This is a genomic window from Micromonospora sp. NPDC047730, assembly GCF_043204765.1.
In the GTDB taxonomy this organism is placed as follows: domain Bacteria; phylum Actinomycetota; class Actinomycetes; order Mycobacteriales; family Micromonosporaceae; genus Micromonospora.
Window position 1 is genome coordinate 1 of record NZ_JBIDCU010000006.1, and the last position, 57,671, is coordinate 57,671.

General features: G+C 73.1%; 43 protein-coding genes and 1 pseudogene (1 of these 44 running past the window's edge). 13 read left to right on the top strand and 31 right to left on the bottom strand.

Going from position 1 to position 57,671, the window contains the following annotated elements:
- From ACGF5G_RS16150 to ACGF5G_RS16185, 8 genes are all read right to left on the bottom strand, one after another.
- Positions 1-5,173, bottom strand: a 5,173-nt coding sequence (locus ACGF5G_RS16150; RefSeq protein ID WP_393263342.1) for an amino acid adenylation domain-containing protein, incomplete at its 3' end; no start/stop codon positions are given.
- Positions 5,170-10,170 (bottom strand): amino acid adenylation domain-containing protein, encoded by a 5,001-nt coding sequence (locus ACGF5G_RS16155; RefSeq protein ID WP_393263344.1) that lies wholly within the window; start codon positions 10,168-10,170, stop codon positions 5,170-5,172. The genes ACGF5G_RS16155 and ACGF5G_RS16150, both read right to left, overlap by 4 nt.
- Before the next feature lie 50 nt (positions 10,171-10,220).
- Entirely contained in the window at positions 10,221-10,427 is a 207-nt protein-coding gene (locus tag ACGF5G_RS16160) for an MbtH family NRPS accessory protein (protein ID WP_357694956.1), read from the bottom strand.
- Between the two features lie 17 nt (positions 10,428-10,444).
- Complete coding sequence (sbnB, locus tag ACGF5G_RS16165; RefSeq protein ID WP_393263346.1) at positions 10,445-11,458, bottom strand: 2,3-diaminopropionate biosynthesis protein SbnB; 1,014 nt, start codon at positions 11,456-11,458, stop codon at positions 10,445-10,447.
- Entirely contained in the window at positions 11,452-12,420 is a 969-nt protein-coding gene (gene sbnA / locus ACGF5G_RS16170; RefSeq protein ID WP_357695176.1) for a 2,3-diaminopropionate biosynthesis protein SbnA, read from the bottom strand. The genes sbnB and sbnA overlap by 7 nt, the downstream gene beginning before the upstream one ends.
- Positions 12,421-12,707: 287 nt before the next feature.
- Positions 12,708-14,063: a condensation domain-containing protein gene (locus ACGF5G_RS16175; RefSeq protein WP_393263348.1), complete on the bottom strand. Its 1,356-nt coding sequence runs from the start codon at positions 14,061-14,063 to the stop codon at positions 12,708-12,710.
- A complete protein-coding gene (locus tag ACGF5G_RS16180; RefSeq protein ID WP_393263350.1) occupies positions 14,060-14,314 on the bottom strand; it encodes an acyl carrier protein in 255 nt (84 codons plus the stop codon). The genes ACGF5G_RS16175 and ACGF5G_RS16180 overlap by 4 nt, the downstream gene beginning before the upstream one ends.
- Before the next feature lie 41 nt (positions 14,315-14,355).
- On the bottom strand, positions 14,356-15,303 hold the full coding sequence (locus ACGF5G_RS16185; RefSeq protein ID WP_393263352.1) for a beta-ketoacyl-ACP synthase III: 948 nt from the start codon (positions 15,301-15,303) through the stop codon (positions 14,356-14,358).
- Positions 15,304-15,492: 189 nt separating this feature from the next.
- Between ACGF5G_RS16185 and ACGF5G_RS16190 the strand changes: the two genes are divergently transcribed.
- A complete protein-coding gene (locus ACGF5G_RS16190; RefSeq protein ID WP_393263353.1) occupies positions 15,493-16,380 on the top strand; it encodes an SDR family NAD(P)-dependent oxidoreductase in 888 nt (295 codons plus the stop codon).
- On the opposite strand, the gene fabG is transcribed toward ACGF5G_RS16190, so the two are convergent.
- From fabG to ACGF5G_RS16210, 4 genes are all read right to left on the bottom strand, one after another.
- A complete protein-coding gene (fabG, locus tag ACGF5G_RS16195) occupies positions 16,352-17,098 on the bottom strand; it encodes a 3-oxoacyl-[acyl-carrier-protein] reductase (RefSeq protein ID WP_393263355.1) in 747 nt (248 codons plus the stop codon). The genes ACGF5G_RS16190 and fabG overlap by 29 nt on opposite strands.
- The gene (locus tag ACGF5G_RS16200) at positions 17,095-17,559 is read right to left on the bottom strand and encodes a 3-hydroxyacyl-ACP dehydratase FabZ family protein (protein WP_393263357.1); all 465 of its coding nucleotides are present in this window, start codon (positions 17,557-17,559) and stop codon (positions 17,095-17,097) included. The genes fabG and ACGF5G_RS16200 overlap by 4 nt, the downstream gene beginning before the upstream one ends.
- On the bottom strand, positions 17,559-17,927 hold the full coding sequence (locus tag ACGF5G_RS16205) for a hypothetical protein (protein WP_357694972.1): 369 nt from the start codon (positions 17,925-17,927) through the stop codon (positions 17,559-17,561). The genes ACGF5G_RS16200 and ACGF5G_RS16205 overlap by 1 nt, the downstream gene beginning before the upstream one ends.
- Before the next feature lie 98 nt (positions 17,928-18,025).
- Positions 18,026-19,870 carry a BTAD domain-containing putative transcriptional regulator gene (locus ACGF5G_RS16210; protein WP_393263359.1) on the bottom strand — a complete coding sequence of 615 codons (1,845 nt, stop codon included), beginning with the start codon at positions 19,868-19,870 and terminating at the stop codon, positions 18,026-18,028.
- Between the two features lie 313 nt (positions 19,871-20,183).
- Between ACGF5G_RS16210 and ACGF5G_RS16215 the strand changes: the two genes are divergently transcribed.
- The 3 genes from ACGF5G_RS16215 to ACGF5G_RS16225 all read left to right on the top strand — a co-directional run bounded on the left by ACGF5G_RS16215 (position 20,184) and on the right by ACGF5G_RS16225 (position 26,655).
- Positions 20,184-23,351, top strand: a complete 3,168-nt coding sequence (locus ACGF5G_RS16215; protein WP_393263361.1) for a type 2 lanthipeptide synthetase LanM family protein — start codon at positions 20,184-20,186, stop codon at positions 23,349-23,351.
- Positions 23,352-23,361: 10 nt separating this feature from the next.
- Positions 23,362-23,598, top strand: coding sequence for a hypothetical protein (locus ACGF5G_RS16220; protein WP_393263362.1), 237 nt, complete (start codon positions 23,362-23,364; stop codon positions 23,596-23,598).
- A 129-nt stretch (positions 23,599-23,727) separates the two neighbouring features.
- Complete coding sequence (locus ACGF5G_RS16225; RefSeq protein WP_393263364.1) at positions 23,728-26,655, top strand: helix-turn-helix transcriptional regulator; 2,928 nt, start codon at positions 23,728-23,730, stop codon at positions 26,653-26,655.
- Here the strand turns inward: ACGF5G_RS16225 and ACGF5G_RS16230 are convergent.
- The 5 genes from ACGF5G_RS16230 to ACGF5G_RS16250 form a co-directional block, all read right to left on the bottom strand.
- Positions 26,648-28,150: a B12-binding domain-containing radical SAM protein gene (locus tag ACGF5G_RS16230; protein ID WP_393263366.1), complete on the bottom strand. Its 1,503-nt coding sequence runs from the start codon at positions 28,148-28,150 to the stop codon at positions 26,648-26,650. The two genes, ACGF5G_RS16225 and ACGF5G_RS16230, sit on opposite strands and share 8 nt — an antisense overlap.
- A 236-nt stretch (positions 28,151-28,386) precedes the next feature.
- Positions 28,387-29,592 (bottom strand): macrolide family glycosyltransferase, encoded by a 1,206-nt coding sequence (locus tag ACGF5G_RS16235; RefSeq protein WP_393263368.1) that lies wholly within the window; start codon positions 29,590-29,592, stop codon positions 28,387-28,389.
- Between the two features lie 182 nt (positions 29,593-29,774).
- Complete coding sequence (locus ACGF5G_RS16240) at positions 29,775-30,641, bottom strand: class II fructose-bisphosphate aldolase (protein WP_393263369.1); 867 nt, start codon at positions 30,639-30,641, stop codon at positions 29,775-29,777.
- Positions 30,619-31,566 carry a 1-phosphofructokinase family hexose kinase gene (locus ACGF5G_RS16245; RefSeq protein WP_393263370.1) on the bottom strand — a complete coding sequence of 316 codons (948 nt, stop codon included), beginning with the start codon at positions 31,564-31,566 and terminating at the stop codon, positions 30,619-30,621. Before ACGF5G_RS16245 ends, ACGF5G_RS16240 begins: the two co-directional genes overlap by 23 nt.
- Complete coding sequence (locus tag ACGF5G_RS16250) at positions 31,563-32,462, bottom strand: SIS domain-containing protein (protein ID WP_393263371.1); 900 nt, start codon at positions 32,460-32,462, stop codon at positions 31,563-31,565. Before ACGF5G_RS16250 ends, ACGF5G_RS16245 begins: the two co-directional genes overlap by 4 nt.
- A 154-nt stretch (positions 32,463-32,616) precedes the next feature.
- Here ACGF5G_RS16250 and ACGF5G_RS16255 point away from each other — a divergent pair, with 154 nt between their 5' ends.
- A complete protein-coding gene (locus tag ACGF5G_RS16255) occupies positions 32,617-33,402 on the top strand; it encodes a DeoR/GlpR family DNA-binding transcription regulator (protein ID WP_393263372.1) in 786 nt (261 codons plus the stop codon).
- A 34-nt stretch (positions 33,403-33,436) separates the two neighbouring features.
- Here the strand turns inward: ACGF5G_RS16255 and ACGF5G_RS16260 are convergent, their stop codons facing one another.
- Positions 33,437-34,429: a helix-turn-helix domain-containing protein gene (locus ACGF5G_RS16260; RefSeq protein WP_393263374.1), complete on the bottom strand. Its 993-nt coding sequence runs from the start codon at positions 34,427-34,429 to the stop codon at positions 33,437-33,439.
- 65 nt (positions 34,430-34,494) lie between these two features.
- Between ACGF5G_RS16260 and ACGF5G_RS16265 the strand changes: the two genes are divergently transcribed.
- Complete coding sequence (locus ACGF5G_RS16265; protein WP_393263376.1) at positions 34,495-35,712, top strand: MFS transporter; 1,218 nt, start codon at positions 34,495-34,497, stop codon at positions 35,710-35,712.
- 124 nt (positions 35,713-35,836) lie between these two features.
- Positions 35,837-37,507 carry a glycoside hydrolase domain-containing protein gene (locus ACGF5G_RS16270; RefSeq protein ID WP_393263378.1) on the top strand — a complete coding sequence of 557 codons (1,671 nt, stop codon included), beginning with the start codon at positions 35,837-35,839 and terminating at the stop codon, positions 37,505-37,507.
- A 135-nt stretch (positions 37,508-37,642) separates the two neighbouring features.
- On the opposite strand, the gene ACGF5G_RS16275 is transcribed toward ACGF5G_RS16270, so the two are convergent.
- From ACGF5G_RS16275 to ACGF5G_RS16290, 4 genes are all read right to left on the bottom strand, one after another.
- Positions 37,643-38,536, bottom strand: a complete 894-nt coding sequence (locus tag ACGF5G_RS16275; RefSeq protein ID WP_393263380.1) for a carbohydrate ABC transporter permease — start codon at positions 38,534-38,536, stop codon at positions 37,643-37,645.
- Positions 38,533-39,663 carry a carbohydrate ABC transporter permease gene (locus tag ACGF5G_RS16280; RefSeq protein WP_393263381.1) on the bottom strand — a complete coding sequence of 377 codons (1,131 nt, stop codon included), beginning with the start codon at positions 39,661-39,663 and terminating at the stop codon, positions 38,533-38,535. The genes ACGF5G_RS16275 and ACGF5G_RS16280 overlap by 4 nt, the downstream gene beginning before the upstream one ends.
- A gap of 67 nt (positions 39,664-39,730) precedes the next feature.
- Positions 39,731-40,981: an extracellular solute-binding protein gene (locus ACGF5G_RS16285; protein ID WP_393263383.1), complete on the bottom strand. Its 1,251-nt coding sequence runs from the start codon at positions 40,979-40,981 to the stop codon at positions 39,731-39,733.
- Positions 40,982-41,007: 26 nt separating this feature from the next.
- The gene (locus ACGF5G_RS16290; protein WP_393263385.1) at positions 41,008-41,988 is read right to left on the bottom strand and encodes a LacI family DNA-binding transcriptional regulator; all 981 of its coding nucleotides are present in this window, start codon (positions 41,986-41,988) and stop codon (positions 41,008-41,010) included.
- A 157-nt stretch (positions 41,989-42,145) separates the two neighbouring features.
- Here ACGF5G_RS16290 and ACGF5G_RS16295 point away from each other — a divergent pair, with 157 nt between their 5' ends.
- Together ACGF5G_RS16295 and ACGF5G_RS16300 are read left to right on the top strand one after the other, a co-directional pair.
- On the top strand, positions 42,146-44,263 hold the full coding sequence (locus tag ACGF5G_RS16295; RefSeq protein WP_393263387.1) for a glycogen debranching N-terminal domain-containing protein: 2,118 nt from the start codon (positions 42,146-42,148) through the stop codon (positions 44,261-44,263).
- Positions 44,264-44,305: 42 nt separating this feature from the next.
- A pseudogene (locus ACGF5G_RS16300) lies at positions 44,306-44,705 on the top strand (hypothetical protein); the annotation flags it as partial.
- A 157-nt stretch (positions 44,706-44,862) separates the two neighbouring features.
- Here ACGF5G_RS16300 and ACGF5G_RS16305 read toward each other — a convergent pair.
- Positions 44,863-45,618, bottom strand: a complete 756-nt coding sequence (locus ACGF5G_RS16305; protein ID WP_393263388.1) for a class I SAM-dependent DNA methyltransferase — start codon at positions 45,616-45,618, stop codon at positions 44,863-44,865.
- 542 nt (positions 45,619-46,160) lie between these two features.
- On the opposite strand from ACGF5G_RS16305, the gene ACGF5G_RS16310 reads away from it, so the two are divergent.
- Complete coding sequence (locus ACGF5G_RS16310) at positions 46,161-47,555, top strand: serine hydrolase domain-containing protein (RefSeq protein WP_393263390.1); 1,395 nt, start codon at positions 46,161-46,163, stop codon at positions 47,553-47,555.
- Between the two features lie 100 nt (positions 47,556-47,655).
- Here ACGF5G_RS16310 and ACGF5G_RS16315 read toward each other — a convergent pair whose 3' ends face one another.
- The 5 genes from ACGF5G_RS16315 to ACGF5G_RS16335 all read right to left on the bottom strand — a co-directional run bounded on the left by ACGF5G_RS16315 (position 47,656) and on the right by ACGF5G_RS16335 (position 53,750).
- Positions 47,656-48,111, bottom strand: coding sequence for a hypothetical protein (locus ACGF5G_RS16315; RefSeq protein WP_393263392.1), 456 nt, complete (start codon positions 48,109-48,111; stop codon positions 47,656-47,658).
- Between the two features lie 305 nt (positions 48,112-48,416).
- Positions 48,417-49,055 (bottom strand): hypothetical protein, encoded by a 639-nt coding sequence (locus ACGF5G_RS16320; RefSeq protein WP_393263393.1) that lies wholly within the window; start codon positions 49,053-49,055, stop codon positions 48,417-48,419.
- Positions 49,052-51,454 (bottom strand): FHA domain-containing protein, encoded by a 2,403-nt coding sequence (locus ACGF5G_RS16325; RefSeq protein WP_393263395.1) that lies wholly within the window; start codon positions 51,452-51,454, stop codon positions 49,052-49,054. The genes ACGF5G_RS16320 and ACGF5G_RS16325 overlap by 4 nt, the downstream gene beginning before the upstream one ends.
- A complete protein-coding gene (locus ACGF5G_RS16330; RefSeq protein WP_393263397.1) occupies positions 51,451-53,388 on the bottom strand; it encodes a serine/threonine protein kinase in 1,938 nt (645 codons plus the stop codon). Before ACGF5G_RS16330 ends, ACGF5G_RS16325 begins: the two co-directional genes overlap by 4 nt.
- Positions 53,385-53,750: a hypothetical protein gene (locus ACGF5G_RS16335; protein WP_393263399.1), complete on the bottom strand. Its 366-nt coding sequence runs from the start codon at positions 53,748-53,750 to the stop codon at positions 53,385-53,387. Before ACGF5G_RS16335 ends, ACGF5G_RS16330 begins: the two co-directional genes overlap by 4 nt.
- Before the next feature lie 120 nt (positions 53,751-53,870).
- On the opposite strand from ACGF5G_RS16335, the gene ACGF5G_RS16340 reads away from it, so the two are divergent.
- Positions 53,871-54,218 (top strand): hypothetical protein, encoded by a 348-nt coding sequence (locus ACGF5G_RS16340; RefSeq protein WP_393263401.1) that lies wholly within the window; start codon positions 53,871-53,873, stop codon positions 54,216-54,218.
- A gap of 154 nt (positions 54,219-54,372) precedes the next feature.
- Here the strand turns inward: ACGF5G_RS16340 and ACGF5G_RS16345 are convergent, their stop codons facing one another.
- Both ACGF5G_RS16345 and ACGF5G_RS16350 read right to left on the bottom strand, forming a co-directional pair.
- Positions 54,373-55,263, bottom strand: coding sequence for a tetratricopeptide repeat protein (locus tag ACGF5G_RS16345; protein ID WP_393263403.1), 891 nt, complete (start codon positions 55,261-55,263; stop codon positions 54,373-54,375).
- Between the two features lie 32 nt (positions 55,264-55,295).
- A complete protein-coding gene (locus tag ACGF5G_RS16350) occupies positions 55,296-55,781 on the bottom strand; it encodes a hypothetical protein (protein ID WP_393263405.1) in 486 nt (161 codons plus the stop codon).
- Between the two features lie 44 nt (positions 55,782-55,825).
- On the opposite strand from ACGF5G_RS16350, the gene ACGF5G_RS16355 reads away from it, so the two are divergent.
- A complete protein-coding gene (locus ACGF5G_RS16355) occupies positions 55,826-56,716 on the top strand; it encodes a DUF2785 domain-containing protein (protein ID WP_393263407.1) in 891 nt (296 codons plus the stop codon).
- An 89-nt stretch (positions 56,717-56,805) separates the two neighbouring features.
- Positions 56,806-56,979, top strand: a complete 174-nt coding sequence (locus ACGF5G_RS16360) for a hypothetical protein (protein ID WP_393263408.1) — start codon at positions 56,806-56,808, stop codon at positions 56,977-56,979.
- A 6-nt stretch (positions 56,980-56,985) separates the two neighbouring features.
- Here ACGF5G_RS16360 and ACGF5G_RS16365 read toward each other — a convergent pair whose 3' ends face one another.
- Positions 56,986-57,671: the 3' portion of a hypothetical protein gene (locus ACGF5G_RS16365; RefSeq protein ID WP_393263410.1), read on the bottom strand. It continues 259 nt past the right edge of the window; the window shows 686 of its 945 coding nt (coding positions 260-945); its start codon lies beyond the right edge, outside the window — the gene reads right to left on this strand; its stop codon occupies positions 56,986-56,988.

Genomic DNA, 57,671 nt, shown 5'->3' on the forward strand with positions numbered 1-57,671 from the left:
CATGGTTCGCCAACCCCCGATGCGTGACCTGCACACCCTTCGGCCGACCCGTCGACCCCGACGTGAAGATCACATACGCCAGATCGTCCAGATCCACCGTCGGCGGCTCCGACGGCGGCAGCTCCCCGACCGGCGGGACCTGCTCCACGGCCAGCACCTCGACGCCGGCCGTGAACCGGTCGGCGTACCGCGCCGACGTCAGCACCCGGACCGCACCCGCGTCGGCCAGCATCGCCTCCACCCGGCCGGCCGGATAGGACGGGTCCACCGGCACGTACGCCGCCCCCACCTTCCACACCGCCAACATCGCCGCGACCAGATCCGGCCCCCGATCCAGCAGCACCCCCACCACCGCACCACGACCGACACCCGACGACCCCAACCACGCCGCCAACCCCGCCGCCCGCGCATCCAACTCCGCAAACCCGACACCGTTGACCGCCTCGGCCGACGGCACCCGAACCACCTGCTCCTCGAACCACCCCAACACCGAACCCGACACCGGCTCCACCGAGTCCACGTCGTCGGCCAGCACCACCGGCACCTCGTCCGCCGACAGACACACCACCCGCGCGTCCCCGTCCGGATCCGCGACCATCGCCTCCAACACCGCCCGGAACATGCCACCGAGGCGGCGCAGGGCGTCCTGGCCGACGTGCCGGCGGCTGGCCTGGAGGGTGAGGAAGCCGAGCCGGCTGAACACGCCGAGCGGGAACTCGGTGGGGCTGTCGTCGATCGACTCGGCGTAGTCGATGTCGGCAGCGTCGATCTGGTGGAAGTCGTGGTAGCTGAACCGCACGTCGAGCATGCGGGCGTCCTCGCCGATCTCCCGTTGCAGGGTCGACAGCGGGTAGCGCCGGTGCGGCCACAGCTCCAGCTCGGCCTCGAAGGTCCGCCGGATCAGCTCCGCCCAGGTGGCGGCCGATCCGTCGTAGCCGACCGGCACGGTGTTGAGGTGCATGCCGTACACCCGGTCGGCGCCGGCCACCTCGGGCCGGATGTTGCAGACCAGGCCGGTGTAGAACCGCCCGGCGGCGCTGAGCTGGCTCATCACCTTCAGGTGTGCGGCCAGCATCACCGACTTGAACGGCACGCCGAGGCGCCGGGCCAGGCCGCGCAGCGCGGGTTCGAGGTCCTGCACCGGCACCCAGCGCTCGTGCTTGGCCCCCTCCGGTGCGTCCGGGTCGCCCCAGCCGGTGGGCAGCTCGTGCCGGGTCCGGCCAGCCAGCGCGCGGCGCCAGAACTCGCGGTCCGCGTCGCCGGTCACCGACCGCCGCTCGGCGGCGACCGCGTCGGCGAAGCGCACCGAGGGGGTCGGTCGCGGCGGCACCGGCTCACCGGCGCGGATCCGCCGGTAGTCGCGGACCAGCTCCATGATCAGCGAGTGGTAGCTCCACCCGTCCAGGATCGGGTGGCACTCGGTGAGGGTCAGCCACCAGCTGCCGTCCGGGCAGGTCCGGGCGTGCAGCCGCAGCAGCGACGGGTGGTCCAGGTCGAACAGTCGGGTCCGCTCGACGGCAATGAAGTCGTGCAGTTCCCGTTCCAGCTCGGCCCGGTCGGTGGCGAGGCTGCGGTCGTGGGTGACGGCCAGCTCGGCGGTGGCGTGCACCAGCTGCATCGGCACGGAGTAGCCGGTCAGGTCGAACGAGGTCCGCAGCACCTCGTGCCGCCGCACCAGCAGCGCCGCGGCGGCGCGCAGCGCGTCCAGGGAGAACTCCCCCTCGTCACGCACCCGATAGCTGGTCACGTTGTGGTAGTGGTTCTGCTCGGTGTCGGCCAGCAGCTCGACGAGCATGCCGAGCTGTCCCTGGGTGCACGGGTAGGCGTCCACCACGCCGGCAGGCAGCGCGGCGCGGTCGGCGTCGCCGACCAGCGCGAACGGCGTGACCGTCGGCTCCGGCTCGGCGGCGGGCCGCGCGGTGAGCAGTTCGGCCAACTCGGCGACGGTACGCCGCTCGAAGATGTCCCGGACCTCCACGTCGAAGTGCGCGTCGCGCAGCGCGCCGGCCAGCGCCACGGCGCGGATGGAGTCGCCGCCGAGGTCGAAGAAGCCGTCCTGCACGCCGACCCGGTCCAGCCCGAGCGTGGCGGTCCAGATGTCGGCGAGCTGCTGCTCCACGGTGGTGCGCGGGGCCACGTACGGCCGCTCGACGGCGGCCACCGACCGGTCCGGGGCGGGCAGCGCGGCCCGGTCGAGCTTGCCGTTGTTGGTCAGCGGGATCCGGGTCAGCGGCACGAACGCCGCTGGGATCATGTACTCGGGCAGCGTCCGGCCCAGCGCCGCGCGCAGCTGCGACGGGCGCAGCAGCATCGGGTCGTCGCCGGCCACCAGGTACGCCGTCAACCGCCGGTCGCCCGGGTTGTCTTCCCGCAGCACCACCACCGCGTCCCGAACGCCGGGCAGGGCGGTCAGCGCGGCCTCGATCTCGCCCAGCTCGACCCGGTAGCCGCGGATCTTGACCTGGTGGTCGATGCGGCCGATGAACTCCAGTCGCCCGTCGGCGTGCCGCCGGGCCAGGTCGCCGCTGCGGTACAGCCGCGACCCGGGCGGCCCCCACGGGTCCGGCACGAACCGCTGCGCGGTCAGCTCGGGGCGGCCGAGGTAGCCCCGGGCCACCCCCGGGCCGCCCACGTGGATCTCGCCGGGCACGCCGACCGGCACCGGCCGGCCGTCGGCGTCGAGCAGGTGGACCGTCAGGTCCGACAGCGGCGCGCCGATCGGGTTGGCCGAGCCGCCGACCTCGTCGGCGGTGACCCGGTGGTACGTGGTGTGCACGGTGGTCTCGGTGATCCCGTACATGTTGATCAGTCGCGGCGCGTCCAGGCCGCGGCGGGCCACCCAGGGCGTCAGCTCGGCGAACTCCAGCTTCTCGCCGCCGAAGGTGACCACCCGCAGGGCGAGCCGGTCCACCCGGGGGTCACCGTCGGCGGCCAGGCGAACCAGGGCGCGGAACGCCGAGGGCGTCTGGCTGAGCACCGTGACCCGATGCGCGACCAGCTGGTCGAGCAGCTCCTGCGGCGAGCGGATCACCGCGCGGGGCACCACCAGGAGCCGGCCGCCGTGCAGCAGGCAGCCCCAGATCTCCCAGACCGAGACGTCGAAGGCGTACGAGTGCAGCAGCGCCCACACGTCGTGCGGACCGAACCGGTAGTCGTCGGCGGTGACGGTGAGCAGGCGCAGCACCTGCCGGTGGGCCACCGCGACCCCCTTGGGGCGGCCGGTGGAGCCCGAGGTGTAGATGACGTAGCAGAGGTTGTCCACGTCCGCGGCCACGGCAGGGTCGGTGGCGGGCTGGGCGGCCAGCTCGGCGGCGAAGCCGGGGTCGTCCAGCAGCACCACGGTCCCGGCGAAGCCGGCGAACCGGTCCCGCTGGGCAGTGCTGGTCAGCACGATCTCCGCGCCCGCGTCGGCGATCATGAAGTCGAGCCGGTCGGCCGGCGAGGCCGGGTCGAGCGGCAGGTACGCCGCGCCTGACTTGAGCACGCCGAGCAGGGCCGGCACCAGGTCGGGCCCGTGGTCCAGGTGGACCCCGACCAGCCGCTCCGGGCCGGCGCCGTGGGCGCGCAGCCAGTGGGCGAGCCGGTTGGCGGCGGCGTTCAGCTCGGCGTAGCTGAGGGTGGTGTCGGCGACGGTGAGCGCCGCCGCGTCCGGGTGGGCCGCCGCGGCCGCCTCGAACCGGCCGTGCACGGTGCCGGTGACGGGGTCGTTCGTGGCCGGGCCCCGGGTGACCAGCGCCAGCTCGGCGTCGCCGAGGATGGCCAGTTCGGAGAGACGGGCCAGCGGGTCGGTCGCCACGTGGTCGAGCAGCCGGACCAGGTGGTCGGCGGCCCGCTCGACGGTGGCGCGGTCGAACAGGGCGGTGGCGTACTCGAAGCGGCCGCGCAGCCGGCCGTCGGCGCCCTCCAGCACGTGCAGGGTGAGGTCCACCTTGGACGAGCGCAGCGGCAGCTCGACCGGCTCCACGGCCAGGTCGCCGGGCCAGCGGGTCGCCGGCGGCTCGGACTGGAGGGTGAAGGCGACCTGGTAGAGCGGGGTGCGGGAAAGGTCCCGCTCGGGTTCCAGCTCGTCGACCAGGAGCGCGAACGGGGCGTCGGCGTGGTCGAAGGCGTCCAGCACGGTGGCCCGGTTCAGCTCCAGCAGGCCGGCGAACGACAGGTCGCCGCTCCACCGGCCGCGCAGGACCAGGTTGTCGATGCCGTAACCGACCAGGTTGCGCAGTTCCGAGCGGGTCCGCGCCGACGACACCGTGCCCACGGCCAGGTCGGTCCGGCCGGTGTAGCGCGACAGCAGCGCCTGGAAGGCGCTGAGCAGGGTGACGAAGACGGTGGTGCCGGTGTCGCGGGCGAGGCCGCGCAGCGCGGCGGAGAGGTCGGCGGTCAGCGCGAACGGCACCGAGGAGCCGCGCCAGTCCCGGCTCTTCGGCCGGGTCCGGTCGGCCGGCAGTTCCACCGGGGTCAGCCCGGCGAGCTGGTCCCGCCAGTAGTCGATCGACCGGGCCACCCGCTCGTCACGCAGCCGGCCGCGTTGCCAGGCGGCGAAGTCGGCGAACTGCACGGCGGGCTCCGGCAGCCGGGGCTCGGCGCCGGCGTGGAAGGCGGCGTACAGTTCGGCCAGTTCGCCGGTGAGCACCGCCACGGAGGGCGCGTCGCAGGCGATGTGGTGCAGCACCAGGGCGAGGACGTGCTCGTCGGTGTCCAGCCGGACCAGCACGGCCCGGACCGGCCAGTCCCGCGCCAGGTCGAAGCCGGTGGCCGCGGTCTCGGCCAGCAGCGTGGCGGCGGCGGCCTCGCGGTCGGCGGCGGGCCGGTCGGTCAGGTCCACCACCGGCAGGTCGCGCGGGGCGGGCGGGTCGATCACCTGCACCGGCTGGGTGCCGGCGAGGGCGTAGCGGGTGCGCAGGATCTCGTGCCGGGCGACCAGGGCGTCGAGGGCGCGGCCCAGCGCGGCCCCGTCGAGTCGGCCGCGCAGCCGCAGCGCCGAGGAGACCAGGAACTCCCCGCTGGTGGGGTCCATCCGGTTGAGGAACCACATCTGCTGCTGGCCGTGGGACAGCGGCAGGTCCCCCGACCGGTCGGCGGTCGGGATCCGGTCCCGGCGACCCGTACGACGGCCGGCCAGCCGGCGCTGGACGAGTTCTTCACGCAGGTTCGGCTCGTTGGCGGTGCTGGTCATGCCGGGTACTCCTCGGATCGCGACAGGTCGTGGGTCAGGTCGGCGTCGCCCAGCGCGTCGACCTCGGCCCGGATCAGGTCTTCGATGGCGATCGCCTGGGCGTGCACCGTGGGGTGCTCGAACACCAGGCGGATCGGCAGGTCGAGATCGAACTCCTCCTGGAGGGCGGCGATCAGCCGGGCGGCGAGCACCGAGTGCCCGCCGAGGAGGAAGAAGTTGTGGTTGGCGCCGATCCGCGCGTCCAGCATCTCCGCCCAGATCGCGGCGATCCGCTTCTCGGCCACGGTCTGCGGGGCGACGAACTCGGTGGCGTCGGCGGTGCCGTCGGCGAGCGCCGCGTCGAGCCGGCCGCGCAGGGCGTCCCGGTCGACCTTGCCGTTGGCGTTGAGCGGGATCCGCTCCAGCGGCACGAACAGGCTGGGCACCATGAAGTCGGGCAGTTGCCGGGCGCAGTGCGCGGGCAGGTCGGTGGCCTCGCCGCAGTAGAAGGCGACCAGCCGGTCCTGGTGGGCGAGGACCACGCAGTCGCGTACGCCCGGGTGCTGGGCGACGACGGCGCTGACCTCGCCGGGCTCGATCCGGTAGCCGCGGACCTTGACCTGGTCGTCCACCCGGCCGACGAAGGCCATCGTGCCGTCGGGCAGCCAGCGGCCCAGGTCGCCGCTGCGGTAGAGCCGGGAGCCCGGCGGGCCGAACGGGTCGGGGACGAAGCGGTCGGCGGTCAGTTCCGGCCGGCCGGCGTAGCCGGTGGCCAGGCACGCCCCGCCGATGTACAGCTCGCCGACCGCGCCGACCGGCAGCAGCCGCATCGCGTCGTCCAGGATCCGCACCACGGTGTTCGCCATCGGCCGGCCGATCGGCACGATCTCGCTGGTCTGCGGCTCCACGACCGGGTACGCCGACATGATCACGGTGGTCTCGGTGGGGCCGTACGTGTTGATCAGGCCGGCCGGGCCGAGCAGGTCCCGCCACCGGTTCGCCACCGCCCGGCGCAGCACCCCGCCCGCCACCCAGAGCTGGCCGGCCAGCCGCTGCGCCTGCGCGGCGTCGACCTGCGTGGCGAGCAGTTCCAGGTGCGGAGGCGTCATGATGAACCGGTCGTACGGCCCGGCGGCCAGCAGCAGCGCGCCGAGCCCGGTGAGGTCGAACTCCGGCGGGAGCAGCGTCACCGGCTGCCCGGCCACCAGCGGCCCCCAGAGGTTGGAGATCGACAGGTCGAAGGCGATTGTGGAGAACAGCGGCGCCCCGCCCCCGGCCGGGCGGCCGCCCCGGTCGCCGAGCGCCTCGGTCTCCGTGGCGCAGGCCAGGAAGTTCGTCACCGCGGCGTGGGAGAGCAGCACGCCCTTGGGCCGGCCGGTCGACCCGGAGGTGAACAGCACGTACGCTGGCTGCGCCGGGTCGAGGTCGCGGGGCGGCGCGGTGGTCGGTTCGGCGCTGACCATCAGCCGGTGGGTGTCCACCTGGAGGCTGGGCACCACGAACCGGTCGGCGTACCGCGAGGCGGTGACGGCGAGACCGGCGCCGGCCGTGTCGAGCATGTAGCCGATCCGCTCCGCCGGGTACGAGGGGTCGAGCGGGACGCAGGCGGCGCCCGCCTTCCAGCATCCGAGGATCGCGGCGACCAGGTCCGGCCCCCGGTCCAGCAGCACGGCGACGGCCGCGCCCGGCGTGACGCCCGTCCGACGCAGGTGGTTGGCGAACTGGTTGGCCCGGCCGTCCAGGTCGGCGTAGCTGGTGCTCGCCCCGGCGTGCCGCAGCGCCACGGCCTGCGGGTTCGCCGTGCGGCGTGCCTCGAACAGGTCGGCCACGGTGGTGGCCGGGCGGGGCACGGTCGGCCCGTTCCACCCGTGCAGCAGCCGGTGCCGCTCCTCGGCCGAGAACGGGTCAAGCTCGTCGAGGCGGGCGTCCGGCCGGTCGGCGGCGGCACGCAGCAGCCGGACGAAGTGGTCGGCCAGGCGCCGCGCGGTGGACTCGTCGAACAGGGCGGTGGCGTACTCCACGGCTCCGGCGAGCGAGCCGTCCGGTTGCGGCCAGAGGTGCACGGTCAGGTCGGTCTTGGCCACGGTGGACGCCTGCCGCAGCGCGTCGACCGCGTGCGGGTCGTCGGCCACCCGGCCGGTGATCCCGCCCTCCTGGTAGTTCAGCATCGCCTGGTAGAGCGGGGTGCGGGCGAGGTCCCGCTCGCCGACCAGCTCGTCCACCACGCGGTCGAAGGGCAGGTCCTGGTGGGCCAGGGCGGCGGCGGCCCGGGCGCGTACCTCCCGGACCGCCTGCGCGAAGGTGGACGCCGGGTCCAGCGGGCAGCGCAGCACCACCGGGTTGAGGAAGATGCCGGCGGTCTGGGCGACCTCGGGCGGCCGGTGCCCGGAGGTGGGCGTGCCGACCGGCACGTCCCACTGCCCGGTGTAGCGGGCGAGGAGGGCGGCGAAGCCGGTCAGCAGGGTGGCGAACGGGGTGGCCCCGCAGTGCCGGCCCAGCTCGGTCAGGGCGCCGGCGACGTCCGCCGGTACGGTGAAGCCGAGCATCGCGCCCTGCGCGTCCCGCTCGGTCGGGCGTGGCCGGTCCAGCGGCAGCGTCAGCTCGGGCAGCCCGGCCAGCGCCTCCCGCCAGTACGCCAGCTCCCGCCCGACGACCTCGTCGGTGAGCTGCCGGTGTTGCCAGACCGCGTAGTCGGCGTACTGCACAGACAGCTCCGGCAGGTCCGCCGGGCGTCCCTCGGCGGCGGCGCGGCACAGTTCGCGCAGGTCCCGTTCGAGGACGAGGGCGGTGCCGGCGTCGGAGGCGATGTGGTGCACGGCCAGCACCAGCAGGTGGTCCCGGCCGGCGGCGGTGGCCAGCCCGGCCCGCCACAGTGGTCCGGTGCCCAGGTCGAAGCCCCGGCCGAGCTGCGCGGCGACCAGCTCGGGGAGCCCGCCGTGGCTGACGTCGCGCACCTGGAGGGCGACCTCCCCCGGCGGCACGACCTGCTGCCGGGCCACGCCGTCGACGACCAGGTAGCGGGTGCGCAGCGGCTCGTGCCGCGCCTCGAGCGCGCGCAGGGCCGCCCGGACGTGGTCGGGATGGACGGTGGCGGGCAGCCGCACGTGGAGGGGGACGACCCACTCCTTGCTGCCCGGGTCGAGCTGATCGAGCATCCAGAGCCGGTGCTGGGCGGCCGAGAGCGGCAGGGGCCGGTCGCGTCCCACCGGGAGCACGGGCGCGGCGGCGGGCCTGGCCGTCTCCACCAGCCGAGCCTGCGTGGCCACGGTGGTCGCGGCGAGCAGGTCGCGCAGCGCCACCGTGCCGCCGGCGGCCTCGCTGAGCCGGCTCTCCAGCCGCAGCGTCACCAGCGAGGAGCCGCCGAGCTGGTAGAAGTCGTCGTCGAGGCCCACCTCGTCGACGCCGAGCAGCTCGCTCCAGACGGCGGCGACGGTGCGTTCGGCGGCGGTGCGCGGCGGGCGTACCGCCGGCCGGTCGAGGGGGTCGATCGCCGGCAGCGCGGACCGGTCGATCTTGCCGCTGGCGGTGAGCGGAAACTCCGCCACGGGCTGGAACACGGCGGGCACCAGTGCCTCGGGCAGCCGGCCGACGCAGTGGGCCCGCAGCTCCGCCGGGGTGAGCTGCCGCCGGCCGGCGACGTACGCGGCGAGCTGCCGCCGGCCGGCCGGGTCGGTGTGCCCCACCACCACCGCCGCCCGGACGTCCGGGTGGGCGGCGAGCACCGCCTCCACCTCGGCCGGTTCGATCCGGACGCCGTTGACCTTGAGCTGGTGGTCGACCCGCCCGACGAACTCCAGGGTCCGGTCGCCGCGCCAGCGCACCTGGTCACCGGTGCGGTAGAGGCGGGCGCCCGGCGGCCCGTACTCGTCCGGCACGAACCGCTCGGCGGTCAGGTCCGGCCGGTTGAGGTAGCCCCGGCCGAGGTTGGCCCCGCCGACGTAGAGTTCGCCGACCACGCCCACCGGCACGGGCCGCCGGTCGGCGTCGAGCACCTGGACGCGGACGTTGGGCAGCGGGCGCCCGATCGGCACCGGCCCGGTCGGCTGCCCCGGGTCGACCGGGTGGGCGGTCACGTCGATGGCGCACTCGGTGGGGCCGTAGGTGTTCCACACCCGCACCTCGGGGGTGACGGCCAACCGCCGGCACAGTTCGGCGTGCAACGGTTCGCCGGCCGAGAAGACCAGCCGCAGGCTGGTGCACCCGGCCCAGCCGGGCTGGTCGACCAGCAGCCCGAACACCGACGGCACGCCCTGCAGGACGGTGATCCGGTGCCGGGCGACGGCGGCGACGAGGGCGGCCGGGTCGCGGTGCGCCCCGTCCGGGGCCAGTACCACGGTGCCGCCACTGGCCAGCGGGGCGAAGAACTCCCAGCCCGCCGCGTCGAAGCTGACCGAGGTCTTCTGCAGCACCCGGTCGGCGGGGCCGAGGCCGTGTTCCCGGATCGTCCAGGTCACCCGGTTGCCGATGCCGCCGTGGGTGATCAGCACCCCCTTGGGGCGGCCGGTGGACCCGGAGGTGTAGATGGCGTACGCGACGGCATCCGGGTCGGGTGCCGGTACCGGCGCGGTGGCGGGGACGGCGGCGATCCGGGCCCGGTCGGTGTCCACGCAGACCACCCGGCCGGGCGCCGCCTCGTCGCGCAGGGCGGCCCGGGTGAGCAGCACGTCGGCGCCGCTGTCGGCGAGGATCCACCGCCGCCGTTCGGCCGGGTGGGCCGGGTCCAGCGGCAGGTACGCGGCGCCGGCGCGCCACACCCCCAGCAGCGCGACCACCAGGTCGACGCCGCGGTCCAGGTTGACCGCGACCAGCGACTCCGGACCCACGCCCAGCCCGGCCAGGTACCGCCCGAGCTGGTTGGCCCGCCGGTCCAGCCCGGCGTAGTCCAGCCGCTCGGTGTCGTCGCGTACCGCGGTCGCGGCGGGTGTCAGCGCGGCCTGCCGGGCGATCAGCTCGGACAGGGTGCCGGCCCCCAGGGCGGCGGCTGCGGCTGCGGGCGCCGCGGGCGGAACGATGCTCATGGTGCTCCTCCTCGGGGGGACCGGGCGCGGGCGTCGGGTCGGGCCGTGGGTCAGGCCGTGGCCTGGGACTCCATGCGCTGGCGCAGGCTCAGCGGCCGCATGTCGGTCCAGATCTCGCCGATCCGGGCCAGGCACTCGTCGCGGCTGCCCTCGGTGCCCTCGGCCCGCCAGCCGGCGGGCAGCTCCCGGTCGGTCCACCAGACCGAGTACTGCTCCTCGTCGTTGAGCACCACCCGGTAGCTGCGGTCGTCGGTCATTGCTACTCCTTCGCGGATCAGGTGGACGCCACGGTGGCGTCCGCCACGGGTAGGAAGTCGTCGACGCGTACGCCCAGGCCTCGCCGGTGGGCGGTGGCGCGGACGTGCTCGGCCAGGACGAGGTCCAACACCCCCAGGCCGAACGGGGACACCACCACCGGCACGTCGTCGTCGGGCAGCCGCACCCGGCCGCCGGCGAGCTGGCCGATGGTGGCGGAGACGAAGTCCCGGCCGCCGGTGAGCTGCTCGGCCAGGTGCAGTGAGGTGCGCTCGCGGCAGACGTGGTCGGGGTCGTCGACCACGTTGCGCACCGTCAGCACCGCCTCGGGACGCAGGTCGCGCAGGGACAGGTGCAGCAGCACCGCGCCGGGCCGGCAGGCGTCCAGGTCGAGGTGGGGCTCGGTGGCGGTGGTGGCAATCGAGACCATCCGGTGCGCGGCCATCGCCTCCTCGGCGGTCGCGGCCGACGTCACCGGCACGCCGGGCAGCAGGGCGCGGGCGGCCTCGGCGAAGGCGGCGGCCCGGTGCGGGTCGGTGTCGAACAGCGTCAGCGCCGGGGGCGGGGCGACGGTGCCGGCCACGAACCGCAGCACCTGCTGGTTGATCAGGCCGCAGCCGATCAGCGCCAGGCCGTCCGGGCGGCGGCGCGCGGTGAGCAGGCCGGCCGCGAGTGCCGCGCTGGCCGCGGTGCGGCGGGCCGAGATGACCGAGCCTTCGACCAGGGCCACCGGGTGCCCGGTGCGCACCGAGTTCAGCACGATGGCGGCGCTGGCCCGCTCCAGGCCGTGCGCCAGGTTGCCGGGGAAGGAGGAGATCCACTTGATCCCGGCGGCGGGCGGTTCGGTGCCGAGGTACGCCGGCAGGCCGATGATCCGGTCCCGGGGCTGCTCGGGGAACCGCAGGAAGACCGAGTGCGGCAGGCTGCTGCGGCCCTGGTCGTGCAGCAGGTAGGCGTCCCGGACCAGGTCCACGACCCGGGCGTCGTCGCCGTCGAGGATGTCCCGGACCACGGCCTGGCCGATGATCAGCATGACTCGTCCTTCCACAGGTGGGTGATCTCGCCGAAGTGCCGGACGACCCATTGATCCGAATAGATCGTGTCGAGGTAGCGGTCGCCGTTGTCTGGCAGGATCAGCACGGACGTGGCGCCCGCGGGGATCTGCGCGATGCGCCGGCGCAGCGCGGCGACGGTGGCGCCGGACGAGCCGCCCGCGAGGATGGCCTCCCGGTTGAGCAGCAGCCGGCAGCCGACCACGCAGTCCAGGTCGGAGACGTGCACGATCTCGTCCGGTGCCGCGTCGGCGGCCAGCGGCGGCACGATCGAGGCGCCGTGCCCAGGGATCAGCCGGGATTCGGGCTCGCCGCCGAAGATGGCACTGCCCACCGCGTCCACCGCCACCACCCGGGTGGACAACCCGTGGTCGTGCAGGTAGCCGGCGCAGCCGACCAGTGTCCCGCAGGTGCCGGTGGAGCAGAACAGGTAGTCGACCCGCCCGTCGAGCGCGGCCACGATCTCGGCCATGGTCCGCCGCTGGGCGGCGGCGTTGAGCGGGTTGGCGTACTGGTCGGGGCGGTAGGCGTACGGGATCCGCTCGCACAGCTCACGGACCCGGCGGCGGCGGACCGGCAGGTACTCGCCGGTCACCGGGTCGGGGTGCTCGACCATCTCGATCTCCGCCCGGTACGCGGTCAGGATCGCCAGGTTCTGCCGGGTGGTCTTCGGGTCGACCACGCAGATGAACCGGATGCCGTAATACGCGCAGACCTGGGCCAGGCCGATGGCCAGGTTGCCCGAGCTGGACTCGACGACCACCGACCGGCCGGGCACCAGCTCCCCGGAGCTGATCTTGTCGCGCAGCATGTTGAGCGCGGTGCGGTCCTTGATGCTGCCGCCGGGGTTGAAGCGTTCGAGCTTCACGAAGACCCGGGAGGGAAACTCCGGAAACAACCGGACCAGTTGCACCAGCGGCGTGTTCCCGATCGTCGAGAGGATGCCCTCGCGCACCGTTCCTCCCTCCACAATGGACTGTCAACGCCGAGAAGGTCTCAGCCGCTGCTATATCGCTGCTATACCGGCGCCGTGCCCGGCCGGGCCTGCCGGCTGTCCGGGGGCCGTGCGCGCCGGCCGCTCCCCCGGCCCGTGGCGCACCGATCGGCCGCGGGCGGCGGGCCGACCGGGATCCGGCCCGGCGACGGGGGGTGCACCGGGCCGGATCCGGCCCTGCGCGGCGGGTCGCCGACCGGTCGTACCGGGCCGGCGCGGGGTGCCCACCGCGCTGGTTACTGGGTGCCGAGCGCCAGCAGGTCGGCCAGCTCCGCCTCGTCGACCATGGCCGCCCGGGACACCACCGTCTCCGGTGCCGTGCAGGCCACCCGCAGCATCTGGAGGAAGTGCCCGGCCAGCCGCTGCACGGTCGCCTCGTCGAACAGGTCGGTGTCGTACCCGAACTCCGCCTGGAGGCTGCCGTCCTGGTACTGGGTGAGGGTCACCGAGAGGTCGAACTGGCCCTCGTCGTACGGGATGTCCAGCAGCCGGATGCGGTGCCCGGCGAAGTGGTGCCGCTCGACGGTGAAGTCGTCGTCGTGTTGGTGCACCAGCAGCGTGACGGTCACCCGCACGGCCGGTTCCCGGTTGCGCCGGCCCGACTGGACCAGCGGGAACGGGTAGCCGGCGTGCGCCACGCCGTCGGCCAGCTGCCGGCTCGCGGCGGTGATCGCCTCGGCGAACGTGGTGCCGGAATGGAACGACGCCCGCAGCGCGATCGTGTTGACCAGCAACCCGACCACCCCCCGCAGCGCCCGGCCCCGGCGCAGCGAGGCCGGACACCCGACGGTGAACTCCCCGAGCCCGGTGTAGCGGTACATGGTGGCCTCGAACGCGGCGAGCACCACGCTGTACGGCGTCACCCTGGCCGCCGCCGCGGTCTCCCGCAGCCGTCCGGCGAGGTCGTCCGGGAACGCCCGGGTGAACGCGCCGCCACGGAAGGAGCGCACCGGCGGGCGGGGCCGGTCGGTCGGCAGGGTCGCCGCCGTGGCCCCGTCGCAGACGCTGTCCCAGTAGGCGCGCAGCCGTTCGCCGCGCTCGCCGGACAGCGCCGCCCGCTCCCGGGCCAGGAAGTCGTCGTAGCTGCCCGTGACGGGGGGCAGCTCCACCGGCCGCCCGGCCTGCAGTGCCCCGTACGCCTCGGCGAGCTCCTGCCAGACGATCCGCTGCGAGTGGAAGTCGGTGGCGATGTGGTGGATGACCACCACCAGCACACAGTCGGTACGCCGCCGCAGCAGCGCCGCCCGCAGCGGACCGTCCTGCTCCAGCCGCAGCGGCCGGTCGCCGAACTCCTGGCAGCGGCGCAGCAGGGCATCGTCGTCCAGGTCGGGCACGTCGTGCACCTCGACCTCGCAGCGGAGGTCGGGGTCCACGACCCGCACCGGTCCCTGGTCCGTCTGCACGAACCGGGACCGGAGCAGGTCGTGCCGCGGCTGCACCGCCGCCATCGCCCGGCGCACCAGGTCGGGGTCGAGGGCCGGTGCGACGTACAGGCCGTGCACCACGTTGCTGGCCGGGCTGTCCGGGGCCAGCCGGTAGACCAGCCACAGTGCCCGCTGCCCGACCGACAGCTCCCGGACGTCCTCGGTCACACCGAGGACCTGGCAGCGAGGACGAAGTCGGTGAGGTCCTGGACCTTGGTGAAGCTGCCGACCTCCTCGTCGGGGACCTCGATGTCGAAGTGGGCTTCCGCCGCGGCGAGCAGGTCGACGAGCTTGAGGCTGTCCAGGCCGAGGTCGACGAACGCGTCGTCGGGGTTGATCTCGCGGTCGACGTCCTCGGTCATCAGCTTGCGGGTGAGCTGCACGACGTCGAGGGACACCTGGTCGACGGTCATCGTCATGGTCGTGGTCCTTTCGGGGTTGGTGGTCCGGTTCGAGGTGGTCAGGGCATCCGGATGAGCTGGCCGGCGTAGGCGAGTCCCGCCCCGAAGCCGAGCAGCATCACGCGGTCGCCAGGCGTGGTCCGGCCGCTCTCGTGCAGCCGGCTCAGCGCGAGCGGCACCGACGCGGCCGAGGTGTTGCCGGTGTCGACGATGTCCCTGGCGACCTTCTCGTCCGGGATCTGGAGGATCTCGGCGAGCTGGTCGACGATGCGCAGGTTCGCCTGGTGCGGCACGAACCAGTCGATGTCCGACAGCTCGATGCCGGAGAGGGCGCACACCTTGCGGGCCACCCGCGGCACGTTCTTGGTGGACCAGCGGTAGACCAGCGGCCCGTCCATCTTGGCGAACTCCCGGCCGTTGGCGTCCCACTTCGTGCCGAGGATGTCCGCCCGTCGGCCGTCGCTGCCCCACACCGTGGGGCCGATGCCCTCGGTCTCCGCGGCGGAGACCACCGCCGCGCCCGCGCCGTCGCCGAAGATGACGTACGTGGCCGGGTCCTCCCGGTCGATGAACCGGCTGAGCTGCTCGGCCCCGACGACCAGCACGTTGCGGGCGCTGCCCACCCGGATCTCGTTCGCCGCGATCCCGATCGAGTAGGCGAAGCCGGCGCAGGCGGCGTTCAGGTCGAACGCGCCGGTGGCGGTGATGCCGATGCGGCTGGCCACCTCTGGCGCCCCGCCCGGGATGCGGTCCTTCTTCGTCGCCGAGGCGAGGATGACCAGGTCCACGTCGGCCGGGTCGACGTTCGCCATGGCCAGCGCCTTCCCGCCGGCCTCGGCGGCCATCATCGTCACGGTCTCCTCCGGCCCGGACCGGTAGCGCGACCGGATGCCGGTACGTTCCTCGATCCACGCCGGCGTCACGCCGGTCTCCTCGGCGATCTCCTCGTTGGTGATCAACCTGCTCGGCCGGTACGCCCCGAGCCCGGTGATTGCCGCGCCAGTCATCCGCGCCATCGCTCCCTCCGCACAATGCCGGTCGGCGTCCTGGTGGCACCGTCCGGAGGGAGTGTTCGACGGCGCTCTCATAACTTCTCTACATCGCGCCCGGTATGGAAAAGAGATAGCCCGGCCCGAGACCGTGCGGGCCGAAGTGTGTCGCCGCAGGCGGGCACGCCGACTCGCGAGGGAGCGCGCATGAAGGATTTCCGAGGCAAGGTCGCGGTCATCACCGGAGCCGGTTCGGGCATCGGTCGGGCACTGGCGGTCGAGCTGGCCGCCCAGGGCGCCCGGCTGGCGCTGTCCGACGCGGTGGAGGACGGCCTGGAAAAGACGGCGGCCAGGTGCGCCGAGCGGGGCGCCGAGGTACGCACCTACCGGCTGGACGTGGCCGACCGGGCGGCGGTGCAGGCCCACGCCAAGGCGGTCCGCGCCGACTTCGGCGGCGCCGACCTGGTGGTCAACAACGCCGGGGTGACCCTGCTGGCCTCGATCACCGAGGCCAGGTGGGACGACATGCGCTGGGTGCTGGACGTCGACTTCTGGGGCGTGGTGCACGGCACCCGGGCGTTCCTGCCGCTGCTCGTCGCCTCCCGCGGCCACCTGGTGAACGTCTCCAGCATGTACGGGCTGACCGCGGCGCCGGCGCAGACCGCGTACAACGCGGCCAAGTTCGCCGTGCGCGGGTTCACCGAGGCGGTGCTCCAGGAGATGCGGGTAGGCGAGGTGCCGGTGGCGGTCAGCTGCGTCTACCCGGGCAAGGTGCGTACCGACATCTTCAGCAACGCGCGGACCGGCCGGGGACTGGGCTACGGCGGGATCCAGGAGCGGTTCGCCCGGGAGGCGACGACGTCGGCCGAGCAGGCCGCCCGGATCATCCTGCGCGGGGTCCGGCGCAACCGGGTGAAGATCATCGTCGGGGCGGACGCCCGCCGGGTCGACCTGTTCTCCCGGCTGCTCGGCACGGTCTACCCGCGCCTCACCGCACGCCGGGCCCACGCACAGGCGAGCCGGGTCCGCCTGGAGGCCATGCGGACCCGGCTCGCCGCGCAGCGGGTCAGAAGGTCAGACCACCGTCAACCGTGACGACCTGGCCGGTCAGGTAGGAGGCCCGCTCCGACAGCAGGAACGTCACCACCGGGGCGATCTCCTCCACCTGGCCGAGCCGGCCGAGCGCGGCCCGCTTCTGGATGCCCTCGGTCAGCCAGGTGGGCAGGTTGCTGAGCATGTCGGTCTCGATGAACCCGGGCGCCACGGTGTTGACCCTGATCCCGTACGGCCCGACCTCCTTGGCCAGCGCCTTGGTGAAGCCGATGATGCCGGCCTTGGACGCCGAGTAGTTGGTCTGGCCGGGGCTGCCGGTGATGCCGGCCACCGAGGAGACCGTGACGATCGAGCCGCTGCGGCGCCGCATCATCCGCCGGATCGCCGCCCGGCACACGTGGTAGACGCCGCCGAGGTTGACGTCGATCACCGACCGCCAGTCGTCGTCGGCCATCATCGCCACCGGCCGGTCGCGGATGATCCCGGCGACGGTCACCACCGCGTCCACCTCACCCAGCTCCCGCTCCACACCGGAGACGAAGTCGCGTACCTGCTGCGGGTCGGCGACGTCCACCTGGCGGGCCAGCACCCGGGCGCCGGCCTCGCCGACCTCCGCGACCACCTTCTCGGCTGCCTGCTGGCTGCTCTGGTAGCAGAAGGCCACGTCGTACCCGTCCGCGGCGAGCTGCCGGACCACGGCCCGGCCGATCCCCCGGGACCCGCCGCTGACCAGGGCGACCGGTCGTCGGATTTCACTCATGTCGACTCCTTGACGTCGGATGCCCCGGCCAGGGCGGCGGGGCGGAGCGAGGCCGCCGGGCGCACCGCGCCGACCAGGCGACCGACCTGCATGACCACCTCGGACCCGACCACGCTCTCGCCCCGGACGAAGCCGGTGTCGGCGATCAGCCGGATCAGGTCCACCCGGTGCTCGACCGTCTCGCCCGGCAGCACCGGCCGGCCGAAACGGATCCCCTCGAAGGCCCCCGCGACCGGCACCCCGTCGGCCAGCACGTCGGGCATCGGCCGGTCGTGCCGGATCAGCAGCAGCGCGGCCTGCCCCCACGACTCCAGCAGCAGCACGGCGGGCAGCGGCCGGGTGCCGGTGACGGTGAGGCTGCCCACCAGCCGGCGCCGGGGCACCAGCTCGCTGACCCGGTCGACCAGGAGCATCGGCGGGCGGTGCGGGATGAGCCGCCGGATGTCGTCGCTGTCCAGCATCAGTCGTCTCCGTCCTGGTAGCGCAGCACGACCTCGGCGGCCGGGACACCGGACACGGTGACCGTGCCACGGCGCAGCCCGCCGTCGTACCGGACGGCGACGACCAGCTCGTCGTCCAGGTCGACGGTGTGGAGGAACCGGCAGGACACCAGCTCGGCGAGGACCGCTGCCGGCGTCGCCGCGAGCACCGTGCGGTGCACGTACTCGACGATGTGGACGCCCGGCAGCAGGGGGAATCCGGGGTAGTGCCCGGCGAAGACCGGGTCGTCCCGGTCGGGCCGGACCCGGGCGACGATCTCGTCGGCGGTGGCGTGGGTCAGGTCGATCCGCGCGGTGGTCGCGCACTCGGGCGGGATCAGGGTGGTCACCTGCTGACCGTGCCGGTGCCGGCTATATCTTCTCCATACCGCCGACCGGTGCGCGTCGCCGTGCCGGCCGCCGGGCGCGCGGAGCCGGTGCCGAGGGCTCAGGCGGGCACACGGACGCGCGGCCCCGCGGACGCCGGTGGACCACCGGCCATCATCCGGCGGTCCACCGGGTCGGCCTTCTCCCGGGCGAAGACCCGCACCAGGTCGTGGAAGCGGTGCCGCTGCCGCCGCCCGCCGTCCGAGCCGGCGATCTCCAGCAGCCGGGCGTCGACCAGGTTCTCGGCCACCTCCTCCCCGACCCAGCGCGGCACGCCGAGCACCCGGGCGGCGACCCAGATCGGGAAGTCGGCCGTCTCCAGCAGCGCCAGCCGGCGCAGCGCGACCTGGCTCTCGGCCGCGAGTCCCTGGTAGCTGCCCTCGATGCGGGCCCGGACGTCCAGCGTCCCCAGCCGCAGCTCGTCCAGGCGGAACCGTTCGTCGGCCAGCCGCTGCGCGAGGTACCGCAGGGACCAGTGCGGCCGGGCGATGAGCCGGGCCGCGGCCACCCGGATGCCGATCGAGAGCCGGCCGCACAACTGCACGATCCGGTGGGCGGCCGCGGGTTCGGCGGCCACCCGTTGCGGGCCGACGATCGTGGCGAACAGGTCCAGCGCCTGCGCCGGGTCGAGGATGCCCACCTCGAGGCGGGTGACGCCGGGCAGCTCGGAGAGGCGCCCGCGGCAGGTCAGGATCACCCGGCACGACGGGTCGCCGGGCAGCAGCGGGCGGACCTGCGCGTAGTCGGCGGCGTTGTCGAGGACCACCAGCATCCGGCGGCCGGCCAGCTGGCTGCGGTAGAGGCGTTCGCGTTCGTCGAGCCGCCTCGGGATCGCCTGCTCGGTGTTGCCCAGGCTGCGCAGGAACCAGCCCAGCACGTCACTCGGGTCGGTGGCGTTGCCCCGGGTGCCGCCCAGGTCGGCGTAGAGCTGCCCGTCCGGGAAGTCGCCCCGGCACAGGTGCGCGGCCCGCAGCGCCAGCGCCGTCTTGCCGACGCCGGCCATCCCGGTCAGCAGGGCCCGCGGAGGCGCGGCCGACGACGACTCGGCCAGCAGCCCGGTCAGCTCCCGCAGCTCCTGGCCCCGGCCGCAGAAGTCCTGCGCGCCGGGTGGCAGCATCGCCGGACGTACGTCCCGCCAGCCCGGCTCGGCCCGCGGTGCCACCTCGGCGACGGGCGGAGCGGACCCGGCGAGCACCGCCCGGTACGCCTCGACCAGCGCGGGGCCCGGGTCGACCCCCAGCTCGTCGGCGAGCACCCGCCGACCCTCGTGGTAGACGGCCAGCGCGTCGGCCTGGCGGTCGCACCGCAACAGAGCGGTCATCAGCTGGCTGCGCAACCGCTCGTGCAGCGGCTGACCGGCGACCAGGTCGGTCAGCTCCAGCACCAGCTCGGCCTGCCGGCCCAGCATCAGGTCGGCCTCGATCCGGTGCTCCAGGGCCGCCGTCCGCAGCTCGCTCATCCGATGCGCCTCGGCCTCGACCAGGTGGTCGGTGACGTTGGCGAGCGTCGTACCGCGCCACAACGCCAGGGCCTCGTGCAGCCACTGCGCGGCCTCCTCGTGCCGGCCGCCGCGCAGCGCGTCCCGGCCCAGCCCGGCCAGCCGCTCGAACTCTTCGATGTCGAGCCGGCTGCCCCCGGTCCGGATGACGTACCCGGACCACTGCCGGACGATCTCCACCCCGTCGCCGAGGTACCTGCGCAGCCGGGAGACGTAGTTGTAGAGCTGGGCGGCGAAGGTCGCCGGCGGGTGCTCGCCCCAGAGCAGCTGGCAGAGCTGGGCGTCGGACACCGTCCGCCCCCTGGCGAGCAACAGCGCGGCCAGGACGGTGCGCTGCTTGGCGCCGTCCAGCGGGACCTCGCTGCCGTCGCGCCAGGCGCTCACCGGCCCCAGTACGCGAAACTCCACGGTCGCTCCGATCGAGGTCAGGCCGATTGACAGGTCGGAGACTCACCAACATCGCGTGCCGACGCATCTGTGCGGTACACCCAAATTCCGCCGCCCGGCCCGCCGGCGGCCGCCCGCCGTGTCGCCGCGCCACCGACACCCGGCACCGCTGCACCCGTCTCCGGCCGGGCACACCGGCGATCGGCCTCGGCGAGCCGGCCGCGCAGGCCGCGGCCGGGGTTGCCCCGTCCCGGCCGGCGACCAGCGGGGACGGCGAGAATTTGGGTGGATCCCACGCATGAGTTCGCCGCCGACCCTTGGCACCCTCTATCCGGTGAACACCACGACGGCCGACGGCCCGCACAGCCTCGCCCCGACCGAGCCGGACCTGCTCGGTCCGGGCTGGTGGGCGCGCGGCCTAGCCCTGCACGAGCGGGTGGCCGCGGGCTGCGGCACCGACCCGGTCGGCGGCGCCCGGCTCGACCACGCCCGGCAGCGGCTGGACCGGTGGCGCGCCGAGCACGGTCCCGCGCTGGACGTCCGGCTGGGCGAACTGGCCGTCGACGAGAACCGGCTGCTCGCGCTGCTGGCCGAGGAGGACGCGCAGATCGCCGCGCGGCTCGACCCGCCGTCCTGGGTGGCGCCGGTCGAGTCCGCGGTACGCGCCGCCGCGCCGCTCCCCCCGTCGGCGCCGGTCCCGACGGACTGGCGGGCGGCGTTCGCCCTGCCGTTGCGCCCGCTGGTCGACCACGCGACGGCCCGCTTCTGCCGGGACGCCGGCCGGGTGGTGACCGACGCCCAGGTCGACCTGCCCGCGCTGGCCACCGCGCTGGGCGCCACCCTGGACCGGCAACTGGGCGGCCTGGCCGCCCGCACCCTCGTCGCGGAGCTACACCGCCAGCGGGCCGCCGGTCGGCTGACCGGCACCGACGGCCGCGCCCGGTTCGCCGACTTCGTCCGCCGGCTGAGCGCCCCGGCCGGGCTGGCCGCGCTGTTCGCCGACCATCCGGTCCTGGCGCGGCTGCTCGGGCAGGCCGCCACCCAGGCCGCCGATGCCATGCTGGAGCTGGTGACCCGGTACGCCGCCGACCGGGCCCCTCTGGTGGACGCCCTGCTCGACGGCGCCGACCCCGGTCCGCTGGTGGCGGTCGAGGACAAGCAGGGCGACGCGCACCGCGGCGGGCGGACCACGACCATCGTCCGGTTCGCCGACGGCAGGCGGCTGGTCTACAAGCCCCGCGACCTGAGCCCGGACGTCCGGCTGCGGGCCTTCGTGGACTGGCTGAACCGGGTGGTGCCCACCGTCGGTCTCCGCGGGGTGGCCTGCCTGGCCCGCGCCGAGCACGGCTGGACCGAGTTCGTGGCCGCGGCCCCGCTCACCGACCCGGACGGCGCGCACCGGTTCTACCGGCGGCAGGGCGCGCTGCTGGCGCTCGCCCACGCGCTGAACACCACCGACCTGCACTACGAGAACCTGATCGCCAGTGCGGAGGATCCCGTGCTGGTCGACGCCGAGACCCTGTTCCGTCCGCTCTGGGGGCCGCCGGTCGACAGCGGCGACCCGGCGGCCGACCTGCTCGTCGCCTCGGTGCACCGGACCGCGCTGCTGCCGCTGATCGTCGTCGGCGAACAGGGCATCATGGACCTCTCCGGCTCCGGCGGTGACCCGGGACGGCCGAGTCCGGCCAGCCGGGTCGACTGGGCGGACCCGGGCACCGACAGGATGCGCCTGGTCCGCCGCGCGGTCGCCTTCGACGGTGCGCTGAACCAGCCCCGGCTCGGTGACCGGGTGGTCGACCCGGAGGACCACGAGGCGGCCATACTGGAGGGCTTCCGGCTCGGCTACGACGCGATCGAGGCGCACCGCGAGGAGTTCGGCGGGCTGGTCGAGGCGTCGTCGGCGATGACGGTGCGGCTCGTCGTCCGCCCCACCTGGACCTACCGGACGCTGCTCGACGAGGCCACCCACCCGGACCTGCTCCGCGACGGCCTGGAGCGGGACCGGTTCCTCGGGCTGCTCCATGACCGGACCCAGGCCCCCGGCGACCCGGTGTTCGCGCGCCACGACATCGTCGCGCTGTGGCGCGGCGACGTCCCCTACTTCCATGCCCGGGCCGACAGCCATCACCTGATGGCCGACGGCGAGCCGACCGCGGTGCCGCTGCGCCGTAGCGGTGTCGAGGCGGCGCTGGACCGGATCGCCGGGCTCGGCGAGGCCGACCGGCAGGACCAGGAGTGGGTCATCGCGGCCAGCCTGGCCACCCGCCGGCCGGTGGCCGGGCACCGGGACGGCGCCTCGATGCCGGGGCCGTTGCACGGCACGGCGGCCCCGCCCGAACGGCTGGTCGCGGCGGCGTGCGCGATCGCCGACCAGCTCGTGGCCCGGGGTGTACCCGGCCGGGAGCGGGTGAACTGGCTCGGCCTGGAACTGGTCGACGACCGGCAGTGGCTGCTGCTGCCGATGGGAGCCGGGCTGGCCAACGGGTACCTCGGGGTCGCGCTCTTCCTCGGCCAGCTCGCCCGGATCAGCGGCGTGGCCCGCTACGGCGAGGTGGCCCGCCGGGCGGTCGCCGCGGCGCCCCGGCTGCTCGACCTGCTCTCGGGCCGGCCGGAGCTGATCACGGCGATCGGCTGCGGCGGCCTGCACGGTCTCGGCGGGCTGGCCTACGGGCTGGCCCGGCTGACCAACCTGCTCGACGACCCGGAGATCGGCCGATGGGCGGGCACGGCGGTCGAGCTGGCCGAGGTGGCTGTCGCGGGCCCGGCCGGTGACGACTGGGCGACCGGCCGGGCCGGCTGCCTGGCCGCGATGTCCTCGATCCACGCCGAGCTGGGCCTCGACCGGGCGGCGGCGCTGGCCGGGATCTGCGCCGAGCGGCTGGCCGATGCGGTGGGCGGGTCCGCCGGCCCGCCGGGCTTCGCCGACGGCTCGGCCGGGATCGCGTACGCCCTACGCCGGTTCGCCGGCACCAGCGGCGGATCCGCCCGGCACGCGGACGCCGGCCGCCGGGCGCTGCGGCAGGCCGAGGGCGCCCCGACCAGTTCGGCAGGGTGGTGCGGCGGCACCGCCGGCCTGGCGCTCGCACTCGCCGGATGCGAGCGGTCGCCCGGCGGGGACGACACCGCGGACCCGGAGGGCCCGGCCCGCCTCGTCCGGCAGCTCGCCGACCGGCCCCCCGCCCAGGACCTGAGCCTGTGCCACGGCGAGTCGGGAATCGCCGAGGCCCTGACCGTCCTGGCCGCCGGGCCTGCCGGGCCGCCGGCGACCGCCGCGCTGCGCCGGCGGGCCACGTTGATCCTGGACACGTTGCAGTGGCACACCCGTTACTGCGGGACGCCCGGTGGTGTGCTCACCCCCGGCCTGCTGACCGGGCTCGCCGGTATCGGGTACGGCCTGCTGCGCTTCGGCCTGGCCGAGCGGGTGCCGTCCGTGCTGCTCCTGGAACCGACCCCACGGCTGGCCGGAACCGGCTGGCCGTCGTCCACCAACCCTTTCATCTGAGGAGAACATCATGTCCGAGAAGCTCGCCGCCGACGTTCCCGCCACCGACGACACCGCCGACGCGCGCCCGGTCGGGGCGCCGCGGACCAGCCCGGTGGTGGCCTTCGGGCTGCGTACGGCGGCCCTGGCCGGCCTGGCCATCCCGGTGGGTCTGCTGGTGGGGCGCCTGGTCGCCGGAGACGCCGGAGACGGCGTCGACCTGAACGCCGCCCCGCTCACCACCTGCTGCCCCACCTTCCGCATCTGACGGGACGGGGGGCGGGAACGGTACGGTCAGCGCGGCGGTCCGTCCGGTCGGCCGAGACAGTCCACCGTGGTCGGTGGGGTCTTCGGCCGAGCCTGGTTAACGCCGGACCGCCTCGCTATCGTTCCTGTCGTGCACTGCCGTTCCCGAATCATCGTGGGCCGTGACGCGGAGCTCGGCACGTTACGGGACATGCTGGAGGCGGCCCGCGCCGGGAACGGCGGGGCCGTCTTCCTCGTCGGGGAGGCCGGCATCGGCAAGTCGCGGCTGGCCGCGGCGGCGGTCGAGCTGGGCTACACCGCCGAGATGAGCCTGCTGCGCGGGCGCGGCAGCACGCTCGGCGCCGGGGTGCCGTTGCGGCCGCTCACCGAGGCGGTGCTCTCCCTGCTCCGCTCCACACCGGTGGACGTCGCCGCGCTCGGCCCGTACGGTCCGGTGCTCGGGCGGCTCGTGCCCGACTGGGGCACGCCCCCGGCCGACCAGGAGGGCGGGTCGGTGGTGATCCTCGCCGAGGCCGTGCTCCGGTTGACCGGTCTGGCCGGCCGGGACCGCGGGTGCCTGATGGTCCTGGACGACCTGCAGGACGCCGACGCCGAGACGCTCATGGTGGTCGAATACCTCATCGACAACCTCGACCAGCAGCCGACCCTGCTGCTGGGCACCATCCGGGCCGACGACTCGCCGGCGATCGAGGTGGCCCGGGCGGCGGCCCGGCGCGGGCGGTGCACCCTGATCGCGCTGGACCGGCTCGGCTCGGACGACCTGCCCGCGATGGCCGGCTCCTGCCTGGGCGTGGCGGGCGAGGAACTGCCGGCGGCCGCGACCGAGCTGCTCTGGGGCAGCAGCGGCGGCAACCCGTTCCTCATCGAGGAGATCCTCGCCGCCATGGTGGAGAACGGGCTGCTGCTGCCCGGGGCCCAGGGCTGGCAGCTCGCGCCGCAGCCGCCCGCCACGCTGCCGGCCGCCTTCACCCGCAGCATGGCCCACCGGATCGAGAAGCTGGGCCCCCAGGCCCGGCAGCTGTTGTCCTGCGGCGCCCTGATGGGGCAGCGGTTCCCGGTGGCCGTGGTGCAGACGGCCACCGGCCTGAGCGACCGCGATCTGCTCAACCACCTGCACGGCGACCTGGTGGCCCAGTTGGTGATGCCGGACGACCAACTGACCGACTGGTACGCCTTCCGGCACCGGGTCACCCAGGAGTCGCTGCTCGCGTTGGTCGAGCCGGCCGACCGGATGGAGTTGGCCCGCACCGTCGCCGACGCCGTGGCGAAGGTCCACCCGGACCTGCCCGGTGAGTGGTGTCAGATCTCCGCCACCCTGCACCTGGACGCCGGTGACACGGCGACGGCCGGCCGGCTGTTCGCCGAGGCCGGGCGGCGGGCCCTGGCGCAGGGCGCCCCCACGTCGGCCGTCGCCCTGCTCGACCAGGCCTGGGAGTTGCAGGCCGACGGAGCGGCCGAGGCCCGGGCTGACACGCTGGAGACACTGTTGCAGGCCCTCGGCGAGGCGGGGCTGGTGAAGCGGGCGCTCGACCTGGTCAGCAGCCCCGACCAGGTGGCCGGGCTCGACCCGCGACGGCGGGCCCAGCTGCACACCCGGTTGGCGTGGACCGCGGTGGTGGCCGGCCAGCTCACCGACGCGTCGGCCCAGGTGGAGATCGCCCGCGAGCTGCTCGGCGCGGACGCCCCGGCGGAGGAGACGGCCCCGGTCGACATCGTCGCCGCGCACCTGGCCCTGGACACTCCGGGGCAGGACCAGCTGTCGGTCGCCGAGACCCTGGCCCGCCGGGCCGCCACGGTCGGTGCGGCGGTTCCCCTGCCGGTGGTGGCCTGCCAGGCATGGCAACTGCTCGGCGCGTTGGTCCGGCACCGCGACCCGGCCGAGGCCACCCGCTGTCTGGAGCAGGCGCGGTCGATCGCCGCCGAGCACGACCTGCCGATCTGGGAGGTGCACGCGCTGATCCGGCTGGGCAACGACGACGCGCTGCGGCACGGCACGCTGGACCGGCTGGAGGAGGCGCGGGAACGGGCGCGGCAGACCGGCGCGGTGACCGCCCGCCAGCAGGCCGAGGCGAGCATCGCGCTGCATCTGATCATGCGGGGCGACTACCTGTCGGCACGGGACCTGATCGACCAGGTGTTGACCGCGACGACCCGCCTCAAGCTGATCGAGACCACCCAGTACGTCCTGTTGCTCCGCGCGGTGCTCGGCGCCCATCAGGGCCGGCGGGCGGAGATGGAGCACGCGCTCGTCGAGTTCCGGCGCTGGGGCGGCGACGACGGCCTGCACGCGCAGCGGGTGCACGGGCTGGCGGGGACGTTCTGCGCTCTGCTGGAGGAGGACCGCCCGCGGGCCCTGGCCGAGTTGTCCCGGGCGGTCGAGGCCGAGGAGACCAGTCCCACCGTGTTCCACCTGGGCGGGCGGCTCGGCCTCCAGTTGCTGCTCAGGGCGATGGCCGGCGAGATCGACTGGGAGGCGTACCAGGCGGTCACCGGCACACCGGCGAGCCGGCTGCGCTGGGACCGCCAGTTCGCACTCTTCGCCCAGGCGGTCCTACTCGGCCGCTCCGGCCGGCACGAGGCGGCCACGGCGGCGGTGGCCGAGGCGGTGCAGGTCGGCGATCTCTACGCGATGGGGCGGCACCTCGCCCTGCGCCTGGTCGCCGAGTCCGCGCTCGCCGACGGTTGGGGCACCCCGGTGGAGTGGCTGCGCGTGGCGGAGGACTACTTCCACCAGGCGGACGTCGCTCCGGTCGCCGGCGCCTGTCGTACGCTGCTGCGCCAGGCCGGCGCCCGGGTGGCGCAGCGGCGGCGCGGCGCGGCGGAGATCCCACCCGCGTTGCGGACGACGGGCGTGACGGTACGCGAGTTCGAGGTGCTGCGGCTGCTGACCGGCCGGCTGAGCAACCGCGAGATCGCCGAGCGGCTGCACCTGTCGCCCCGTACGGTCGAGCGGCACGTCTCCAGTCTGATCACCAAGACCGGGCTGCCGAACCGGATCGCGCTGAGCGACTTCGCCGCCGGCGCTCAGGAGGAATGGACGGTGCGGCCGGTCAACTGACGGTCGCCGCCCACGCCTTCTTGGCGTTCTTCCAGGTCGGAGAGTTGACCTCGTCCCAGGCGCGGTGGCGCAACTCCTCCAGGACCTCCGCCGGCACCAGGGTGCCCGTCATGTTGGCCCGGTAGATGTTCATCGTGTCCGGGTCGAAGTCGGGGCTGATGTGGCCGCCCGCGATCGCCATGTCGAACAACGGCGCGCCGGGCAGCGGTACGACGAGGAAGAAGTTCGCGGCGTCCAGCCCGTAGGAGACGTGTTCCTTGGCGAGCTGGATGGTCGTCTCGATCTCCTCCAGCGTCTCGTCCGGGTAGCCCATCATGTAGTTGCCGTAGATCTGGAAGCCGTACTCCTTCATGGCGACGATCAGCCCGGGCAGGTCGGCCTTCTCGATGTTGAGCTTGTTGCTCGCGTACTTGCGGATGATCCGCAGGTTGCCCGACTCGAAGGGCATGTTGATCTGCGTGAAGCCCGCGTCGGCCATCGCCTCCAGGACCTCGTGGTCGGGCTTCCAGCGCTTGAGCAGGTGGATGAGGTTAATGCCGTTGAGGTCGCAGATCGTCACGCCCGCGCCCTGGATCTTCTTGAGCAGCCGGAGGCCGCGCCGCTTGTCGCCCAGGAGCGAGTCGTCCTCGATGAACACGTTGTCGACGCCCAGGTTCTTCAGCGTCTCGATCTCCGCCAGCACCCGGTCGTCCGACTTGACGCGGAACTTGCCGATCGGGCCGCTGGGGCTCCCCTCCTGCTCGCCGGCGATGTGGCAGTACGCGCAGTGGAACGGGCAGCCGAGCGACGTCATCATGGTCGCGTACCGCAGCTCGGCGCCGGGCTCGAAGAGGCCGGAGTGCGGCCGGGCGATGGTCCAGTACCGCTCGTTGGGCAGCAGGTCCCAGGCCGGCATGGGCAGGGTGTCCAGGTCCCACACGACGTCCTGCGCCCGCGCGGGGTTCATCCGGATCCGGCCGTCGTCGAGGAAGGCGACGCCGTGGATGTCGGCGAAGCTCGGGTGCGCCGACCGTCGTACGGCCTCGACGATGTCGGTGATCGTGTGCTCGGCCTCGGACAGGCAGACCACGTCGAAGCCCGCCCCGAAGAACTGCGGCAGCCGCGACCGCGCGTTGACCCCGCCGGTGACGAGGAGCTTCTCCGGGTAGGCCGCCCGGATGAGCCGCGCGCAGTGCAGGACCATCGTCTCCTGGTCGGTGAAGATCGAGGTGATGCCGACGATGTCGTGGTCCTTCACCACCTCGAGGATCCGCTCGTCGCTGACGCCGGTGCGGAGGAAACCGCTGGGCAGCGGCGTGGGGTTGGCGAAGATCTCGTCGAGCGGGTCGGCGCCCTCGCCGACGCAGGCGTCGAAGACGCGGACGTGCACGCCGTGCTCCCGCAGGGCTCCGCCCAGGTTCGGGTACGCGAGCGATCCGTTCGGCTTGCACACCGTGCCGGGGGCGGTCTGGTTCGGCGGGTACAGCAGCAGCACGCTGACGTCACGAAGACCCATGGCGAAATACTACCTAGTTTTGAAGTGGAAACAAGGACCACAGCGGCGCAGGCCGAAATCGGCATCGATATGTCAAGTGGACGGTCCGCGCCCTCGTGGCCGCCGGACAGGCGGCACCCGCCCACGGGCGGCCGCCCGCCACGCACACCGGGGACGGCCCGGCCACGCGCACGGAGACGGCGGCCGGCCACGCCACCCGGTCACGACGCCGGCCCGCCGGGCGGGGATGGGGAAGGTCAGGGCGCGGCCCGCTCCAGGTACGCCTCGACCTCGTCCGCCGCCCGGGCCGGCCCACCGGCGGAGAGGATGTCGCGCTGCATCTCGCGGACGCGCTGCCGGACGGCGGAGTCGGCCGCGAGCCGTTCCACTGCCTCGCGGATGCTGGCCGGCTCGAGTTGGTCCGGCCGCAGCACGGAGCCCAGGCCCAACTCGATGACGCGCTCCGCGGACGGGGCAGCCTCGGTCGCGAAGTGCGGCACGAGCACCAGGGGGACGCCCGCGGCGAAGGCCTCCAGCACGGCTCCGGTGGTGCCGTGCGTCAGGCACGCCGTCGCGTGCGCGAGCACGGAGTGGAACGGGATCCACTGGTGCGCCTCCACGTTGGGCGGCAGGGGTCCCAGCACCGCCGGGTCGAGGAAGCCGCCGATCGCCATGACCACGTGCCAGGGGGTGTCGGCGAAGGCCTGCGCGCAGGCGCGGAAGAACTCAGGATGCTCGTTGAACTGGTTGCCGAGCGAAACGAGCAGCACCGGCACGTCCGGCCGCGGCGGCTGCCAGCCGGGCTGGCCGTCACGGCCGGTGAGGGTGGGCCCGACGAACGCGAACCGCTCGTCGAAGGTCTCGGCGAAGGGCTGGAACGACTTCGGCAGGAAGACGATGGTGAGGCCCTCGATCTCGTCCCAGTACTCCTTGACCGGGGTGTCGACGCCGTACTGCCCGAGCAGGTCGACCAGCACCGAGTGCACGGCCGCCACGTCGGCCGGGTGGCGTTGGCCGTTGCTCTTCCACAGCTCCTTGAACAGCGAGTAGTGCTCGTTCGCGGCGAAGCCGCCGGTGAGGCGTACGGCCGGCCGGTTCCACCGGGTGGCCAGGAGTCGCCCCGCGATGAACGGGAACACGTCGTAGACGACGAGGTCGGGCGGGTTGTCCCCCAGCGCCTCCTCGGCCGCCCGCAGGATGGCCACGTTCTCCCGGACGTAAACCAGGTGCAGTTGCGTCTCGGCGTCCTCCTGCTTGACGACCTCGGGCACGTGGAAGGTGTCGAACTCGGACTTGTACAGCACGACCTCGGCGCCGGCGGCCTTGACCTCGTCGGCGAACAGCGGCGTCGTCACGTACGTGATCCGGTGTCCCCGCCGGGCCAGCTCGCTGACGAGGCCGAGCGACGGGTAGACGTGACCGTGACCCTGGACGTTGGCGAAGAGGATGTGACGCTGGCGCATGGGCTCACTCCCGGCTGGTCGTCTCGGCGTTGGCAACGCGGCGCGTGCGCGCGGAGCGGTGGCTCCACTGTGGCCTGGTCGCGCCCGCCGACAAGGGCGACGACGACACGACGAGGGGCCAAGGCTTTAAACATATATAGCACAATGGATCGAGGAGCCGCTATGTCGGAAGATCCGGTGGTTCAGCCGAGGGCGGGCGCCCCGGACGGCTCCGGAAGCACGGCGAGCAGCTCCGCGACGGCGGCGGTCATGGCCTCCCGGCCGGCGCTCAGGTAGCGCCGGGGGTCGACCGAGCCGTCCGTGGCGAGCGCGGCCCGGACCGCGCCGGTGAACGCCACGTTGAGGGCCGTCCCGACGTTGACCTTGACGATGCCGTTGCCGACCCCGGCCCGCAGCTCCCCGAAGGGCACGCCGGACGACCCGTGCAGGACCAGCGGCACCGGCACGGCCTCGCGCAGCGCCACGATCAGCTCCTGGTCCAGCGCCGCCGTCCGGGTGGTCATCGTGTGCGAGCTGCCGACGGCGACGGCGAGCGCGTCGACGCCCGTCTCCGCCACGTAGCGGGCCGCCTCCTCCGGGTCGGTGCGGACTCCGGCGAGGTGGGCGCTGGCCGGCGCTCCGGGCTTGCCGCCGACGTGGCCCAGCTCCGCCTCCAGCCACAGGCCCTGCTCGCGGGCCCAGTCCGCCGCGGCGCGGGTGGCCGCGACGTTGTGGTCGTACGGCAGCGCGCCGGCGTCGAACATCACCGAGCTGAATCCGGCGTCCGCCGCCTGGCGCAGCAGCGTGGCGTCCTCCACGTGGTCGAGGTGCAGGCCGAGCGGGACCGGGCAGAGGCGCGCGACCTCGGCCGCCGCGGCGGCGATCGGCAGCACGCCGGCGTGGTAGCGCACCGCGTTCTGGCTGATCTGGAGGATCGCCGGGCGGTCGGCGGCGGCGGCGCCGGCGGCGATCGCCTGGGCGTGTTCGAGCGTGATGACGTTGAAGGCCAGCACGCCGGTGCCGGCGGCGCGGGCGGCGGCGACCAGTTCAGCGGTGGCGGCGAGCGGCATCGGTGACCTCCTCGACGGTGACGTGGGTGAGCAGCCGGTCCGCCGTGGGGGCGTCGAAGTCCCCGGCGTACGGCGAGACGACGGCCGCGGCCGAGATCGCGGCGGCCCGGGCGAGGGTCCGCGGCCACGGCTGCCCGGTGGCGAGTCCCTGGGCGAGGACGGCGGCCAGGGCGTCGCCCGCGCCGGTGGGGTTGCCGAGCACGGTCTCCGGCGCGCGCACCTCGTACGCGGCCCCGCCGGCGACGGCGACGAAGCCCCGGGCGCCGCGGGAGACCACCGAGGCCCCGGCTCCCAGGTCGCCCAGCCGGTACGCGGCGGAGACCGCCTCCGCCCGGGTGCGGGGCGCGGCCCCGACGATGTCGGCGATCTCGTCCGCGTTGGGCTTGACCACGTCGGGGCGTGCGGTGAGCGCGTGGTGCAGCGTGGCCCCCGCCGCGTCGACCAGCACGACCGCCCCCGCCGAGTGGGCCGCGACGGTGAGGTCGCGGTACGCGGTGACCGGCACGCCGGGCGGGCAGCTGCCCGAGAGCACCACGACCGCCGCGGACGCGACGGCGTCGTCGAAGCGTTCGGTGAAGGCGCCCCACTCGGCCGCCGTGACGACGGGGCCCGGTTCGTTCAGGACGGTCGCCGCTTTCGGGGACACCACGGTGACCGTGCGCCGGGACTCGCCGCCGACGGTGGTGAGGTCGGCCGGGATGCCGGCGTCGCGCAGCTCCTCCCGGATGGTCTCGCCGGTCGTGCCGCCAGCCAGGCCCAGCAGTCGGGTCGGGGCGCCGAGCAGGGACAGCACGCGCGCCACGTTCACCCCCTTGCCCCCGGCCCGGCACCGCGTCGTGGTGACCCGGTGCGAGGTGCCGGGAACGAGATCGGGCACCGTGTAGGTGACGTCGATCGCCGGGTTGGGACACACCGCGAGGATCACGGTCGGCTCGCGGTCGCCGGCAGCACGACGGACCGGGTGAGGTGGCGCGGCCGGTCCGGGTCGAGGCCCTTGCGGTTGGCGACCGCGACGGCGAGCCGCTGCGCGGCGACCAGCTGCGCCATCGGGTCCGCCGGGGACTGGACCACCATGGCGCCGGTGGCGGCGACGTCCTCCCGCAGGCCGTCCGGCGTCGGCCCGAGGATCCACACCGCCGACTGGGCGTCGGCGACGCTGATGGGGCCGTGCCGGTACTCCATCGCGGGGTACGACTCCGCCCACGCCTGCGCGGCCTCGCGCAGCTTCAGGGCCGCCTCGTGCGCCAGCCCGACCGACCAGCCGGTGCCGAGGAAGGTGAACTGCCGGCGGTCGAGCAGCGCCGGGTCGACGGGGGCGGCCAGGACCGCGCGGGCGTCGTCCACCGCGGTGCCCAGTCCGGCGCCGACGGCGCAGCGCCACAGCGCGAGCGCCGTCGTGGCGAACCGGGTCTGCACGACCGACCGCTCGTCGGCGAAGTCCAGCACCACGGACCGGTCGGCGAGCCGCGTGGCCGCCTCGTCGGGGACGGCGGTGACGACGGTGGACCGCTGGCCGGCGGGAAGGTCGGCGAGCAGGCGGAGCACCTCGGTGGTGGTCCCGGACCGGGTCAGGGCGACGACCCGGTCGTAGCGGCGGTGGTGCGGGAACTGCGAAGCCGCGAAGGCGTCGGTCTCGCCGCCGGCGGACTCCCGCAGCACGGCGAAGCACTGCGCCATGAACAGCGACGTGCCGCATCCGACGACGGCGACCCGCTCACCGGGTGCGGGCAGCGCCGCGGTCACGGCCGACGACCGGGCCAGGCTCTCGGCTCGCGACCACGACTCCGGCTGCGACGTGATCTCCTCGGTGATGTACGCCACCGACTGCCACCTCATGCAATAGAAGTGCCGTAACTTTGCAACTTGTTGCAGGACGCTACGACGACGGGCGGCACCGGTCAAGGTGGGCCGGGCACGGCGGGCGAGCCGATAGGGTTACCCGCCGGATGCGTCCAGGGACCGGAGTGCGCGACAGATGAACCGCTACGAACGGTGGAACAGGCTGCTCGAGATGCTGGCCGAGCAGGGCCAGCTGGACATCGAGACGACCGCCGCAGCGCTGCGGGTCAGCGGCGCGACGGTGCGCCGCGACTTCGACGAGCTCGCCGCCCAGCAGCTGGTCACGCGGACCAGGGGTGGCGCCGCCGCGAGCAACGTCACCTACGACCTGCCGCTGCGCTACAAGGCGGGCCGGCACGCGCCGGAGAAGCAGCGCATCGGCGAGGCCGCCGCCGCGCTGATCGCCCCGCACTCCACCGTCGGCATCAACGGCGGCACCACCGCGACCGAGGTCGCCCGTGCCCTGGCGCTGCGCGCCGACCTGGCCACCGACGGCCGCACACCGGCGCTGACGGTGGTCACCAACGCGCTCAACATCGCCAACGAGCTCATCGTCCGCCCGCACATCCGGGTGGTCCTCACGGGAGGGACGGCCCGGCCCCACTCGTACGAGCTGGTCGGTCCCATCGCCGCGACGATGCTCGACGGGGTGGCGTTGGACGTCGCGGTGATCGGGGTGGACGCGATCGACCACCGGCACGGGGCGAGCGCGCACCACGACGGCGAGGCCGCCGTCAACCACACTATGCTGGCCACCGCGGCCCGCGCGATCGTGGTGGCGGACGGCTCGAAGCTGGGCCGTCGCGCGTTCGCGCGCATCTGCACCGTCGGCGAGATCGACACGCTGGTCACCGACACCGGCGCGGACGACGAGCAGGCGGCGCTCCTGGCCCAGGCCGGAGTGACCGTGGTGCGGGCCTGACCGGCCGCGTCACCCGGGGTGCGCCGAGCCCTGTTCACCCACGCCCGGCGAGCGCCTCACCCAGCGGGGTGCGCCGGTAGAGCACCGTGCGGCCGGTGCGGGCACGGGCCACCAGCCCCGCGTCGCGCAGCACCGCCAGGTGGCCGCCCACCCCGCCCAGGCTGGCCCCGAGCTGGGCGGCGAGCTGGCTGGTGGTGGCGGGCGCGGCCAGCGCCCGCAGCACCGCCGCCCGCCCCTGTCCGACCAACCGGTCCAGCGCGTCCTCCGGCCGGCCCGGGTCGGGCGACCCCAGCAGTTCCGCCACCCCGGAGGCTCGGTAGACGACGGCGAACGGCCACGGCGGGTCGACGTAAGTGATCATGGTGCCGAAGACCGTGGGGACGAAGAGCAGGCCCCGCCCGTCGAGTCGGCGGACGCCCGGGTCGCCGTCGGCGACCTCGATCGCCCCGACGGCCCCGCCGGGCGCCCACCGCAGCCGGGGGTCCAGGTCGGCGACGGCCGCCCCCCAGCCGTACGCGAGGAGCCGGCCGGCCCGGTGCAGCAGGTCCCGTTCAAGGACTGCGCGCAGGCGGGGCCAGTCCGGCTCGACCAGGGTCGCCCAGGCGGCCTCGATCGCGTCCGCGAGCAGGTCCACCACGTGGGGCGAGTCGTAGATCCGGCGCGCGTACGCCGGTGGGGTGCCGCGTGGACCGGCGAGGTTGCGGGCCAGTTCGTCGCGGGCCTGCGCGAGCGGGGTCGCCCGTACCACGGCCAGTTCGTCGGCGAAGTCCCGCCCGGTGCCGTCCGGTGGTGGCTGGATGAAGTCCGCGTTGTAGCCGCCGCGGCGCAGCAACGCCAGCAGCGCGCCCACCGCCGGCAACTCCCGCCGCAGCCGCTGGTACCCCGGTCGCGCCCGGGCCACCCACGGCGCCAGCACGGAGGCGGGGTTCTGCCCGGCGCAGAGCCGCAGCGCGGCCACCGCCTCGCCCAGCGGGGAGATGGCGTAGCGGCTCGCCGCCACGTCGGCCGGGGTCACCTCGATCCGCACACCGCACCTTTCGTCCGACAGCGAAAGGATAGGCCGGCCACCGGAACGGCCCGCACGATGCCCGGGTGACCACCACCTCCACCAGAGCCGGCGCCGGGCGACCCGCCGCCTACCGGGACGCCTTCGCCGTCGCCGAGTTCCGGGCGCTCCTCGGCAGCTTCGGCGTGTTCATGATCGGCGAGACGGTGAAGATGCTCGCCCTGTCCGTGCTCGTCTACGAGCGCACCGGCTCGGGGCTGCTCGCCGCCCTGGCGTACGTGACCGGGTTCCTGCCCCACGCGCTGGGTGGGCTGTTCATGCTCGCGCTCGCCGACCGGTGGCCTCCGCGCGCGGTGATCGTCGGGTACGACCTGCTCCGGCTCGCCCTGGTGGTGGTCCTCGCCCTCGGCGCGCTCTCCCCGGCAGGCATGCTGGTCCTGGCCGCGGCCGTCGGCCTGCTGGCCCCGGTCGGCAGCGCCGCGCGCTCGGCGCTGCTGCCGGAGGTGCTGCCGGGCGACACGTACGTGCTCGGACGGTCCCTGCTCACCGTCGCGGCGGGCGGCACCCAGGTGGCCGGGTTCGCCCTCGGCGGGCTCCTGCTCGGCTGGATCGGCCCGTACGGCGCGTTGTGGGTGGCCGCCGCGACGTGTGCCGTCTCGGCCCTGCTCGTCCGCGCCGGGCTCGCGGCGCGACCGCCCCGGGAGGGGCGGGACGGTTCCGGGGCGGTCCGGGAGACCTGGCGGGTCAACCGGGCGCTGCTCGCCGACCGGCGGATCCGCGGGCTGCTGCTGGCCCAGTGGCTGCCCGGCTCGCTGCTGGTCGGGGCGGAGGGCGTCGCCGTGCCGTACGCCGCCGGTCTCGGGCCGGACGCCAGCGCGGGCGTGCTGTTGATGGCCGCCGCGTCCGGGATGCTCGTCGGGAACCTGCTGGTCGGGCGGTTCGTCGCCCCCGCCCGCCGGGAGGCGTGGACGCCCTGGCTCGCGCTGCTGCTCGGCGTACCCATGCTGGTCTTCGCGGCCCGGCCGGGCCTGTGGCCGGCGGCGGCCCTCTTCGCGGTGGCCACCGCGGGCTTCGCCTACCAGCTCGGTCTGGCCCAGCGGTTCCTCGACGCCGTTCCGGAGGCCCGTCGCGGTCAGGCCTTCGGGCTGCTCGGCGCCGGCCTGATGGCGGCCCAGGGCCTGGCCGCCGCGGCCGGCGGCGCCCTGAGCGACGTCCTCCTTCCGGGCGCGGTGATGGCGCTGGCCGGTGGCGCGTCGCTCGCGGCGACGCTGGCGCTGTGGCGGGTCCTCTCCCCGCCACGTTGAAGGTCGAGCATCGAGACAGGTCTCTGGCTATACCCGCCCGCGACTGGTAGAAATTTTGCAAGGCCGTTCACCTGCCGGCAAAATTCTTCCCCACAGTGAGGCTTCGATGACGATAAGAAGGATCATGGCGAGCCTCACGGTCGCCATCGTCGGTTCGGTGGGGGCGGTGACCCCGACCTGGGCGGCCCCCACCGAGGACCGGACCGTCAGCTATCGCGGCTACCAGGTGGCGGTGCCCGCCGGCTGGCAGGTCGTCGACCTGGCCGAGGACCCCCACGCCTGCGTCCGGTTCGACCGGCCCACCGTCTACCTGGGCCACCCCGGCGACGAGCCCTGGTGCCCCTCCGGCCTGGTCGGGCGCACGGCGGGACTCGTCATCGAACCGATCGACGCCGTCACCGCCGACCGCCTCACGGCGGACACCGCCGTCACGACGAGCGGCCGGGCGACCGTGGACGCCCCACCGTCGCGCGACGGCACCATCCAGGTCGCGGTACGCGACGCCGGCGTCCTCGTCACGGCCGCCCACACGCCGGACACCGAGGCGACGGTCCGCCGCATCCTGGCCTCCGCCAGCCTCGGTCGGGGCGCCACGCCGGCGCCCCTGGACCCCGCGCGCACGGCCGCCGGGCCGACCCCGGTGGCACCCCTGGCGGCGGCCGGTCCGCAGCCGGGCACCTACACCGGCAAGGGCTTCGACACGTGCACCGCCCCGGCCCAGTCGACCATGGACGCGTGGCGCAACAGCTCGCCGTACCGTGCGGTCGGCATCTACATCAGCGGCGCCAGCCGGTCCTGCACCCAGGCCAACCTGACGGCGACCTGGGTGACCAACCAGACCAACAAGGGCTGGCACCTGATCCCCATCGAGCTGGACTACCAGGCCCCGTGCGGCACCCGCACGCCGAAGATGTCGTACGACCCGGCCACCGCCCGGTCGCAGGGCGCCACCCGGGCGGCCAGCGCGGTGAACGCGGCCGGCGCGCTGGGCATCCCCGCCGGAAGCGTGATCTACAACGACATCGAGCACTACCCGACGAGCGAGTCGTGCAAGGCGGCGGTGCTCTCGTACCTGTCCGGCTGGACCGAACGGCTCCACGCGCTCGGCTACCTCTCGGGCATGTACTCCAGCGGCTCCTCCGGTGTCCGAGACCTCTGCGCCGCCTACGACGACCCCCGGTACACCCGCGTCGACCACCTCTTCTTCGGCTGGTGGAACGGCGTGGCGGACACCGACGCCGGCAGCTACTGCCCGGACGGGCACTACGCCAACCGTCAGCGGATCCACCAGTACACCGGAGACAGCTACGAGACCTGGGGCGGGGTGCGGATCTACATCGACCGCGACTACCTCGACGTCTCGGCCGGGACCACGCCGCCGCAGGAGTTCAGTGTCACGGTCGACAACGCCACCGCGGGTCGGTTCACGGCGAGCGCGAACTGGGGGACCTCGACTTACTCCAGCCAGCGGATGGGTCCCGACTACCGGTTCGCCGACCCGCTCTCCGCCAGCGACGTGGCCTGGTACAAGGCGAACCTGCCCGAGACCGGCGCGTACGAGGTCTCGGTCTGGTACCCCGCCTCCTCCGGCTACAACGACTCGACCCCGTACATCGTGGCCACCACCGGCGGCAACCAGTCGGTGCGGGTCAACCAGCGCCTCAACGGCGGCCGGTGGGTGTCGCTCGGCGTGTTCACGCTGGCCGCCGGCGACGGCGACAAGGTCGGCGTGAGCCGGTGGACCAGCGGCACGGGCTACGTCGTCGCCGACGCGGTCCGCATCACCCGCGCCTGAGGCAGGTCGCGGCGACCCGTCGGTCCGCCGACCCGTGTCGGTGGACCGGCGGGGCGCCCAGGGGGCGACCCGTCGGTCCGTGGGCGAGGTCGCCTGCGCCGACCTCGCCCACGGACGCGCGTGGCCACGCCCGCGTCAGACCTTGTCGGCCCCCTCGTTGGCGTCGCGCACGAAGTAGCGCTGGAAGACGACGAAGATGATCGCCACCGGGATGGTGGCCAGCAGCGCCGCGCCCAGCTTGAGCGGGTACTGGGTGCCCTTGCCGAGCGAGCCGCTGACCAGGTCGGCCAGGCCTCGCGGCAGGGTGAACAGGCCGGGATCCTGCACCGCGACCAGGCTGTGCGGGAACTCGTTCCAGGAGCCCTGGAAGGACAGGATCGTCACCGTGATCAGTGCCGGCTTCGCCATCGGCAGCACCACGGACCAGAAGGTCCGGAAGATGCTCGCGCCGTCGATGCGGGCCGCCTCCTCCACGCTGACGGGGACGGACTCGAAGAACTGCTTCATGATGAACACGCCGGCCGCGTCGGCGAGCAACGGCACGATCAGCCCCGCGTAGCTGTTGTACATGCCCAGTTGGTTGAGCACCAGGAACTTCGGGATCAGCAGGACGACGGGGGGCACCGCCATCACGGCGATGATCGCGACGAAGAGGCCGCGACGGCCGCGGAAGCGCAGCCGGGCCAGCGCGTAGCCGGCGAGCGAGGCGAAGAAGACCCGGCCGAGGGTGACCAGCACGGTGACGAGCAGCGAGTTGCCGAGCCAGAGCGGAAAGTTGGTGCCGGCGAAGATCCGCTCGAAGCCGGCCAGCGTCAGCGGGTCCGGGATCGGCGAGAGCGGGTTGGCCGCCGCGTCGGGCTCGGTCTTGAGCGAGTTGCCGATCTGGATCACGAACGGGTAGAGGAAGACCAGTCCGAAGAAGACCAGAACGGCGTACCCCAGGAAGCGGGTGGCCAGGGTGCGGGCGGCGGGACCGCCGCGGCGGGCGGGCGCCGCCGCGACCGGCGGCCGGTCGGTCAGCGCGGTCATCTGCCGCCCCCTTCCGGTACGCGGCGACGCCGCCAGCCGCGCCGACGGCCCTCGACGTCCCGTTCGGCCATCACCCGGCGCTGGACCAGGGTGAGCACGATGATGATCAGGAACAGTACGAACGAGATCGCGGCACCGGAGCCGTATTCGAAGTCCCGGAACGCGGTCCGGTACGACAGGTAGGCCGGGGTGAGCGTGGTCTTCGCCGGCTCGCCCTGGCTCATCACGTACACCTGGTCGAAGACCTGCCAGGAGCCGATCAGGCCGAGGGTGAGCACCAGGAACGTGGTGGGCTTGATCAGCGGCAGGGTGACGTGCCGGAACCGCTGCCAGCGGGTCGCGCCGTCGAGGGTGCTCGCCTCGTCGAGCGCCACCGGGACGCCCTGCAGCGCGGCGAGGAACATCAGCATGAAGGTCCCGGAGGTCGTCCAGACCACCAGCGCGATGATCGACATCATCGCGACGCTCGGCCCGGAGAGCCACTCCCACCAGCTCAACCCGAGGGGGCCGCCGCCGGTCAGGGCGGCGGGCGCCGCGTCCACGCCGACCGCGCCGAGGAGCAGGTGCAGCACCCCGCGCGAGTCGGCGAACCACTGCGGCCCGTTGACGCCGAAGACGCCCAGCAGGTTGTTGACCGCGCCGGAGTTGGCGAACAGGAACAGAAAGACCACGCTGATCGCGACCGAGCTGGTCACCGACGGGAAGTAGAACGCGGTCCGGAAGAACGCCTTCCCCTTCAGCATCCGGTTGTTGACCACGAGCGCGAGCCCGAGGGCGAGCAGCGTCTGCGCCGGCACGACGATCGCCACGTAGTAGATGTTGTTCCGCATGCTGGTCATCAGGTCCCGGCGGGCGAGCCCGTCCTCGGCGAACAGCCGGGTGTAGTTCTCCGTGCCGACGAACGGGACGTCGGCGGTGAACGGGCTGCCCTGGCCGTTCCAGTCGGTCAGGCTCACCCAGAACGCCATCAGGATCGGCAGCAGCATGAACAGCCCGAGGATGACGATGACCGGCGCCACGAAGAGCCAGCCGGCGAGATTCTCCCCGCTCCGGACGCCGCGGCCCGGACGACGGGGCGGGCCCGCGGTCGCGGCGGCGGCGGGCGCCGCCAGTGCTTCGGTTGCCATCTCCCCTCCTTCGACTCGTGGGTGACCGCGGGGGCGCCGCCGACCGGCGGCGCTCCCGCGGTGCACCTCAGTTGCCGCCGAGCGCCGCCTTGGCGTTCTTGTCGAAGTTGGCCAGCACGGCCTTCGGGTCCCCGGCGGCCAGGCCCTGGAGGCCGGCCTCGAGGTCGCTGAGGACGCTGTCCATCTTGGGGGCGTTCACCGGGCCCTGGGCGTACGCGGCGCCGTCGATGAAGGGCTTGTCCGCCGGGAAGGTGCTGGTGTACTGGTCGCGCACGGACTGGCGGGACGGCATGACGCCGAACGCCTTGGCGAAGGACATCTGCTGCTCGCCGGAGGTCATCGCCTCGACGAACCTGATCGCCTGCTCCTTGTGCTTGCTCTTGGCGGCGACGCCCCAGCACTGGGTGAAGGAGAGCGTTCCCTTGCCCTTCGGGCCGGCCGGCAGCTCGACGACCTTGTACTTCACGTTCGGGAAGTCGTTCTGCAGGGCGCCCTTGATCCAGTTGCCCTCGATGGTCATGACGGCCTTGCCCTTGCCGAACGCCTCGCCTGACCAGCCGGCGTCGAGCTGCTTCGGGTAGCGGGCGAGGCCGTCGGTGAGCATCTTCTTGACGTACTGGAGGGCGGCCACGTTCTCCGGGGTGTCGGCGGTGGCCTGCTTGCCGTCCTTGCTCATCAGCCAGCCGCCGCTCTGCACCATGAACGCGCCGATGCGGTCCCGCGTGTCGCCGAGGGCGAGCGGGACGAGGCCCTTGGCCTTGATCTTCTGGGCGGTGGCGGTGAGCTGGTCCCAGGTGGTGGGCACGTCCGCGTCGGTGAGGCCGGCCCTGGCCCACAGGTCGGTGTTGATCTGGAGGGCGAGGGTGGAGAAGTCCTTCGGCGCGCAGTAGAGCTTGCCGTCGTAGGTGAAGGTGGTGCGCAGGCTTTCGTGGAAGTCGTCCGGGTTGCTGATCTTGTCGCCGTACGGCTCCAGCGCCCCGACGCTGGCGTAGTCGGCGAACCGGGCGGCGTCGACGTAGAAGACGTCCGGCGGGGTACCGCCGGCGAGGGCCTGGCCGAGTTGCTGGGTGAGGTCCTGGGCCGGGGTGACCGTGGCCTGGTTGCCCGACGACGACGCCCACTTCGCCGCGGCCTCCTGGACGGCCTTGGTCTCGGCATCGCCCGAGGACCCGATCAGGATCTGCAGGTTGGCCGGGCCGCTGGACTGTGGGGTGTCGCCGGAGGAGTCGTCGAAGCCGCTGCCACAGGCGGCGGAGGCGAGCAGGGTGACGGCGGCGATGCCGGCCACAGCCGTCCGGGTGAGGAATTGAGGTGCCATCTGGTTCTCCTGGTGGGGGACGGGGGTCAGGCGGTGTGTCGCAGGACCAGTGAGGGCTGGAGCAACACGTGGTCGGGGGCCCGGTGGGGCCCGTCGAGGACGGCGGTGAGCAGGTCCACGCAGCGGGCCGCGGCCTCGCCGAGGGGTTGGCTGACGCTGCTCAGCCCGATCGCGGCGGCGACCGGGGTGTCGTCGAAGCCGATCACCGGCACGGCCGGATCGGCGGCCCGGACTGCCTGAAGGGCACCCAGGGCGAGGGAGTCGCTGGCGCAGACCAGGGCGGTCGGGGGCGCGGCGCCGCCGAGCAGCTCCCGGGCGACCTGCCCGCCCTCGGCAATGCCGTCCACGGTCTCCCGGTCCAGCCCGCTCGGGTCGACCCCCGCGGCGGCCAGGGTCGCGTGCCAACCGGCGCGGCGGTCGTCGCCCACGCCGGAACCGGTCGGCCAGCCGACGAAGGCGATCCGCCGGTGACCGGCCGCCAGCAGGTAGGCGGTGGCCTGTGCGGTGCCGGCGGCGCCGTCGACGTCGACCCAGGGGTGCGCGTCGGGAGCGTCCCAGGGCCGGCCGAAGGTCACGAAGGGCACGCCACGTCGGGCGAGCCAGGCCGTCCGCGGGTCGCCGTGGTCGGTGCCGGTCAGCACGAAGGCGTCGAGGTCGTACGCGCCGAGCAGGTCGTCGTAGGCGACGATCTCGCGGTCGACGTCGGTGGCGGTGTAGAGCATGATCCGGTAGCCGGCGGTCTCGGCGGTCTCGGTGAGGCCGTGCAGGAACCGGTCGAGCACGGAGCCGTTGATCCCGTCCCGGGTGGGTTCGATGCGGACCGCGATCAGCCGGGACCGGCCGGTGCGCATCTGCCGGGCTGCCTGGTTGGCCCGGTAGCCCAGGGCGGCGATCGCCTCCTGCACGCGCAGGCGGGTTTCCTCGCGCACGATGTGCGGGGCGTTGAGCACGTTGGACACGGTCTGCCGGCTGACCCGGGCGCGCCGGGCCACGGTCGCGATGGTCACTTTTTCGGCCATTTCATGCCTCTCGCCGTCTTGAACGATCCAAGCCCCGTACGGCAAGATTGGATCGTTCAAGTTCCAGGAATGTTTCGCACTTTGCACCGCCCGAGGACCGCCTGTCAAGACATCGGTCCGTCCGAGAAGGATCTGGAGTCGAGTCGTGATCGAACGCCACCTGCAACCCCTGCTGCATGATCTGGTAGGGGTGGTCCTCGCTCCCACCAGCGCGCTGGGGGACGCGGCCGGGCAGATCCGCCCGGCCGGCGTCCAGGGTGTCTTCCACGCCGACGCCCGGGTGCTCTCCCGGGCCGAGCTGCGGGTCGACGACCGCGAGCCGGAGGCAGTGGCCCGCGGCGCGGTCGAGCCGCACGGCGTCCGCTTCGTCGGCCTGGCCCGCTGGCTCGGCGACCCCACCCCCGACCCGACCGTCCGGCTCGACCGGACACGGCGGCTCGACCCGCGCGGGCTCGTCGAGGAGGTGCGCGTCGTCTCGACCGCCACGATCGCGGTCAAGGCCGTCGTCAGCATCGACCTCGGCTGCGACCTCGCCCCGATCGAGCTGGTCAAGTCCGGCGAGACGACGCAGCCGCTGGCAGCCCGGACCGGGCGGCCCGGCGAGCTGACGTGGGCGGCGGACGGCATCGTGGTGACGGTCGTCGGCGAGGGCGCCGACGTCGTCGCCGACCGGGCCACCGCGCCACGGCTGTCCTGGCCGGTCGAACTGGCTCCCGGCGACACCGTCACGCTGCGCTGGCGACTGACCGTCGAGGACCCGCGCGCGGTGGTGGTCTGCCCGCCCGGCAAACCCAACTGGTCCGAGCCCGACGTCCACGCCGACGACCGCCGACTGACCCGGCTCCTGCGCCGCAGCCTGGACGATCTGCGCGGGCTGCGGCTCGCCGACCCGGGCGCGCCACAGGACGTCTTCCTCGGCGCCGGGGTGCCCTGGTTCCTCACTCTCTTCGGGCGGGACAGCCTCTGGGCCGCCCGGATGATGCTGCCGCTCGGCACCGACCTGGCCGCCGGCACGCTGCGGGTGCTCGCCCGTCGGCAGGGCACCCGGGTCGACCCGGACACCGGCGAGGCCCCCGGCAAGATCCTGCACGAGCTGCGCCGGCACGAGTTCGCCCTGCCCGACCACCGGCTGCGGCTGCCGCCGGCGTACTACGGCACCGTCGACGCCACCCTGCTGTGGGTCAACCTGCTGCACGACGCCTGGCGCTGGGGCCTGGCAGACGACCAGATCGAGCCGCTGCTGCCGCACCTGGAGGCCGCCCTGGGCTGGCTCGGCGAGCACGCCGACGCCGACGGCGACGGCCTGGTCGAATACGTGGACAGCACCGGTCACGGGCTGTCCAACCAGGGCTGGAAGGACTCCGGCGACGCGGTCAGGTTCCGTGACGGCCGGCTGGCGACGGCACCCATCGTGCTGGCCGAGGTGCAGGGGTACGCGCACGAGGCGGCGGTCAACGGGGCGGCCCTGCTGGATGCCTTCGGCCGCCCGGGGGCGGACCGCTGGCGGGGCCACGCGCAACGGCTGGCCGAACGCTTCCGCGCCGCCTTCTGGGTCGACGGCGGCCCGCAGGGCCCCCGACCGGCGCTGGCGCTGGACCGGGACAAGCGCCCCGTCGACTCACTGACCAGCAACATCGGCCACCTGCTCGGCACCGGCCTGCTCGACGCCGCCGAGGAGGCGCAGGTCGCCCGCCTGCTCACCGGCAACGCGATGGCCGGCGGGTTCGGGCTGCGCACCATGTCCACCGACGACGCCGGGTTCAGCCCGCTGTCGTACCACTGCGGGTCCGTCTGGTCCCACGACACGGCGATCGTGCTCGCGGGGCTGGCCCGGGCCGGCTTCGCGGAAGCCGCGCGCGGCCTCGCCGAAGGGCTGCTCGGGGCCGCCGAGGCGTTCGACTACCGGCTACCGGAGCTGTACGGCGGGGACGACCGGTCGGTGCTCGGCCGCCCGGTCCCCTACCCCGCCGCCTGCCACCCGCAGGCATGGTCGGCGGCGAGCGCGGTGCTGCTGCTCCAGGCGGCCCTGGGCCTCTATCCGGACGTCCCGGCCGGCACGGTCCGACTAGCCCCGCTGGCCGGGCCCGAACTCGGCGCGCTGTCGGTCACCGGTCTCCGCCTCGCCAACCACGCGGTCACCGTCGCCGTCGACGGCACCGGACGGGCGACCGCCGACCTCCCCCGTTCCCTCACCGTGATCCCCGCCCGCGTCCCGCAGCCTCGCCCGTCCGACGACTCGTGGACCGGTGCGGCTTACCGCTGACCCGCTTCCGCCTACCTCCGGCCTCCGAAGCGAGCGGCGGGCTTGCTGGCCCGCTGGTGGCCCCGCCTGCTTCCCGGCATCGCCGCCGGCGCCACCCACGGCGTGATCCGGGTCGGCCATGCCGTCCGTGCCCTACTCGGCGCACAGACCGCACCACGGCTACGCCAACCCCGTCATGCTCGTACACGCGGCGACCGCTCCCCACGCGGTCCTGCGGTCCCTGCCCGCCCTGCCACCGGCGCTGTGGAGGCCGAGCCTGGCAGCTGCGTGGGCGGCGGCAGCCGCCGTCACCGCCGCGTACTCCCCCGCCGCGGCACGCCCTCCGGAGGCGACGCCGGCGACGCAGGCTGCCGAGCTGATGTCCCTGGCCGCCGGTACCGGCGACGCCCACGCGATCAAGTTCGCCGACACGGCCATCGACACGCACGGCCACACCGGCAACCCCCGCGACGATCGGCCTGGCGATCCACTCCGGCCGCCAGATCGCCGCCGACTGAGAACTACCGGCGCACGTGCCGCCGCGACCTGGCTCCGGCGCCCGCGCCTGGGCCACTGGATTCGATACGCTCCCGCCTCGCGGAAGTCGCCGATGGGCTCGACTAGCCCTCATCAAGGGCGTCGAGTGGCTTGCGCCAGACCGACACGTGGCTCTCGCTGTCGGACGTGAAGGGAGCCCGGTTCCAGTCCGCCACCCGCTGCTCCAGCGTCAAGCCGGCCAGCCGCGCCATGAGGTCGCACTCGGCAGGCCAGATGTAGCGGAAGTTGCTGCAGCCGTAGCGCGTGCTCCCGTCGTCCAGCCGCCAGTAGTGGTGCGAGGTCCCCTGCTGCGTGACCATGTCGTAGGTGTCGATGCCGACATGCCGGTCGGTCACCTCGAACGGCACCGCCGCCTGCCCTGGCGGGAACCGCCGGATGCCCGGCACCCACAGCTCGACGACGAAGCGACCACCCGGCGACAGGTGCCGGGCAGCGTTGCGGAAGCACTGCACCTGCTCGTCCTGGGTACGCAGGTTGCCGATGCTGTTCCACACCACGTACACGAGCGAGAACCGGCCGGGGACGGTCGTCGTGGCCATGTCACCGACGACGACCGGCAACTCCTCCGCGGGCACCTTGCGCCGCAGCTGGTCGGCCATCGGCTGCGACAGCTCGATCCCGGCCACCGAGAGGCCTCGGGCGGCGAGCGGGATCGCCACCCGACCCGTGCCGATCGCGAACTCGAGCGCGGGGCCGGAACCCGCCAACCGGGCGAGGAAGTCCACAGCGGGGTCGAGCACCTCGGGGGCGAACATCTCGGCCGAGCTGTCGTCGTACCGCTCCGCGGTGTCCTCGTCCCACAGGTCGCTGCTCGTCACGGGCACGAGCCTGCCCGCCTTCCTGTGATCATGCCAGCCATTTTCGAAGAGGCCACGACCGTGACCGCCTCCCGGCGGCCGAAGCCGGCCACCACACCTCATCCCCGACCGACCCCCGGCGCCGCATCGTCCACTGTGCGCTGTCTCGTGTTCCGACGGTCGTCTCAGACCGCTTCCCTCGCTGATGCTGTTCGGATTCCCTGACCCGGTCCTCGCGATCGCGCGGTCTGTCGCACAACGAATGAGGGCGGTGAGAGCGCCGTGCCGGCGGCCTGGTTGCCGTCCGGCGCGGGCCCAGTCCCTGACGAAAGTCAGGGGTGGTTGCTGTCGATCGGACCCTGTGACGGCAGGGCGCGGATTCGTAGCGTGGCCGGCGTCAATCGAGATGATCGGAGCACGCCGTGAGGGCGGATAGTTTCTGCTGGTGGCGGGGGATCGTTCTGGCGGCGGCCACGGGCTTGGCAGTTTCTGTGGGCTCCGGCCCCGCACTGGCCGCTGATGCGGGCGACGACGCCGTGGATGCCGGAGCGGTGGAGCGGGTCGTGGAGGACTTCGCGAGCAGGGCCGGGTATCCGGGGATCGCCGTGGCGATCACCAGGGGAGATCGGGTACTGCATGTCGGCGGTCATGGTCACGACGCGTCCGGCGCGGCGGTGACCGCGGCGACGCCGATGCCGGTCGCGTCCGTCAGCAAGTCGTTCACGGCCCTGGCGGTAATGCAGCTCGTGGAGGCGGGGAAGGTGGAGCTGGACGCGCCGGTTCGCCGTTATCTACCAGACTTCCAGATCGACGACGCCCGCGGGGCGCGAGTCACGGTGCGGGAGTTGCTGAATCAGACCTCCGGGATCACCGACCGCACGCTGCGGGAGAAGAGCCTGCGGCAGCCGGACTCGCTTGCGGCAGCGCAGCAGCGGGCGCGCGCGGCCACCCTGGCGGCCGATCCCGGCACCAGGTACGCGTACACGAACACGAACTATCACCTCGCGGCGCGGCTGGTCGAGGTGGTCTCCGGGGAGCCGTTCGCGGACTACCTGCGTGATCGGGTGTTCGAGCCGGTGGGTATGCGGTCCACCGTCAGCATCGATCAGACCCCGGGCGATCTGCCGGAGCAGGTGCGTGAGGGTTACGTGTATGCGTACGGGGCGACGGTCCCGGCGGCCGAGCCGAAGCGGTTCGTGGCGGGCTCTGACGGGGTGATCGCCACCGCGGCGGACATGGCTCAGTGGCTGATCATGCAGAACAGCGGCGGTGTCGCGGCCAGCGGTGCGCGCGTGGTTTCCGCATCGAGCATCACCGCCATGCACACGTCGTCCGGCTCGGGCTCGACCTACAGCCTGGGCTGGGATCGTGACGACAACGGCTGGGTCCGCCACAACGGCGTGTGGTTCACCTTCACCGCCAGCCAGCTGCTCCTGCCGTCTGGCCACGGCATCGCGGTGCTGGGCAACAGCGGTATCGGCCTGGGCAACGAGGGCACCGATCAGCTGGCGGACGCCATCGCGGAGCTGGTGAGCGGCGACAGCCCGCAGGCGCCTGCGGCCCTGCGGCTGATCATCGACCTTGTGCTGGCCGGCTTCACGTTGGTCAGCTTGGCGTTGGGCGTGCGCAACCTTTGCCGCAGCGGCGAGTGGGCACGCCGGTTCGCCGTCAGGCCGCTCTGGCAGCCGGTCTTGCGGCTGGTGCCGCGGCTGGTGCCGGTGGCGTTGCTGGTGATGCTGCCCGACCTGCTCGGTCAGGTTGTGGGCGGCGGACGGGACGTCACCTTCGTGCAGTTGGCGTACTACACGCTGCCGCTGGTCGTCTGGACGGCGGTCGCTGCGATCACCAATGTGAGCGTCATGATGACTCGGATCTGGGCTCTGGTTCGGGCACGCCACGCTGCCAGCGGCCATGCCGCGTCCGCTGCGGTCGCCCCGGCCGAGATGCTCGCCGGGTAACGCCGATGCTCGCGACGAGCACGATGGGCGGGTGGCCGCGTCGGTCACCCGCCCCGCCGTGGGCGTTGCCCGATGCGGCTGTCCGCCCCGTCCCGTGACTTCAGGCGACCGGGTGCTCGATCTGGGATCGTGCCCGCACGAACATGTCGTCCGGATCGCCTGTCTGCGGAAAGCCGATAAAGGCCACCATGCCGATGCTGTGGTCGTCCGCCCAGGCGCAGGTGTCGAGCCAGACGCCCTGATCCTCTCCCTTGCCGCAGCGCGCTTCACCGCCCATCGGGCCGGGTCGCGTGGGTTCGACCTCGGACAACCTTGGCAGTGTCGCGAAGATGCGGTCGAGTGCCGCAGTCGGGTCTGGCACCTTGCCGGACACTCCGCTGACAACAACCGTGTACTTGTCATCCGCAGTGGTGTAAGCAGTTGCGACCGCGCTGGTGGCATCGCCGTCAAGGAGCGTCTTCAAGGCGCCCACGCTCTGCTGCGCCGCATTCCGCCACTTTCGGTTCTTCGACTCCGGCCAGCCACTCAGGAGCTTCTCGGGCTTGTCGAGACGCATGGCTACAGCCTGTGCGGGGGAGGGTTGGGCGTTCCCCGTCCGCTGCGCTGTGTCCGCAGGCCGCGCCAACACGCCCACGATCAGCAGACCCCCGACAACCAACGCACCCATCACCATCGCGCGCCGGCGTTTGGCTGCCACATTCGTTCCCGACATCCGTCACATCCTCGAAGCTCTCGTCGTGCCGACATCGTCGGCGCCTTCCTGCAACACGCTGCGCCGGTTGATGCTCGGAATCTCCCTGATCGGAACGGGCGATGACGTTCACCAGCCATGCGACGTCGAACCACGGTGCCAGTGGGTGACTAGTCAGGCACGACCTCGCCGGTGATGGCGCGGGAACGTTGCGCGACGGCTGCGCTTATCGGTGCGAGGGCCGGAAGGTGCATGCCCTGCGGGCCGAAGATCAGCCATGCGATCGCGACCGCGTACCATGGCGCCGCCGGGCCATGCAGCATCAGCGGATTGCCCTCCTGGTAGCGGAGGATGAACGACCACTGGGTCAGGTCGGCGGAAAGTTCCAGTACGCCGTTGTGCCAGAAGCTCAACATGTTGCCCTGCCAGTCCCCGAGCAGCCGCTGGTTGGTGAGGATCATCCGCACCTGCGCCTGGTCCCGCCACTGGGCCGCCGCCATGGCCTGGGCGCGGCTGCGGGCACTGGCGTTGCTGATGGCGTCACCGGCCATGCCGGCGAGCACGAAGCCCGTCGAGCCGAACCAGAAGTGGCTGCTCTCCCGATACTGCACGGCGGTGCCGTAGAAGCGTGCGTAACCCAGCACCGTGTCGCCGAAGATCGTTTCGTTCTGGCTCACCCGCAGTCCGCTGGGCGGCAGCGCGACCAACTGGCCACCGCGCGCCAGGTGCTCGTACAGCCGGCACGCACTGCTCCAACCGTCGCGCAGAACGGCTTCGAGCGCGGCGGCAGAATCCTTACGGCGGCTCACGTGCGGTTCCTCCGGCTCTCCAGTACGGGCTCGTGGCGGCGCAGCGCCCACCGCACCGCCGCGGTCAGCAGTACGGTCTGGCCCGCCAGAACGGCCATCGCCCAGCTCCACGCGCCGGTGGTGTGCGCCCAGAGTGCGTCCGGCGCGGGCTTCAGCATTATCGCGCGCAGGTCCACCGTGGCGGCTGCGGCGGCGTAGCCCCAGCGGGCCGGGGCAAGCCAGGAGAGCTGTTCGATGCCGGCGCGTTCGACCACGGCGAACAGCCCGCCGCAGAGCACGAGCTGCGCCATCACGAGCCCGACCAGCACCGGCATCGTCTGCTCGCTGGTGGACACGTAGACACTGACCAGCAGCCCGAGCACGGTGGCCGCCAGCGTGGTCAGCCAGACCACCGCGATCAGCTCGACCAGCGGCACGCCCAGCACGAGCGCCTCGGGTGGCGCCGGCCGGCCCACCATGCCGAGCAGGACGAACAGCGCCGCCTGGAACGCGTTCAATACGGCGAACACGGCCAGCTTCGCGCTCAGGTAGGCGCCGGGCGCCATGCCCACCGCTCGTTCCCGGCGGTAGATGGCACCCTCCCCGACGAACTCTCGGATGCCCCCGGCCAGTCCGATGAAGACCGCACCGATGGTCAGGATGACCAGCAGTTGGGCGGCCTCGGTGCTGCGCCCGGGCGGCTGTGCGGGCAGCCCGAGGCCGTCGGAGCCGGGGACCACGTGCAGCAGGGCGGCGAGGCCCACCGGCAGGCCGAGGGAGAGCGCCGCGTACAGCCGGTCGGCGAGGGTGACGGCGACCGTGCGGCGGGCGAGGATCGCCGTCTGCCGCCACCATCCCTGGCGCGGCGGTGACGCGGTGGCCGCCGTCCGCTCGGTCGGCGGTGCGGCCTTGGCCGGCGGGCGGGTGGCCGCGAACTTGGCGGCCCAGACTTCCGGGTCGGCGGCGACCGCGGTGAACACGTCGGCGTACTCGGCCGCCCCGAAGAAGTCGAGCAGTTCGTCCGGCGGGCCGAAGTAGGCGACCTTGCCGCCGCGGGCGAGTACCAGCACCCGGTCGCACACGTTCAGGTGCAGCGGACTGTGCGTCACCACCACGACGGTTCGGCCGCGATCGGCCAGCTCGCGCAGGCCGTGCATCACGTCGCGGTCCAGCGCCGGGTCGAGCCCGGAGGTCGGCTCGTCGAGGAAGAGCAGCGAGGGCTCGGTGAGCAGCTCCAGGGCCACCGAGGTGCGCTTGCGCTGTCCGCCTGAGAGCGTGTCGATGCGTTGGTCGGCGTGTGCGGTGAGGGCGAGCTGGGCGAGTACCTCGTCGATGCGCTGGTCCCGCTCCGCAGGCGTCACGTCGGCGCCGAAGCGCAGCCCGGCCGCGTAGCGCAACGCGCGGCGTACGGTCAGCTGACGGTGCAGGATGTCGTCCTGCGGCACCAGGCCGATGCGGTGCCGCAGGTCGGCATACTCGGCGTAGAGGTCGCGGTCCTGGTAGCGGACCGTGCCGGCCTGCGCCGGGCGGTTGCCGGTCAGCGCCCCCAGCAGCGTCGACTTGCCGGCACCGCTCGGGCCGACCACCGCGAGCAGGCTGCACTCGTCCAGCTCGAACGAGACCTCTGAGAGCAGGTTCCGCGTGCCGACCGTGACACCGAGCCCCTCGGCGCGCAGCGACACCCGGCCGGCGTCGACGTAGTCGTGCAGTGCGGTGCCGTCGAACACCATCTGGTGGTGCCCGAACGAGAGGAGGTCCCCGGCGTTCAGCACCGCCTGCTCGACCTGCCGCCCGTTGACGTACGTGCCGTTGCGCGTACCCAGGTCGATCACGCGGAATCCGGCGCCGTCCCGGACAAGGTCGGCGTGGTAGCGGGAGACCAGCAGGTCGTCGAGGACGATGTCGTTCTCCGGCGCCCGCCCGATCAGGATCCGATCCGCGGCCGGGTAGCTGGCCGAGGGGGTCCGGCCCAGCGCGAATCGTGCACCAGGTGGTGGCTCGGCCGCGGATACGGGCCCGCTCGGGCGTACCTCGGTGGACAGGCCCGGCTGCGCGGAATCGGTCACCGGCGGCGGAGCAGCGGGAGGCCCTTCCGGGCGGAAGGTGAGCACCGGACCGTCGACGGCGTTGCCGAGCCGCACCGCGCAGGCGACCCCTATCTCCAGCTCGTGCACCTGACGGCCGTCGAGGAACGTGCCGTTCCGGCTGGCGAGGTCACGCAGGTGCCACCGTCCGGCCCGGTAGGTGATTTCCAGGTGCTCGCGGGAGGCCCGCGAGTCGTCCAGGACGATCGGACAGAGGGGATCACGGCCGATCCGCAGCGGCCCGCCGGCCGCGGTGACCCGTCGCTCCCCGTCCTCACCGGGTACGCCGACCAGCAACGTGGCGCTCGCGCCGCCACCTCCCTCGGGGGCGGTCATCGGTTCGCTTTGGGTTTCGGCAGCCGCTTGGCCATCGACGTCGCCATTTTGATCAGGTCGCTCTGGTGACTGCCACCTTCGTAGTCGTTCTGGATCGCGACCTGGAAGAGCACCTGGCCCGAGCGGACGAAGATCATCGCGTAGACGCCGTTGGAGCCGCTGACGGTGATCCCGAACGACTCCTCACCCAACTTCGGCACCGTGAACGGCCGCCATCCGCACCGCTCGGCCGCCGTGCGGGTGGCATCGAGGAACGGGTCGGCCGCGTTGCCGTAGAAGCCGGCGACCGCTGAGCCGAGGTACGGGTACTGGCCGCTGGACACCCAGTAGCTGTTGCTGCTGTGCGCCCCGATCGCATCACCGCGAACGTTGCCGTCCGAGCAGAGCGCAAGCTTGGCCAGGCCATTGTGCAGCGCGTCGCTGGAGGAGCTCGTGTTGACCAGGTCCCGGTCTCCGAGCTTCATCGCGGACACGACGTCGGCCACCGACAGCAACACCGGCTCCAGTGCGGTCACCGCCGGCGGCGGGGAGGCACGGTCGACGCTGGGGGTCGGACTCGCACCGAGGCCGCCGGGCAGGCTGCCTTGGCTGAGGCTCCACACCGACGGTACGCAGCAGGCGGCCAAGAGGACCGTTGCCACGATTCCGATGATCATCGGGGCTTTGGACTTCTTCCGAGGCTGGCCGGGCGCCCCGGGAAAGCCGGACGGCCCCGGGCCAGGCGGCAGCGGGTAGTCCGACGGCCCCGGAGCCGGCCGCGGGCCGGGCGGCAACGGGTAGTCCGACGGCCCCGGAGCCGGCCGCGGGCCGGGCGGCAACGGGTAGCCCGGCGGCCCCGGAGCCGGCCGTGGGCCGGGCGGCAACGGGTAGCCCGGCGACGCAGGGTTTCCCGACGACGGGAAGCCGGGCGGCCCCGAGGTGGGCGGCAACGGAGAGCCCGGCGACCCGGAGGTGGGCGGCAACGGGTAGCTCGACGGCCCAGAGGTCGGCGGCAACGGAGAGTTCGACGGCCCAGGGGTGGGCGGCAACGACGGCTGCGGTGCCCCGCCGATCGCGGTCTCCGGCGGTGCGGCGTGCAGCGCGTTGACCCAGGCCGCCGCGGCGGCCGGCCGGCGCTCGGCGGTCACCGCGACCATCGACAGGATCCCGCGGATCACCCGGTCCTGCCCTGGACCGAGTGCCGCGGTGAGCCGCTGGGTCATGCCGTCGATGTCGCCGGGCACCGGCATCTCGCTGGTCACCGCGTAGTAGACGGTCGCGCCGAGGGCGTAGCGGTCCGTGGCCGGGGTGTACTCCCCCCGGGCCAGGGACTCCGGTGCCATGAACGGTGCCGTGCCGTACAACCGGGCGGTGCCGCTGGTGCTATGCAGCCGGACCAGGCCGAAGTCGACCAGATAGGCCCGCCCGCTGCCGGAGACCAGGATGTTGGCCGGTTTGATGTCCCGATGCAGGACCGGTATGCCGTCGGTGTCCTGGCCGCTGTGCAGGTAGTCGACGGCCTCGGCGATCGGCCCAAGCGGCTTGAGGATGTCCAACCCGCGTACCCCGCCGCTTTCCAGCATTTCCTGGAGGCTGCGGCCTTCGATCCACTTCATCACGAAGTACAGCCGTGGTGCGGTGTCCGTGGTGGACTCTCCGGCCGGATGCGGCGATGGGCCGACGAAGACCTCTTTGACCTTCACCAGCGCCGGGTGTTCGAGTTGGGTCGCCAGCGCCGCCTGCAGCCGAAGGCCCTCCAGGCCGCGGTCGGTCTGGTCCTCCGCCGGCACCCGGAGGATCTTCACCGCGTACGAGAACGCCACGTCTCCGTGGTGCTCGCGAGCTCGCCAGACCTCCCCCTCGCCACCAGCGGCACGCCGCTCGATCAGCTCATACCGGTCCGGCGCGTCCGGCGGTCCCACGTAGCTGTGCTGCGCAACCGACACGACGGTCATCGTGCCAAACGGTACTGACGAATCAAAATTCGTGCTCTTATCGCAACCCTCACCCTTACGCCGCCGAGAAAGCCCATCGCGGCACCCAGCACAGCCGGCGGAGCCGACCGCAAACCGAGATGCCGACGGTACTTGCGCGCGTCTCGTTCGCCCGTCGAGCCGGGGCAGATGGTGGCTCGCCGCGAGTCTCGCTTCGGCTGACCGCCGGAAGCGCTGCGCCGCACGCTATCGGGTACCGCGTACAGGGCGGTTCCGACCATGGCGTCCAGCGCGGCGGGCAGGTCGCCGCGATCGAGCGCGGCGCGCACCTCGACCGGTGTCGACGGCGGCGGGTTACGGAAGATGTGACGCTCATGGAGCATGTCACATCCTTACTCACCCGCGAGGCGGCAAGTGGCCTGAGTCGTCGCTCTGTCGCCGGTCCAGGCGGATGCCGGCACGACCCCGATCCGCCCGTGCGTGTGCGGCATGATGGGTGCCTCATGGACATCGTCGATCCGTATGTGACCGTCACGGAACCGACATTCGTGGCACGGTTCCTCCTCGATCTCGGCTCGGACACCGAGGAGTCGGTAGCCAACGTGGATGTCTTCGTCGATCTTCCTGACGGCTCCAGTTGGGTGCTGACGATCTTCACCGTCGATGAGGTCCGCCGCCTGCTTGAGGAATGGAAAAAGACCGGTGAAGCCGCGAACGGCAGTTACTTCTGGGCCGTTGATCAGCTGATCGTGCCAGAACCGGGAGTGTCGGCCATGACCACAGCTATCCGAGAACTCGTTCGCAGCGGGGAGATAGAAAGCGTCGGCGTGCGATGCGAGAATCCAGACTGAAGCCGCCGGTGCGCCCCGCGAGAGTCCCACGGGCGCCGCACGGGTGGCGGAAATTGAGGATGTCCAGGTCGAGCAGTAGAGGCAGGCAGGCACGCCACCCCATCAACTGCTCCGACCGCGGCAACCGCGCTATTCAGCAGGGCCCCGCCGCACGTCATCCCAGCGTCCCTGGAAGGTGTCGCACCACCCGGGTGCTGCCCTTGCAGTCGGCTGGACAGTTCTCGTGGTGGTTCACGGACTGCTGGGCGCCGGCGAGGAGATACGACAGCCCTACCAGGTTGTCGTCCTTGAGCAGCAGTGCCTCGGCCTCGATTTCCTCGAAGCGCCGCTGCTCGGTCAACAGCCAGCCGAGCTGCCGGTAGGAAGGGTTGTGGCCCGGCTCGGCCAGCTTGTCCCGGACGAGCTGAGTCGCCTCCTCCAGGCGGCCCTGTGCCGCCAGCAGCCGCACGCGAACGTGCTCCTCGCCAGCGTCAACGGCGGCCTGGTAGGCGGCTACCGCCTCGTCGGCGCGGCCCAGCTTCTCCAACAGCGCACCCAGCGGCCATCGAGAAACACCCTTTCCGCCGATCGCTGACCGATAGGCGCGGACCGCCTCGTCCAGCTGGCCCGCCCGGGCATACACCTTGGCCAGCCGGACGCCCGCCGCCGCGTCACCAGCCGCGATCGCCATCTGGTACTCGCCGATGGCCTCGTCCATCCGGCCGGCCTTGGCGAGCAACGCGGCGAGACGGACCCGGGCTTCTGGCTCACCCGCCTCCACCGCCGCCCGCCACCCGGCGATTGCCTCGTCGGTCCGGCCCGCATCCGCCAGCATGTTCGCGAGGCCGCCGTACGCCCGAGGCAGACCGGCCTCGATGGCCGCCCGCCAATGCGCCTCCGCCTCCTCGACGCGGCCGTCCTCCATCAGCAGGTCGGTCAGGCGTTCCACATCCAGCCAGTCCCCGCCGCCGGCCCGGGCTTCGAGAATCGTGATCGCCTCGTCCACCCGCCCCTGCTCGACCAGCCACTCGGGGCGATCGTCCGGATCAATCGGCTCATCGAGCATGCCGGCACGATACGAATGTGGTGCTCTGCGAATCAGTCGATTTCCTCGGCGTCGCTCAGGTCTTCCAGCCGTACCGGCCGGTGCTGAGCAAATACCACAGCCAGGCCGTAGGGGTCACAGACGGCAAAGCGTCCCTCCTGGAAGTGCAGCATCCATTCGCCGTCGGCGTAGAAGTTGAGCTGGGGATTGTCCAGCGGAAGCTCCTCGGCAGGGACTTTTCGGTAGGGATCAAGCTCGTCCTCGGCCAAGCCGAACCAGGCCGGATCGGTCAGCATCGTGGCGCGCACGAAGCGAAGCCCGGTCACCAGGTAGTGATCGATGTCGTCGATCACGTGGGCGATCATTGGCAGATCGACGTGGTCGAGGTCTTCGACGCCGTTGAGCAGGATGTTGACCGCGATCGGCAGGCGGTAGGCCGAGCTCGTGACCGGCTGCTGGAGTCTCCATGTGGACAGATCGCCGGGCCCGCGTTCGAGAGCCAGTAGGCCGATGCCAGGACGAGACACGGTCGTGGTCATGTCGACATCCTCCACCCGCCTATCAACGCCTGACCAGACTGGGCATGCGCGGCCTGGGCGGCGGCAATCCCGACCGTGTCGATCAGCCGGCGCCGTTATCGGCTGGCGGGTCTCGATCAGCGCACGGTAGCTTGCCGCCCGTGACCGACTGGATCCAGATTTTCGACGACGACTGCCGCGTCCCACCAGGGCGTGAGCTGAACGAACTGACCGCGGAACTGGCGCAGTGCCTACGCGATCCGGACCCGGGCATCCGCGACGGTCATCCGTACGTCGTGCTGCGCACCTGGATCGAACGCGACGTCATCGCCGGTGATCGCCGTGTGCAACTCGGCGACGAGATGGCCGACCGGTTCACCGACCCGCACACCGAGGCCCGTACCTTCGCGCCCCTGGTCCTGGACATGATCGTCAGTCGGGGAGACTTCCGTCCGCGCTGGCTCGACGCCTTCAGTCGTTGGTATCCGGCAGAGACGGACCTGCGGGGTTACCACCCGCGGCTGGGCTGGCTGCACGCGGTGGCGCACGGTGCCGACCTGCTCGGCACCTTCGGCCGCCACCGTGACGTCGATCCCGCCGCCATGCTCGACCTGGCGGGCGCCCGGCTGCTCGCCCGCACCGACCACCTCTGGGCCGAGCGTGAGGACGACCGCCTCGCCCGCGCCGTCGCTTTGACTCTGACCCGCCCGGAGCTCACCGCCGCGGCGTCGACGACCTGGCTCGACCCGATCACCGCCGACTTCCGTGCCGTGTCCGCCTCGACCACACCCACGTACGTTTCCAACATGCTGCGCACACTGCGGGCACTCTACGTACTCGTCGATTGCGGGATACGGGTCCGACCAGACAGCCCCCGGCAGCAGATCACCCACCGCCACGAGGTCAAGCAGCGGCTGGTCGACGTTCTGGAAAACGACGCCAAGGCCATCGGCTGAACGCGTAGCGGACCAGTCGCACGTGATGAGCTGCGGGCTGCGAGCTGCGGGCTGCGAGCTGGGGGCTGGGGGCTGGGGGCTGGGGGGTCATGGTCCTCGGCACCAGTCATCAGGTGCCACTCGCCGTCACCCATGCGCCAGCCGATGCTGAACCGCTCGATCTGCGGGTACGCCCGCCACGGCGGCAGGACCCGCCCATGAGCATCAAGCTGTTCCCGCACGGCGGCGTCGAGAAGTTCACGCGTCCGGTCGTCCACCGTTGACGCTCCTCAGCCCAGGTTGATGACGGGCCGGGTCAGAATCTCGTGGGAGTACCGGTCGTCGGAGGCGAGCCACTGGCCGAAATCCTTGTCGCGGTAGGCGGTCGCGAGGGTGAGCCAGCCCAGGAAGAATCCGCTGCCGCCACAGGTGGTGCCGCCGCCATCGCCGCCGCACACGATGGTTCGCTCGGTGGTCGCCTCGTGTTTGTAGGGATCCTGCCCGATCGCCAACCCCCACAGGTTCGCCTCGCGGTGCGCGCCAGTCTTGCAGTCGAACGGGTAGCCGTCGTTGGGGCAGTCGTCGCCCCAGCGGAACAGGGTCGTCGCACCGGCTCCACACGCCCACTCCCACTCATCCGCAGTGGTCGTCCGCAAGCCGATGCTCGCGAGCCCGGCCACAGCCTCGTCGTAGGAGACCTCCCGGGTCGCCCGGGCCCGCGCCACCTGCCCGGTCTGGTCGAACTCGACCGTCAGCCCACCACCAGATCGGAACACCTTCACCACGCCGCGCCGATCCCCGGTCGACGCGACGAGTTCGAGTACCCGAGGGTCGTCCGGCGCCAGCGGAATCTCGCAGGGGTCGAACGCTTCCACCGCGACCAGCATCGCCGGCATCTCGGCGCCGCGTACCGGCGAGGTCATCGCGTCGACGTACTCGGCCAGCGGTGGAAGACCGTACTCGCCGGCGCTGTCGG

Coding starts and splice junctions, on each gene's coding strand:
- ACGF5G_RS16325 (WP_393263395.1), bottom strand. CDS start 51,454: ATGACCGCCCCCGAGGGAGGTGGCGGCGCGAGCGCCACGTTGCTGGTC.
- ACGF5G_RS16285 (WP_393263383.1), bottom strand. CDS start 40,981: ATGGCACCTCAATTCCTCACCCGGACGGCTGTGGCCGGCATCGCCGCC.
- ACGF5G_RS16155 (WP_393263344.1), bottom strand. CDS start 10,170: ATGAGCATCGTTCCGCCCGCGGCGCCCGCAGCCGCAGCCGCCGCCCTG.
- ACGF5G_RS16185 (WP_393263352.1), bottom strand. CDS start 15,303: ATGACTGGCGCGGCAATCACCGGGCTCGGGGCGTACCGGCCGAGCAGG.
- ACGF5G_RS16255 (WP_393263372.1), top strand. CDS start 32,617: ATGAACCGCTACGAACGGTGGAACAGGCTGCTCGAGATGCTGGCCGAG.
- ACGF5G_RS16340 (WP_393263401.1), top strand. CDS start 53,871: ATGGACATCGTCGATCCGTATGTGACCGTCACGGAACCGACATTCGTG.
- ACGF5G_RS16360 (WP_393263408.1), top strand. CDS start 56,806: ATGGTCCTCGGCACCAGTCATCAGGTGCCACTCGCCGTCACCCATGCG.
- fabG (WP_393263355.1), bottom strand. CDS start 17,098: ATGAGTGAAATCCGACGACCGGTCGCCCTGGTCAGCGGCGGGTCCCGG.
- ACGF5G_RS16190 (WP_393263353.1), top strand. CDS start 15,493: ATGAAGGATTTCCGAGGCAAGGTCGCGGTCATCACCGGAGCCGGTTCG.
- ACGF5G_RS16160 (WP_357694956.1), bottom strand. CDS start 10,427: ATGACCGACGACCGCAGCTACCGGGTGGTGCTCAACGACGAGGAGCAG.
- ACGF5G_RS16355 (WP_393263407.1), top strand. CDS start 55,826: ATGCGCGGCCTGGGCGGCGGCAATCCCGACCGTGTCGATCAGCCGGCG.
- ACGF5G_RS16345 (WP_393263403.1), bottom strand. CDS start 55,263: ATGCTCGATGAGCCGATTGATCCGGACGATCGCCCCGAGTGGCTGGTC.
- ACGF5G_RS16200 (WP_393263357.1), bottom strand. CDS start 17,559: ATGCTGGACAGCGACGACATCCGGCGGCTCATCCCGCACCGCCCGCCG.
- ACGF5G_RS16235 (WP_393263368.1), bottom strand. CDS start 29,592: ATGCGCCAGCGTCACATCCTCTTCGCCAACGTCCAGGGTCACGGTCAC.
- sbnB (WP_393263346.1), bottom strand. CDS start 11,458: ATGCTGATCATCGGCCAGGCCGTGGTCCGGGACATCCTCGACGGCGAC.
- ACGF5G_RS16280 (WP_393263381.1), bottom strand. CDS start 39,663: ATGGCAACCGAAGCACTGGCGGCGCCCGCCGCCGCCGCGACCGCGGGC.
- ACGF5G_RS16230 (WP_393263366.1), bottom strand. CDS start 28,150: ATGGGTCTTCGTGACGTCAGCGTGCTGCTGCTGTACCCGCCGAACCAG.
- ACGF5G_RS16240 (WP_393263369.1), bottom strand. CDS start 30,641: ATGCCGCTCGCCGCCACCGCTGAACTGGTCGCCGCCGCCCGCGCCGCC.
- ACGF5G_RS16180 (WP_393263350.1), bottom strand. CDS start 14,314: ATGACGATGACCGTCGACCAGGTGTCCCTCGACGTCGTGCAGCTCACC.
- ACGF5G_RS16335 (WP_393263399.1), bottom strand. CDS start 53,750: ATGCTCCATGAGCGTCACATCTTCCGTAACCCGCCGCCGTCGACACCG.
- ACGF5G_RS16275 (WP_393263380.1), bottom strand. CDS start 38,536: ATGACCGCGCTGACCGACCGGCCGCCGGTCGCGGCGGCGCCCGCCCGC.
- ACGF5G_RS16220 (WP_393263362.1), top strand. CDS start 23,362: ATGTCCGAGAAGCTCGCCGCCGACGTTCCCGCCACCGACGACACCGCC.
- ACGF5G_RS16315 (WP_393263392.1), bottom strand. CDS start 48,111: ATGCGTCTCGACAAGCCCGAGAAGCTCCTGAGTGGCTGGCCGGAGTCG.
- ACGF5G_RS16350 (WP_393263405.1), bottom strand. CDS start 55,781: ATGACCACGACCGTGTCTCGTCCTGGCATCGGCCTACTGGCTCTCGAA.
- ACGF5G_RS16270 (WP_393263378.1), top strand. CDS start 35,837: ATGGCGAGCCTCACGGTCGCCATCGTCGGTTCGGTGGGGGCGGTGACC.
- ACGF5G_RS16330 (WP_393263397.1), bottom strand. CDS start 53,388: ATGACCGTCGTGTCGGTTGCGCAGCACAGCTACGTGGGACCGCCGGAC.